This window comes from Halostagnicola kamekurae, from assembly GCF_900116205.1.
Lineage (GTDB): Archaea > Halobacteriota > Halobacteria > Halobacteriales > Natrialbaceae > Halostagnicola > Halostagnicola kamekurae.
Map to the genome: position 1 here is coordinate 115,129 of NZ_FOZS01000004.1, position 57,671 is coordinate 172,799.

The 57,671-nt window shown below is 62.0% G+C and carries 48 protein-coding genes and 1 pseudogene (1 of these 49 running past the window's edge); 26 read left to right on the forward strand and 23 right to left on the reverse strand.

Translation table 11 applies throughout. The features are described from left to right. On the forward strand, window positions 1-307 hold the end of the coding sequence (locus BM348_RS16800; protein ID WP_092906664.1) for a Tm-1-like ATP-binding domain-containing protein. It extends 920 nt beyond the left edge of the window; only the last 307 of its 1,227 coding nucleotides appear in the window; the start codon falls outside the window, past its left edge; it ends in the stop codon at window positions 305-307. Window positions 308-526: 219 nt separating this feature from the next. Here BM348_RS16800 and BM348_RS16805 read toward each other — a convergent pair whose 3' ends face one another. Continuing rightward, window positions 527-1,912 (reverse strand): metallophosphoesterase, encoded by a 1,386-nt coding sequence (locus tag BM348_RS16805; RefSeq protein WP_092906666.1) that lies wholly within the window; start codon window positions 1,910-1,912, stop codon window positions 527-529. A 328-nt stretch (window positions 1,913-2,240) separates the two neighbouring features. Between BM348_RS16805 and mbhE the strand changes: the two genes are divergently transcribed. From mbhE to mnhG, 8 genes are read left to right on the forward strand one after another with little or no spacing between them, the layout of a single operon-like run. Then, complete coding sequence (gene mbhE / locus BM348_RS16810; protein ID WP_092906668.1) at window positions 2,241-4,694, forward strand: hydrogen gas-evolving membrane-bound hydrogenase subunit E; 2,454 nt, start codon at window positions 2,241-2,243, stop codon at window positions 4,692-4,694. Then, the gene (locus BM348_RS16815) at window positions 4,691-5,152 is read left to right on the forward strand and encodes an MnhB domain-containing protein (protein ID WP_092906670.1); all 462 of its coding nucleotides are present in this window, start codon (window positions 4,691-4,693) and stop codon (window positions 5,150-5,152) included. The genes mbhE and BM348_RS16815 overlap by 4 nt, the downstream gene beginning before the upstream one ends. Continuing rightward, window positions 5,149-5,490 carry a sodium:proton antiporter gene (locus tag BM348_RS16820; protein WP_092906672.1) on the forward strand — a complete coding sequence of 114 codons (342 nt, stop codon included), beginning with the start codon at window positions 5,149-5,151 and terminating at the stop codon, window positions 5,488-5,490. The genes BM348_RS16815 and BM348_RS16820 overlap by 4 nt, the downstream gene beginning before the upstream one ends. A 28-nt stretch (window positions 5,491-5,518) precedes the next feature. Then, window positions 5,519-7,096 (forward strand): complex I subunit 5 family protein, encoded by a 1,578-nt coding sequence (locus tag BM348_RS16825; protein WP_092907212.1) that lies wholly within the window; start codon window positions 5,519-5,521, stop codon window positions 7,094-7,096. Continuing rightward, a complete protein-coding gene (locus BM348_RS16830; protein ID WP_092906674.1) occupies window positions 7,093-7,854 on the forward strand; it encodes a Na+/H+ antiporter subunit E in 762 nt (253 codons plus the stop codon). The genes BM348_RS16825 and BM348_RS16830 overlap by 4 nt, the downstream gene beginning before the upstream one ends. Continuing rightward, window positions 7,844-8,134, forward strand: coding sequence for a monovalent cation/H+ antiporter complex subunit F (locus BM348_RS16835; RefSeq protein WP_092906676.1), 291 nt, complete (start codon window positions 7,844-7,846; stop codon window positions 8,132-8,134). Before BM348_RS16830 ends, BM348_RS16835 begins: the two co-directional genes overlap by 11 nt. An 8-nt stretch (window positions 8,135-8,142) precedes the next feature. Continuing rightward, window positions 8,143-8,274 carry a hypothetical protein gene (locus BM348_RS22240; RefSeq protein ID WP_281244706.1) on the forward strand — a complete coding sequence of 44 codons (132 nt, stop codon included), beginning with the start codon at window positions 8,143-8,145 and terminating at the stop codon, window positions 8,272-8,274. Between the two features lie 2 nt (window positions 8,275-8,276). Continuing rightward, complete coding sequence (gene mnhG / locus BM348_RS16840) at window positions 8,277-8,663, forward strand: monovalent cation/H(+) antiporter subunit G (RefSeq protein WP_092906678.1); 387 nt, start codon at window positions 8,277-8,279, stop codon at window positions 8,661-8,663. Between the two features lie 150 nt (window positions 8,664-8,813). Here the strand turns inward: mnhG and BM348_RS16845 are convergent, their stop codons facing one another. Then, entirely contained in the window at window positions 8,814-9,419 is a 606-nt protein-coding gene (locus BM348_RS16845; protein WP_092906680.1) for a TetR/AcrR family transcriptional regulator, read from the reverse strand. 173 nt (window positions 9,420-9,592) lie between these two features. Here BM348_RS16845 and BM348_RS16850 point away from each other — a divergent pair, with 173 nt between their 5' ends. The 6 genes from BM348_RS16850 (at window position 9,593) to BM348_RS16870 (ending at window position 15,122) form a co-directional block, all read left to right on the forward strand. Next, a complete protein-coding gene (locus tag BM348_RS16850; protein WP_092906682.1) occupies window positions 9,593-10,192 on the forward strand; it encodes a TetR/AcrR family transcriptional regulator in 600 nt (199 codons plus the stop codon). Further along, window positions 10,192-11,676: an MATE family efflux transporter gene (locus tag BM348_RS16855; protein WP_092906684.1), complete on the forward strand. Its 1,485-nt coding sequence runs from the start codon at window positions 10,192-10,194 to the stop codon at window positions 11,674-11,676. Before BM348_RS16850 ends, BM348_RS16855 begins: the two co-directional genes overlap by 1 nt. A gap of 402 nt (window positions 11,677-12,078) precedes the next feature. Then, a complete protein-coding gene (locus BM348_RS16860) occupies window positions 12,079-13,302 on the forward strand; it encodes a sulfotransferase (protein WP_092906686.1) in 1,224 nt (407 codons plus the stop codon). Next, window positions 13,293-13,493 (forward strand): hypothetical protein, encoded by a 201-nt coding sequence (locus BM348_RS20765; protein ID WP_139231221.1) that lies wholly within the window; start codon window positions 13,293-13,295, stop codon window positions 13,491-13,493. The genes BM348_RS16860 and BM348_RS20765 overlap by 10 nt, the downstream gene beginning before the upstream one ends. Further along, window positions 13,493-14,344: an adenylyl-sulfate kinase gene (gene cysC, locus BM348_RS16865; RefSeq protein WP_092906688.1), complete on the forward strand. Its 852-nt coding sequence runs from the start codon at window positions 13,493-13,495 to the stop codon at window positions 14,342-14,344. The genes BM348_RS20765 and cysC overlap by 1 nt, the downstream gene beginning before the upstream one ends. A gap of 25 nt (window positions 14,345-14,369) precedes the next feature. Then, a complete protein-coding gene (locus BM348_RS16870; protein WP_092906690.1) occupies window positions 14,370-15,122 on the forward strand; it encodes a YqcI/YcgG family protein in 753 nt (250 codons plus the stop codon). A 45-nt stretch (window positions 15,123-15,167) separates the two neighbouring features. Here BM348_RS16870 and BM348_RS16875 read toward each other — a convergent pair whose 3' ends face one another. From BM348_RS16875 to glnA2, 11 genes are all read right to left on the reverse strand, one after another. Beyond that, complete coding sequence (locus BM348_RS16875) at window positions 15,168-15,467, reverse strand: transcriptional regulator (protein WP_092906692.1); 300 nt, start codon at window positions 15,465-15,467, stop codon at window positions 15,168-15,170. Between the two features lie 3 nt (window positions 15,468-15,470). Then, window positions 15,471-16,103: a hypothetical protein gene (locus tag BM348_RS16880; protein ID WP_092906694.1), complete on the reverse strand. Its 633-nt coding sequence runs from the start codon at window positions 16,101-16,103 to the stop codon at window positions 15,471-15,473. 363 nt (window positions 16,104-16,466) lie between these two features. Further along, a complete protein-coding gene (locus tag BM348_RS16885) occupies window positions 16,467-17,600 on the reverse strand; it encodes an acyltransferase (RefSeq protein ID WP_175507229.1) in 1,134 nt (377 codons plus the stop codon). Further along, complete coding sequence (locus BM348_RS22245) at window positions 17,600-17,722, reverse strand: hypothetical protein (protein ID WP_281244707.1); 123 nt, start codon at window positions 17,720-17,722, stop codon at window positions 17,600-17,602. Before BM348_RS22245 ends, BM348_RS16885 begins: the two co-directional genes overlap by 1 nt. Window positions 17,723-18,364: 642 nt before the next feature. After that, the gene (locus tag BM348_RS16890) at window positions 18,365-18,754 is read right to left on the reverse strand and encodes a nuclear transport factor 2 family protein (RefSeq protein WP_092906698.1); all 390 of its coding nucleotides are present in this window, start codon (window positions 18,752-18,754) and stop codon (window positions 18,365-18,367) included. After that, window positions 18,751-19,677 carry a VOC family protein gene (locus BM348_RS16895; protein WP_092906700.1) on the reverse strand — a complete coding sequence of 309 codons (927 nt, stop codon included), beginning with the start codon at window positions 19,675-19,677 and terminating at the stop codon, window positions 18,751-18,753. The genes BM348_RS16890 and BM348_RS16895 overlap by 4 nt, the downstream gene beginning before the upstream one ends. Window positions 19,678-19,774: 97 nt before the next feature. After that, a complete protein-coding gene (locus BM348_RS16900) occupies window positions 19,775-20,155 on the reverse strand; it encodes a MarR family winged helix-turn-helix transcriptional regulator (protein WP_175507230.1) in 381 nt (126 codons plus the stop codon). Between the two features lie 195 nt (window positions 20,156-20,350). After that, a complete protein-coding gene (locus BM348_RS16905) occupies window positions 20,351-22,153 on the reverse strand; it encodes an IucA/IucC family protein (RefSeq protein WP_092906704.1) in 1,803 nt (600 codons plus the stop codon). Then, entirely contained in the window at window positions 22,150-23,763 is a 1,614-nt protein-coding gene (locus tag BM348_RS16910) for a pyridoxal phosphate-dependent decarboxylase family protein (protein WP_245779515.1), read from the reverse strand. Before BM348_RS16910 ends, BM348_RS16905 begins: the two co-directional genes overlap by 4 nt. Continuing rightward, the gene (locus BM348_RS16915; protein ID WP_092906706.1) at window positions 23,760-25,160 is read right to left on the reverse strand and encodes a diaminobutyrate--2-oxoglutarate transaminase family protein; all 1,401 of its coding nucleotides are present in this window, start codon (window positions 25,158-25,160) and stop codon (window positions 23,760-23,762) included. The genes BM348_RS16910 and BM348_RS16915 overlap by 4 nt, the downstream gene beginning before the upstream one ends. A gap of 105 nt (window positions 25,161-25,265) precedes the next feature. Beyond that, entirely contained in the window at window positions 25,266-26,606 is a 1,341-nt protein-coding gene (gene glnA2, locus BM348_RS16920; protein ID WP_092906708.1) for a gamma-glutamylputrescine synthetase, read from the reverse strand. Window positions 26,607-26,843: 237 nt separating this feature from the next. Here glnA2 and BM348_RS16925 point away from each other — a divergent pair, with 237 nt between their 5' ends. The 4 genes from BM348_RS16925 (at window position 26,844) to BM348_RS16940 (ending at window position 34,193) form a co-directional block, all read left to right on the forward strand. Next, window positions 26,844-28,691 carry an IucA/IucC family protein gene (locus BM348_RS16925; RefSeq protein WP_092906710.1) on the forward strand — a complete coding sequence of 616 codons (1,848 nt, stop codon included), beginning with the start codon at window positions 26,844-26,846 and terminating at the stop codon, window positions 28,689-28,691. An 86-nt stretch (window positions 28,692-28,777) separates the two neighbouring features. Beyond that, complete coding sequence (locus BM348_RS16930; RefSeq protein WP_092906713.1) at window positions 28,778-29,956, forward strand: ABC transporter substrate-binding protein; 1,179 nt, start codon at window positions 28,778-28,780, stop codon at window positions 29,954-29,956. Window positions 29,957-30,125: 169 nt separating this feature from the next. After that, a complete protein-coding gene (locus tag BM348_RS16935; protein WP_092906715.1) occupies window positions 30,126-32,039 on the forward strand; it encodes an ABC transporter ATP-binding protein in 1,914 nt (637 codons plus the stop codon). Between the two features lie 87 nt (window positions 32,040-32,126). Further along, complete coding sequence (locus tag BM348_RS16940; RefSeq protein WP_092906716.1) at window positions 32,127-34,193, forward strand: IucA/IucC family protein; 2,067 nt, start codon at window positions 32,127-32,129, stop codon at window positions 34,191-34,193. Between the two features lie 145 nt (window positions 34,194-34,338). Here BM348_RS16940 and BM348_RS16945 read toward each other — a convergent pair whose 3' ends face one another. The 4 genes from BM348_RS16945 to BM348_RS16960 all read right to left on the reverse strand — a co-directional run bounded on the left by BM348_RS16945 (window position 34,339) and on the right by BM348_RS16960 (window position 38,263). Next, window positions 34,339-35,454 (reverse strand): FecCD family ABC transporter permease, encoded by a 1,116-nt coding sequence (locus BM348_RS16945; protein ID WP_092906718.1) that lies wholly within the window; start codon window positions 35,452-35,454, stop codon window positions 34,339-34,341. Between the two features lie 550 nt (window positions 35,455-36,004). Further along, entirely contained in the window at window positions 36,005-37,048 is a 1,044-nt protein-coding gene (locus BM348_RS16950; RefSeq protein ID WP_092906720.1) for an NAD(P)/FAD-dependent oxidoreductase, read from the reverse strand. Then, window positions 37,045-37,404 carry a thioredoxin gene (gene trxA, locus BM348_RS16955; protein ID WP_092906722.1) on the reverse strand — a complete coding sequence of 120 codons (360 nt, stop codon included), beginning with the start codon at window positions 37,402-37,404 and terminating at the stop codon, window positions 37,045-37,047. The genes BM348_RS16950 and trxA overlap by 4 nt, the downstream gene beginning before the upstream one ends. Window positions 37,405-37,603: 199 nt before the next feature. Further along, window positions 37,604-38,263: a class I SAM-dependent methyltransferase gene (locus tag BM348_RS16960; RefSeq protein WP_092906724.1), complete on the reverse strand. Its 660-nt coding sequence runs from the start codon at window positions 38,261-38,263 to the stop codon at window positions 37,604-37,606. Between the two features lie 357 nt (window positions 38,264-38,620). On the opposite strand from BM348_RS16960, the pseudogene BM348_RS22310 reads away from it, so the two are divergent. The 4 genes and pseudogenes from BM348_RS22310 to BM348_RS16980 all read left to right on the forward strand — a co-directional run bounded on the left by BM348_RS22310 (window position 38,621) and on the right by BM348_RS16980 (window position 44,423). After that, window positions 38,621-38,968: pseudogene (locus BM348_RS22310) on the forward strand (DsrE family protein). Window positions 38,969-39,316: 348 nt separating this feature from the next. Beyond that, entirely contained in the window at window positions 39,317-39,916 is a 600-nt protein-coding gene (locus BM348_RS16970) for an AsnC family transcriptional regulator (RefSeq protein WP_092906726.1), read from the forward strand. A 104-nt stretch (window positions 39,917-40,020) separates the two neighbouring features. After that, the gene (locus BM348_RS16975) at window positions 40,021-42,681 is read left to right on the forward strand and encodes a heavy metal translocating P-type ATPase (protein WP_092906728.1); all 2,661 of its coding nucleotides are present in this window, start codon (window positions 40,021-40,023) and stop codon (window positions 42,679-42,681) included. 314 nt (window positions 42,682-42,995) lie between these two features. Then, window positions 42,996-44,423 (forward strand): sodium-dependent transporter, encoded by a 1,428-nt coding sequence (locus tag BM348_RS16980; RefSeq protein WP_092906730.1) that lies wholly within the window; start codon window positions 42,996-42,998, stop codon window positions 44,421-44,423. Window positions 44,424-44,665: 242 nt separating this feature from the next. On the opposite strand, the gene BM348_RS16985 is transcribed toward BM348_RS16980, so the two are convergent. Then, entirely contained in the window at window positions 44,666-48,388 is a 3,723-nt protein-coding gene (locus BM348_RS16985; RefSeq protein WP_092906732.1) for a glycoside hydrolase family 97 catalytic domain-containing protein, read from the reverse strand. 394 nt (window positions 48,389-48,782) lie between these two features. Continuing rightward, the gene (locus tag BM348_RS16990; protein WP_245779518.1) at window positions 48,783-49,715 is read right to left on the reverse strand and encodes a succinylglutamate desuccinylase/aspartoacylase domain-containing protein; all 933 of its coding nucleotides are present in this window, start codon (window positions 49,713-49,715) and stop codon (window positions 48,783-48,785) included. A gap of 562 nt (window positions 49,716-50,277) precedes the next feature. Here BM348_RS16990 and BM348_RS16995 point away from each other — a divergent pair. Beyond that, window positions 50,278-51,060, forward strand: coding sequence for a PGF-CTERM sorting domain-containing protein (locus tag BM348_RS16995; protein ID WP_245779519.1), 783 nt, complete (start codon window positions 50,278-50,280; stop codon window positions 51,058-51,060). A gap of 45 nt (window positions 51,061-51,105) precedes the next feature. Continuing rightward, complete coding sequence (locus tag BM348_RS17000) at window positions 51,106-51,372, forward strand: ArsR family transcriptional regulator (protein ID WP_245779520.1); 267 nt, start codon at window positions 51,106-51,108, stop codon at window positions 51,370-51,372. Window positions 51,373-51,969: 597 nt separating this feature from the next. Here BM348_RS17000 and BM348_RS17005 read toward each other — a convergent pair. The 4 genes from BM348_RS17005 to BM348_RS17020 form a co-directional block, all read right to left on the reverse strand. Then, window positions 51,970-52,419 carry a hypothetical protein gene (locus BM348_RS17005; protein WP_092906736.1) on the reverse strand — a complete coding sequence of 150 codons (450 nt, stop codon included), beginning with the start codon at window positions 52,417-52,419 and terminating at the stop codon, window positions 51,970-51,972. Window positions 52,420-52,555: 136 nt separating this feature from the next. Beyond that, window positions 52,556-53,008: a hypothetical protein gene (locus tag BM348_RS17010; RefSeq protein WP_092906738.1), complete on the reverse strand. Its 453-nt coding sequence runs from the start codon at window positions 53,006-53,008 to the stop codon at window positions 52,556-52,558. Next, window positions 53,005-53,577 (reverse strand): DUF7342 family protein, encoded by a 573-nt coding sequence (locus BM348_RS17015; protein ID WP_092906740.1) that lies wholly within the window; start codon window positions 53,575-53,577, stop codon window positions 53,005-53,007. The genes BM348_RS17010 and BM348_RS17015 overlap by 4 nt, the downstream gene beginning before the upstream one ends. A gap of 300 nt (window positions 53,578-53,877) precedes the next feature. Next, window positions 53,878-55,620 (reverse strand): BCCT family transporter, encoded by a 1,743-nt coding sequence (locus BM348_RS17020; RefSeq protein ID WP_092906742.1) that lies wholly within the window; start codon window positions 55,618-55,620, stop codon window positions 53,878-53,880. Window positions 55,621-56,026: 406 nt separating this feature from the next. Here BM348_RS17020 and BM348_RS17025 point away from each other — a divergent pair, with 406 nt between their 5' ends. Beyond that, window positions 56,027-56,878, forward strand: a complete 852-nt coding sequence (locus tag BM348_RS17025) for an NAD+ synthase (RefSeq protein ID WP_092906744.1) — start codon at window positions 56,027-56,029, stop codon at window positions 56,876-56,878. Window positions 56,879-57,671: the final 793 nt, after the last annotated feature.

Genomic DNA, 57,671 nt, shown 5'->3' on the forward strand with positions numbered 1-57,671 from the left:
GACGCTCATGCGGACGACGCCCGAGGAAAACGCCGAACTCGGGGAAATCATCGCCCAGAAACTCAACGACGCGACCGGACCGACCGCGCTCGTCCTCCCGCTCGAGGGCGTCTCGGCGATCGATATCGAGGGCGAAGATTTCCACGATCCTGAGGCCGATGAAGCGCTGTTCGATGCGCTGCGGACGACCCTCGGCGACGATGTCGAGCATATCGAAGTCGAAACCGACATCAACGACGATGTCTTCGCGGAGGAGCTCGCGGAAACCATAGACGAGTACATGCGAGACGTCGGTCACGTCCCGTGAGATCAGTTGAATTCCGAAAGTTTCAGCTGAATCACGTGAGCAGCCGTTCATCGACTGCTCACCGACTGTTTGCTGTGACCCATTCGCTTATCGAGACTCGTGAGCGGTGATACGCTCTGTGCGACGGGGAATACCGCCGAGTCGACTCGCGGCGGAATCGGTAGTTCGGACAGGTCATCCGGTCCAGCTACGGGCCCTGATCGAAGTCGGCACGATCGATCAGTCGTCGGTTTCGGATCGGGTGTCATCGACCTCGTTAGTGCGCGAGGGGCTGGATTCGCCTTCAGGTGTCACCGCCGACGCCGGTAGCTCGAGCTCGCCGTCGGGATCGAGCACGGTCCGTTCGGGAATCGTCGCCGGCGCGGGAGGTCGACGCGCGATCAGGCGCTGAAACCACGTGAGATCCCGCGGCTGGTCCGTTTCGATCTCTTCGTACTCGACGACGATCCGGTCGCCCTCGGGGAAGATCCGGAAGTAGTTCAGCCGGAACGAGGGGTAGTAAATACCCGGCAGCCGCGAGAACCGCGTTTTGACGTGCCGGAGCTTCTTCAACCAGGTTCCGGTGTTGACCACAACGCGGTCGCCCCACTTCGTGAGCGACGCCCGGTGGGTGTGACCGTACACGAAGACCGCGACCTCGGAATGCGACTCGAAGGTGTCCCTGGCCGCATTCAGGAACGGCTGGTCGCCCTGGCCGACGCGCACTCCCGACAACATGACGCCGAAACGCTCGAGCGTGTGTCTGAGGTCCCGCCTGAACAGCCAGAACGGAATCGCGAGCAGGAGCAACACGGCGATGATGACGATATTCGTGGCGATGATGAGCTCGAGGACGATATCGGCGACGCCGAGCGCCCGAACCAGCGGATTGTCGGTGAAAAAGTTCTGGGGAAGCAGGCCGATCGACTCGAGGACGGTGCCGAACAGGTAGAGCAGCGTGATGTTGAAAAAGAGCAACAGGGGGATGACGATCGCCCGCAGAAACGGGCTCATCTCGCGGTAGAAGTAGTTCGAGAGCAACCACCGCGGAACCTCCTCCATCGGCGCGACCGACTGGATGTCCCGGAGCCAGTTTCCCCTTGCGCGCTCGGAGTACTGCCCGGCGGCGGCGACGATCCGCTGGACGACGAAGTAGCCGACCGGGAGTGCCGCCGGGTTCCCCCAGTCGGGCATCCGGTTGTTCGCGTCGTGTTGCTGGCCGTGTTCGATCCAGATCGTGCCGCCGGCGACCTCGCGGGTGATACGGATCTCGGGCTCTAAGGTGACGTTGTACTCCGCGAGCCGATCCACGTAGGAGGGATAACACGCGAGGTCGTAGTCGTGGTTCCCCGGGATGAGCGTGATATCGATCTCCGCGCCGGTTTCCCGAAACTGTTCGAACACCTCCGGGTGGTCTTCGATTACTCGCTCGAGTTTGTCCGTCCCCGTCACCTCGGCGTACTCCCAGAGGCCGAAGGCGTCGCCGTTGATGATCAACTCGATGTCGCTGTCCCCGTCCTCGAGGCCCTCGAGAAACGAGAGCAGTTCGTCTTTGAAGTCGAGGGCCGTCAACTGCCGGTCGCCGCCGATGTGAAGGTCGCTGATGAAGACGTACTCGGTGGCCATTCGGATCGGAGTTCGACCTACTACCAGTGGTAACAGGATAGTGGTTTCCCCCGCTGTATCGAATTTCTCACACATCCACCTCGAGAGTGAAGCTCACGCGTCAGTTCGACTCTCTATGGTAAATGTTCTCATGCGAGTTGGTCGCGAAGCCGAGAGCGCGACGTTGGGATGCCTCGAGGATGCCGCTCGCCAAACGTACATTGCGGTCGGTAATGTCTGTCAGCCAGTGGCACAGTCGCTCATAGCTGGTTCCTCGTCAACAGTTACGTTCACATTCCGACGCCGTCCGGGTTTTTAAGTCGGCCGTGGCCGAACGAGAGGGTATCGGATGGAACCGCAACTCTGGGTCGTTCTCACCGCGATCGGGATCCCGTTTCTCGCCGCAGCCCTCGTCCCGCTGTTCTACCGGCTCCTCGGCGAGGCCGTCGCCTACGTCGGCGCCGCAGTCGCCGTCGTCTGCTTCGGCCTCGTCGCCTCGCAACTGGGGGCTCAGGGGACTGTCGCAGCCACGTGGATTCCGTCGCTGGGCGTCGCCGCCAGGTTCACCGTCGACGGCTGGGCGCTGCTGTTCGCGCTGCTGGCCAGCGGCATCGGCGCGCTGATCTTTCTGTACTCGGCCGGCTACATGCACGGCGAGGCGAACCTCCCGCGTTTTTACGCCGCGTTACTGGCGTTCATGGGATCGATCCTCGGCGTCGCGTTCGCCGCGGACATCGTGGTACTCTTCCTGTTTTGGGAACTGACGAGCGTCGCCTCGTTCGTCCTCATCGGCTACCACACCGACGAGAGCGGCTCCCGGTACGCCGCCCGAATGGCGATGCTCGTGACCGTCGGCGGCGGCCTCTGCCTGCTCGCTGGCCTGCTGATGCTCTCAGTCGCGAGCGAAGCGGCGCTCGGGTCGCGAACGTTCGACCTCGCGACGATCCTCGCGAACGACGAGGCGATCCGCGCCGCGCTCGAGGAGCGGGGGCTGTTCGTGCCCGCCCTCCTTCTGATCGCCGTCGCCGCTGGCGCGAAGTCGGCACAGGTCCCGCTGCACTTCTGGCTGCCGAACGCGATGGTCGCTCCGACGCCCGTCTCCGCGTTCCTCCACTCGGCGACGATGGTGAAAGTCGGCGTCTACGTGATCGGTCGCTTCCGCCAACTGTTCCTCGGCGAGGCGTGGATGCTCGTGTTCACGACCGTTGGACTGGTGACGATGCTGGTCGGTGCGATGCTCGCGGTGCGCGCGATGGACATCAAGGAACTTCTGGCGTACTCCACTGCGAGCCACCTCGGATTAATGGTCGCCGGCTTCGGATTCATCTCTCACTACGGCCCCGAGGCAGGCGTCTTTCACCTGTTGAACCACGCGCTGTTCAAGGCCGCGCTGTTCCTCGTCGCCGGCATCGTCGCCCATCAGGTCGGCACGCGCCGACTCGACGAACTGGGCGGCCTCCGGCGCGACCTGCCGCTGACCGCCCTGCTCACCGTCATCGCGGCGCTGAGCATGGCGGGAATCCCCCTGTTCAACGGATTCTACTCGAAGGAATTGCTGTTCGAGGCGGCGTGGACGACCGCGACCGACGGTGGCGGGCTCGCGTGGCTATATCCGGCCGTCGCCCTCATCGCGAGCATTTTCACCGTTCTCTACTCGCTTCGATTCCTCGCGATGTTCTTCGGCGAACGCCCGTCGACGATCACCGACGTCCGTCGGCCGTCCGTGACCCTGCTCGTCCCGCCGGCCGTGCTGGTCGGCGTCGCGGTGGTGGTCAGCGCTGTACCCCAGGTCGCGATCGACCTGATCGTTCAGGACGCCGCGGCGGTGACGGCCGTCGAACCGCTCGAGGTCCACGCGCCGATCCCCACCGAACTCACCGGCCCGGTTGCCATGTCGATCGGTACGGTCGTCGGCGGCGTCACCGCGTTCCCGTTCGGTGACCGCATTCGACGCGGCGTCGACGCGCTCGTCGCCGCGGGCAGCGCGCTCCAGCCAAGCGCGCTCTACGCGCGATCGCTGACGGGAATCGAGAGCGTGAGCGAGCGCTTCGGTCGGTTCGTCCACAACGGACTGATCCGGACCTACGTCCAGTGGGTGCTCGGCGCAACGTGTGCGCTCACGCTGGGCGGCTTCGTCGCCGCCTCGGCCCCGGTGCCGGCGCTGGGCGACCCAGGAGTGCCGGCCGCGATGGCGCTGGTACTCGGCGTCGCCGTCGTCGCGGCGTTCAGGATCACGACGGCCGACTCACACGTCACGGGGGTGTTGACCCTCGGAATCCTCGGATTCATGGTCGCCGTCTTCTACATCCTCGCGAGCGCGCCAGATCTCGCACTCACGCAACTCGTCGTCGAGACGCTGATCCTGCTCATCTTCCTCCTCGTCATCGAGGAGGTGCCCGCCTTCTACAGCGAGCTCGAGGTGAGCGTCGCTGTCAGGGACGCGGCCTTCTCCGTCTTCGTCGGTTCGACGACGTTCCTGTCCGTACTCGTCGCCGCGCCCGAATCCGGGACCCCACTCAGCGAGACGGCTCGCTACTACGTCGACCACGCGGTCGAGGGCGGCGGCGGAACCAACGTCGTCAACGTGATCCTGACGGACTTTCGCGCGTTCGACACGCTCGGCGAACTGGTCGTGATCGCGCTCGCTGCGCTCTCGGTCCTGGTCTTGATCCGAATGCGGAGCCACGGCGAGGAGCAGGGAACCGACGGCGGCGGCCACGGTGAAGACCGCGACGACCCCGATCAGCGTGACGACCGACGAGATCAGCGTGACGACCGGGGCGCCCGGGGTGATGGCCGATGACCACGATCGTCATGCGGACGACCGCCCGCGTGGTGGTCCCGATCATCCTCGTCGTCGCCATCGAACTGCTGCTCCAGGGCCACAACCTCCCCGGCGGCGGCTTCATCGCGGGGGTACTGACGGTTGTCGCCTTCGCGCTTGTGTACGTGGCTTACGGCCTCGACTACCTCGAGATCGGCGTCCTCGGGCGGGAGGTCGAATCCTATACCGGTATCTTCGAGCACCGAACCGTCGTCGCCTACCGCCGCCTGTTCACGTTCGGCCTCGTTCTCGCGCTCGTAAGCGGCACTGCGCCCCTGCTGTTCGGCGAGCCGTTCCTCTCTCAGACGTTCGTCCACGTCGAACTCCCGCTGTTCGGCGACGTGGAACTGGCCTCGGCGCTCGTCTTCGACGTCGGCGTCTACTGCGTCGTCGTCGGGGGCCTGCTGACGATCCTCTCGGTGGTGGGTGACCAATGAGTCTCGCGATCGCAGTCACCGTCGGTGCGCTGTTCGCGCTGGGCACGTTCTTGCTCCTCAGAGATGACGTGATCGAGGTCGTCTGGGGACTCGCGGTCATCTCGCAGGCGGCGAACGTCTACCTGATCTCGATGGGCGGCATCCAGGTCGGGACCCACGACCTGATTCCCGTACTGGTCACCCACGAGGCCCCGTTTCCGGAGACCGCGGACCCGCTGCTCCAGGCACTGGTGCTGACGGCGATCGTCATCAACTTCGGAATGACCGCGTTCGCGCTCGTGCTATCGTATCGCACCTACCAGGAGAACGAGACGATGGATATCACGGGGTGGAGCTAACGTGGTTGAGAACCTCGTCGTCGCACCGATGCTGGTCGCGCTCGTGAGTATCGCGGTCACTCTCGCCACGGGCCAGTGGCCCCGCTTGCAGCGAGTCGCGAGCGTCGGCGGCGTCCTCGCGTATGCGGTCGTTGTCGCCGCGCTCGACTGGCTGATCGTCCTGGGTCCGGACGCGCCGGGCGCCGCGGCCTACCAGGTTGGCGGCTGGAGCGCGCCGTTCGGGATCACGCTCGTCATCGACGGCCTCGCGGCGTTCATGCTCGCGATCGTCGCCGTCGTCGCCCTCTATGCCGTCGTTTTCTCGGTCTTCTACGTCGATCCGCTGAACCAGCGGGTCTACTACCACCCGCTCGCCCACGTCCTGTTGCTCGGCGTGACCGGCGCCTTCCTCACCGGTGACCTCTTCAACCTCTTCGTCTGGTTCGAGGTGATGTTGATGGCCAGTTACGCCTTCGTCGCGTTCTACGGAGGCGCCGAACACACCGCCACGGGGATGCGCTACGTGGTGATGAACCTCATCGGGAGCGTGCTCATGCTGCTCGGAATCGGTGGCCTGTACGCCACGCTGGGGACGCTCAATATGGCCGACATGGCCCAGACGGTGGCCGACCCGTCCGCCGATATCGGAACTGCTCCCATCGTCGGCCTGTCGATGTTTGTCTTCGCGCCGTTCGCGTTGAAGGCCGGACTGGTTCCGTTCCAGTTCTGGGTGCCGTCGGCGTACCGCGCCGCCCCGGCTCCGATCGCGGCGATGCTCGCCGGCGCGACCAAGAAGGTCGGCATATACGCGATCGTCCGGCTCTACTTCACCGTCTTCGCCGGGACGACGATGCCGATCGCCGTTCCGGGAGTGACAGACGCCTCGCTGCTGACTTATTTCGCGCCGATACTCCTGTTTCTCGCCTCGCTTAGCATCGTCGTGGGTGGACTCGGCGCGATCGGCCGGGAGACGATGGACGGGGTGCTGGCGTACTCGAGCATTGGGCAGGTCGGGTTCATCGCAGTGCCGATCGGAATCGCCGGGGTGGCGACTTCGGCCTCCGTTCAGCACCTCGGGATCCTCGCCGGACTGATCTACGCGCTCCACCACGCGCTGACGAAGAGCATGCTCTTTCTCTCCGCGGGCGTGATTCGGGACGGGACGGGAACGACGCGGCTGGCGGAACTTGGCGGTCTCGCGGCACGCTCACCGGTGTTCGCCGGGGCCGTCTTCGTCGGTAGCCTCTCTCTGGTTGGAATACCGCCGCTTGCCGGCTTCTTCGGCAAGTTCTTCGCCTTCGACGCCGCCGTCTCGTGGCTCGCGGCCGAGCCGACGGCGGGCGCGGCGGTCGTCTTGCTCGTCCTGCTTGCGGGTGCGGTCCTGACTATCGTCTACGCCACGCGGATCTGGGTCGGGAGTTTCTGGGGCGCCCGGACGGCAGCGGTCGAGGGCGCGATACTCGACACCCCACAGGTGCTGCTGGTTGTGAGCCTCGCGGTGCTCGTGGTCCTCGTCGGCGTCGGCTTCGAACCCGTCTACCGGTTCGCCGACGCGGCCGCGACCGCCGCGCTCGACACCGAGGCCTACGTCGACGCCGTCGGCCCCGAGGGAGGTGAGAGCGGATGAAGGTCCGACGCTGGCTCGTCGCCGGCCTCCTGTTCGGCGCGCTGTGGGTACTCGTTCGAGGTGCGTCGCTGACCCCGCGATCGGTGCTTGCGAACTTCGTCGTTGGCGTCGCAGTCGGCCTTCCAGTCGCCTACCTCTTCCGACGCCTCTATGATGAGGAAGTCGAGATCACGCAGCCAATCGCCGCGATCCCCTACGTGATCCGGTACGTCCTCGCGTTCTTCAAGGAGATCCTCGTCGCCAACGTCGACGTGGCCTATCGCGTGTTCGCTCCGGGGACGCCGATCGATCCGCAGGTCATCTTCGTCCCGTTGCGCGTTCAGACCTCGTTCGGGATCACGACCATCTCGAACAGTATCACGGTCACGCCTGGAACGGTCACGCTCGATCACGATGCCGACGAGAACGCCCTCTATGTCCACGTCATCGACGGGCGTGACCCCGAGGCGGTCGTCGAGCCGATCCGAACGTGGGAGGACTACGCGCTCCGCATCTTCGACGAGGAGCGGTCGCCCGAGGACCCGGCCCCGGAGATCACGGTCCATCCACCCGATTACCCGCCGGAACCGAAGCGGGCCACCGACCACCTCGATGCGATCCAGTCGCCCGGAGAGTCGACCGACGGACGGTCCGATACAGAAGCAGGGGCCGACGCAGAAGCGGAGAGAGAATCCGGAACTGACGTGGACTCGAGGGGCGAATCCGGAACTGACGTGGGCTCCGACGACCAAACCGGTGGTGAGAACGATGATCGATGAGGCGGCCCTGGCATCGACGACGATCGACGCAGCGCTGATCGTCGTCGCCGCGCTCTGTCTGCTCTGTACCTACCGGGTCGTCCGGGGGCCGACGATTCCGGATCGCGTCGTCGCGCTCGACGCCATCGCGACGAACGTCGTCGCGATCGCGGTGCTGTTCGCGCTCAAAACCGACCGGGGCCTGTTCGTGACCGTCAGCCTCGTGCTGGCGATCATCGGCTTCCTCTCGACGGTCACGGTCGCGAAGTACGTCACCGAAGGCGACATCATCACGCGCTGATCGCATCCATGAACGACGAGTCACACAACACCGCCGTTGGCGACGAACGAAAACACACTGCCAGTGGTGACGAACGCCGGGACGGCACCACGCTGAGTCGTGCGACTCGAGCCAGGGTTCGAGCCGGAGGTGACGAGTGACGATGGTCTCGCTCGAGGCGATCCAGCACCTGACGATCGTCGCGCTCGTCGTCGTCGGTACGTTCTTTCTCCTGACCGGGACGATAGGGCTTCTCCGCTTCCCGAACGTCTACAACCGGATGCACGCCACGAGCAAGCCGACGACGCTCGGGACGGCGGCGACCTTCCTCGCCGGCTTCGTCCACTTCGGACCCGGCGGCGCGGGCCTGACCTCGCTCGTGGGAATTCTCTTTCTGTTCCTGACGGTGCCGACCGGGGCCCACATGATCTCCCGGGCGGCTCAGAAGACCGGTGTGCCCTTCCTCGGCGGCGTGACGTGGCCGAGCGAGCACGACGACGAGGATGGCGGCGATAAGAATGACGACGGCGAGGATGGCGACGGCGAGTGACGGAGTCGATCGAGTTGTCAACCAGTATCTATTCAACGGAGCGGCCGGCGTGAATCGCCGTACGGAAGTTCATTTCCTCGTTTCATACTCCAATAGACGATACAGTGGATTTTGGATGTAGAGAATTCCGAGTCTTTCTCACGATCCCTCCTACGGGTCCGTCTCAGCTCTGAGAACGGCGTTTACGTACTCCTCTGCCGTCTGTCTGGCTGTCGCGAGCGTGTCCGCCTCGTCCAGAACGACGGCTCGAGTGCGTCCCCCATCGACGATAGTCATGAGCGCTCGAGTCGCGTGTTCGGCGTCGACGTCGGTGAACACGCCTTCGGAGATGCCGTGATCGATCACCGTTCGAAGCATGTATCGGACGTACTCGTCGTTCTGTTGGAACCGGTCGGCAAACGGCTCGTTGTACGGTGTCTGTCCCCGCATCTCGAGCACTGCGATCAACAGGTCGTGATGGTCCTCCGGTGCGACGAGGAGTTGGTCGAGCAGAAGGTCCAATCGCCGTTCGGGGTCCGTCGTCTCCACCTGGTGTATCGTCTCGACGAACCGATCGAGGATATAGTCCAGAAACGCGACGAGCAAGTCGTCTTTCGTGTCGTAGTGGTAGTGAATGGCGGCGGTCGATTTCCCGTATTCCTCGGCAATGCGCTTGATCGTCAGATCGGCGTATCCGCTTTCTCGAAGCGCGCGATAGGTCGCACGCATGATCTCTACGTCGGGATCCGAGGAAGTTCGTTCCGGAAAGTCGCCCATTGGTGCTGTGTGCGTCCTCGACCAGATAACCGTTTTGACTGAATCGTCAGGATTCGGACTGCTCTATTACGCGCTTTGCCGCCATTTTAAGTCGATATAACGCGGAACTCTCACGCGAACCGAACTCCCGAAGACTTTTGACTGACTGGTTAGTAAGTTCTGTATCTCCCGTTATGGCGGACGAACCAGCCACCGAGATCCTGAAGGCAACGTATCAGGTTCTCTGCGAGCGCGGATATACAGATCTCACGCTCCAGGATATCGCTGCGGAAGCAGACACGAGCAAGTCGTCTATTCATTACCACTACGACTCCAAAGACCAGTTGTTCGTCGCCTTTCTCGATGAACTGTACGACCGGTTCACGAGCCGGGTACGTTCGCTCGACAGCGACACGCCACGGGAACGGCTCGACGCGTTGTTGCAGTCACTCCTCGTGACTGATGCTGATCCATCACTGCGGGAGTTTCGGACTGCGATGCTCGAGATCAAGGCACAGGCCCCGTACAAGCCAGCTCTTCAGGAACGCCTGACGGAATTCGACGAGTACCTGTTCGAACGACTCCGAGCGATACTCGAGGCTGGCCGAAGCACTGGCGACTTTGACGACACGGTCGAGCCGGCTCGGGACGCAGAGTTCCTTACAACGACGATAACCGGCGCACACACGCGCCACGTGGCCATCGACCACGCTTCTGACCGAATTTACACGACGATGAGAACATACATCCAGAGACACCTGCTCACCGATGAGCACACGGAGGCTGCACAGTAATGGGACTCATAAACCGGATTAGTTCACTCTTCAAGGGTCCCGAGGACGTCGATCTGACGTCGGGCGGTATCGGGAAGCCGTTGTTCTTCCTCGCAATGCCGATCGTCGTCACGAACCTCTTTCAGACAGCGTACAATCTCGCGGATACGTTCTGGCTCGGCCAGTACAACACCGACGCGCTGGCCGCGATCAGCTTCGCGTTCCCGCTCGTGTTCCTTCTCATCTCGCTCGGGATGGGAATCGCCGTCGCCGGTAGCATCCTCGTCGCCCAGTACACCGGTGCAGATCAGAAACGTGAGGCAGAGTACGCCGCCTCGCAGTCCGTAACTTTCGCCGCGATCGCCTCGATCGTCCTCGGCGTGATCGGGTACTTCGGCGTCGATACGTTTCTCAGCTTGATGGGCGCATCGACCGACGTCCTGCCGTTGGCGACAGACTACATGGAAGTCATCTCGCTCGGCTTGCTGTTCATGTTCGGCTTCGCCATCTTCATCTCCCTCATGCGAGGGTCCGGGGACACGATCACTCCGATGCTCGTCATGTTCGGCTCGGTCGTGCTCAACATCGTCCTCGATCCGTTCCTGATATTTGGCTGGACGATCGTCGAGAACGCTCCGCTCGTCGGCACGATTTCGTTCCCCGAACTCGGTATTCAGGGCGCGGCCATCGCGACCGTGTTCTCGCGGGCACTCGCCTTGTTAGTCGGTCTGATGATCATGTTCCGAGGCAATCATGGTATCCAGATTAACCTCCGAGATATGCTGCCGGATCTCGCGTATCTCCGTCGACTCTTCCGCATCGGCCTGCCGGCATCCATCGAAGGCACCGGCAGAGCGCTGTCGATGAACCTCCTGTTGGTCATCGTCGCGATGTTTCCGGACACGGTCGTTGCCGCCTACGGCATCGGGACCCGTGTCTTCTCGGTCGTCTTCCTACCCGCGATCGCTGTCGCCCGCGGCGTCGAAACGATGACGGGTCAGAACATGGGGGCCGGAAAACCAGATCGCGCCGCACAGGCGACGGGGCTGGCGGCGAAATTCCTCTTCGGCGTCCTCACGGTCGCTGGAATCGTCGTCTTCCTGTTCCCAGAACCCATCGTCTCGGTGTTCGTCGGTGCCGATCAGGAAAACGCCGCACGAGTCATCTCCATCGGAGCGGAGTTCCTCCGGTACGTCGCGCTGTCGTTCGGCTTCATCGGTATTATGCGGGCGTATACGGGAAGCTTTCGCGGAGCCGGGAAGACCCTCACCGCCGCCGCCATCTCCGTCCTGATGCTCGGCGTCGTTCGCTTCCCGATCGCCTGGTTCGCGACGGGATCGCTGGGCGAGACCGGTATCTGGCTCGCGTTCGCACTGTCGAACGTCATCGGAGCGGGTGTCGCCTACGCGTGGTACCAACGTGGCACGTGGCGAGAAGGAGATCTGACCGAGTCCAAAGTCGACCTCGAGGAACCGCAGACCACCGTGACAGGCGACGACGACTGAGCCAGCACTCGTGCTCCTCACGGCTCGAGCGAGCGTCGCGTTCGGGACGGCGTTGGCGCGCTCGAGCGTGACATCCTCCCGCGATACAGCGCGAGGTTTTCTCCTCGCTCCCCGTAATTCCGCTCGTTCCCTGCGGAGGGGCTTTGCGCCCACGTTTCCAGCTACAAATGCCCCGTTTCCCCGCACACGAAGGCACCGTTAATTTATCGATTCGTGGTAAGCTTACACCCGCTCGTCGATCTCACACGGTAACGACCGATCCCAGGAGCGGAAAACCGCAGTCGTTGCCGCGGTGACGGTCGACGAACGACCGATCATGACAGTTCGACTCAGATTCCCGAAACGGAACCGCCAGTTGCAGCCGTGGGTGTCTTCGGGAGACACGCTGGAGGCTGGTGACTGGTGAGTCTCGAAGAACAGCCGAGTGAACGCCGAAAGCAGGCCAAAGAGGGCTACGAATACGTAAAAAACGAGGTCATCTCGAGGGAGAAACGATCGATTCTCTCGGACTACCGAGCTGACGACTTCGATAGCCTGCTGCTCATCGCGTCGGCTCCGAGAGGCGGGAGTAGTCTCCTTTTCGATATTCTTCGACACCACGAAAGAACGTGTAGCCTCGACGGCGAACACGACCGGTGGTACGCGCTGAACGGCTGTAGCTACCCGAGGTTCGAATCCGATGCCGTTCCGGCTGACTTCGAGTCGTTCGATAGGGACACACTCCTGACCGATCTTCTCGCCGAAGTCGGCGCGACCGAACGATCCGGCGACCGAACGCATCGCGTGGACAACACGCTCGTCCGGCTTCCCCTGCAATTCCCCGATCGAGAGCTGCCCTACGAGCAGATACGCGAAAAACTGCTCGAGGGGGCGGCGCTTCGTCCGATACTCGAGGAGCTGGGAATCTCGCCGCTGCAGTACGACGACTACGCAGAGCGAGATGCGAAGCGTCCGTTCGAAACGGAGACGATCGAGGACCGACCGTTCGTCTCCTCCCACGGACACAAGCGCGGTCTCGCGGCCGACGACTTCGAGCGGACGCTCGTCCTGAAAGCGAGCGCCGACGCGTACCGGCTTCCGTGGATCCGGGAGCAGCTGTTTCCGGAGACGGACATCAAACTCGTTCACCTCACGCGGAACCCGGCGGCGTCGATCAACGGCCTCTACGACGGGTGGCGGTTGAACAGGGGGTTCCAGACGCACGACGTGGGCGATATCGATCTCGAGGGATACGATGGCTCGCTGTGGTGCTATGATCTCCCACCGGATTGGGTTCGCGAGGGGGACCTCATCGACACCTGCCTGCTGCAGTGGACCCGGGCGCACCGCCACGTGCTCGCCGCTCGCGACGCGTTCGAGGACGTTCTTCGGGTCCGGTTCGAGGACGTTCTCACCGATACCGCATCCGTCATCACGGAAATCACAGAATTCGCGAATCTCGGCGAGTCGGCGCTTCTTTCCGAGAACGTCGAAAGTCCCAACAAGGTGATGACGACCAAGGAGCCGAGACGCGCTCGCTGGCGAGACAGGGAGGATCTCATCGAGGGCACGCTCGAGCGAGCCGACGAGACGTATACCGAGGTGGTCGAGGAACTGGGATACACGGAGGAGTCCGAATGGATCTGAGACGGATCTCGAGTAACGAGACCGATGACGGTAGAGTCCGTGCCATGATACGCGAAATAACTGCCACGCACAGCGATGCACTGATCGTGAGACCGAAACTGATCGAGACGTTCACCGACGAAATCACCGCTACGGGTGAGACCTGGAACGAAGCAGACGCGGTCGCTCGCCTAACGGGGGGAATCGAATAATGCCCGGCGAGACCGTATGGCTTTTCGGACTGCCGTGTTCCGGAAAGACGACGCTCGCCGAGGGATTGATCGGTCCGAATACGGTCCACCTGGACGGCGATTATCTCCGGAACACCCTCAACTCCGATCTCGGGTTTTCGAAGGAAGACCGAACCGAGAACCTCAGACGCGCTGCCGGTATCGCACAAGCCCTGAACGAACAGGGGTTCGACGTCGTCGCATCGTTCATCACTCCGTATCGCTCTCAGCGGGAACTGATCGACGAGAAACTCGAGGACGTCTCGTTCGTCTACGTCAACGCGCCCGTCGAAGTGTGCGAAGACCGCGACGTAAAGGGAATGTACGAGCGGGCCCGGAACGGAGAGATCGACGGTTTCACCGGCGTCGATGCGCCGTTCGAGGAACCGGAGGAAGTCGAACTCGAGGTCCGGACGGCAACGCGCTCGAAGGAGGCGGGTATCGAGACGATTAACAGGGAACTGGCGCTCAAGTTCGACCCGAGTCACATTTTCATCGGTCGGTGGCAGCCGCTCCACGACGGCCACCGGACGATCATCGACTCGGCCGCCGATAACGGAAAGGACGTCATCATCGCCATCCGGGATACCGAACTCAGCGAAGAAAACCCGTTCACCGCGAAGGAACGGCGAGAGCTGATCGAGGACGTCTACGCGGACCATCCGAACGTCGAGACGATGATCATTCCGGACGTCGACACCGTCGCTATCGGGCGGAACGTCGGATACTCGGTCGTCTCGGTCCCCGAGGAGGTCGCACAGATCAGCGGGACCGATACGCGCAACCGATACGGGAAGCGTGAACTCCTGGCCGGACGGCACCTGGAGGACTGAGCGATTCTCCAATGACATCTCGACCATGACGGAGACGGGGCTACTGTTCGATCGGGCCGAATTGCAGGACGCGATCGAAACTGGAGAACTGCTCGCGTGGAAAGAAGAGCGATACGTCGAGTTCAGAGACACGATGCGGAGCACTCGCTACCCGTGTCACTTCGCGGTGAACGCCGAGCGCGAGGATACCGCCCGGTACCTCTTCGTGGGAGCCGTTCGCGATCGCGATGCGCTCCTCAAAGCGAGAGAGGGGTTGCGGCAGTATCTCGAGCAGTATCGGTCGATAGCCGAACGAACGACCCTGGTGATGTTTTTCGAACCGCCGGCGGAGGACCAGGGCGAACGGACCTACCGCGATCAGTTCTGGCGGGTTCTCGAATTCCTGAACGAGCGAGATCCCGAACCGTGGCCCGGCGACGTTCCCGCTGATCCGGACGACCCGGAATGGGAATTCTGCTTTGCCGGAGAATCCATGTTCATCGTCGGTCGGGCTCCGTTCTATACGGAACGACGGAGTCGGTATACGAGATCCGGACTGGAAATAACGATTCAGCCCCGAAGAATACTCGAGGACGTCAGTGGAGAGACGGCAGAGGGCCAACGTGCACGCTCTGTAATCAGGGCTCGGCTCGAGGACTACGACGACAATGCGCCTCATCCCGACATCGGAGATTACGGTGACTCAAGTACTCGAGAGTGGAAACAGTATCTCCTTCCCACATCGAACGAGGAGAGTTTGGACGAATTCCCCTTCGAAATAGAGACGACAAAGCTGTAGCGTTTTTCACTCCGTGCGAGAATTCTCGAACGACAATCGAGTCTGTCATTCCGACTCCACTTCGTCCAAGAACTGGCGCAGTTCCTGCAGATAGGTCTGAAACGTTGAGACACCGCTTTGAGTGATTCGGTAGCGGGTTTCGAAGCCGCTCTGGGTCCACGCTTGACGGGTTTCGATATACCCCGCATCTTCGAGGCTCTCCGCGTGAGAGGCGAGGTTGCCATCAGTCAAATCCAACAAATCACGGATTCGCGTGTACGAAACATCACGATTCCTATATAGGAGCCCCATAATCTGAAGCCGGGTCGGTTGATGGATGAGTGTGAGATCTGGCGGAAGATCCATGTTTCACCCTCGAGTCGAAATCGCCCATCCGGTAATAAAGTACGCTGTTCCCTGGAGGAATCCGGTCGTAAAACCCGCGCCGACGGGTGTGAGACCGACGGTAGAAAGAGCGATGTTCCCGAGAACGATCACAGTACCGGCTACGACCAACGGGATCAGTATCCATTTTGCTCGGTACATGTAGGAGAAAATCGCCCCGAGAAAGACTGTGAAAACCCCGCCCGAAATTCCCATCGCGATGAAGACGTTTCCGTTGGAGCCGAGAACAATCGAGACAACGACTGCAATCAGGAAGAACATAAGCGTAAATCCGACACCCAGTAACCAGTTATAGCCGGTTCGAGTGGTTTCTCCGAGGGAGATTGAATGCGTGGTCCAGATCGCTGACGTGACAGCGACAGCCGCTCCGATCCAGGGCAGCCACAGAACCGAAAGCACGAATGAGCCATACTCGTATCCAGTGAGCCACGGATCGGCCGCCGCATAGGAAATCGGGATCGCTGTGATAGCGAACGCAAACACCATGAGGGTAAGACCGAACGTCCGGGCAGTCAGGCGTTCGTCGTACCCTTCAATTTCTGTGAGAGCCTGTACGGCTTCAATTGGTGGCAAGTCGTCAGTCGTATCTTCCGTCATTAGTTCCTCTTTGACGGTATGTAGATATATCAGGTTCGGCTCTTTGTCCCACAAAGGACCGTAAACGCCCTCAACCCCTCCAAATCTGATCAGCAGAGATGATTTTCTATCGTATATTCGATAGAACAGCAGCAAGTGAACAGTGAGGTCCGCGAGGGACCCCCTGAAAAGCCGTTTGACATCCCCCAGTACTGAAGGTCGGACTTTCCCTGCAATTTCCCGTAATTGTAGCCGAGACGATCACTTCCCAATCTGAGTCCGATCTAGTCGGGTGCGCAGTATCTGGCGGGAGATCGCTGCATACACCACTTTCCTGACGTAGCGGCACAGAGCGCAATCTCTCAACTGGGTACCAATCGAGATTTAGACGCGGTCGGATCCGACCACGGGAATCCTGTTTCGCACCCGATGAACGATCGAGATCGGAATCCGACGGGGTGAGGTGTCGCCGACCACAGAAATCACGAGACAGATGAGAAACGCGCCGAAGAACGTCGCGGGAGTAAAGACGAGGTGCCACAGAACCGTCTCTCCGAGCGGCGTTCCGCCAAGCGAGAGTTCGTCGCGCAGTTGCACGAGGACGAACAGGACTGCCGGGTGAACGACGTAAATCCCGACGGCGTACTTCCGACCCCAGGCCGGTAACACGGTCCCACTCCCGAGACGGGGGGTCGCGAGGAGCAAACAAAACAGCGAAACCGTCACTAAAATCGTTCCGATCGTGTAACTCGGCGCGTAAACCCCCTCAGCGAACGTCTCTCCTTGCAGGACGTATCCCAGTAGATACCGCTCTACGACGTGGAAAACGCCGAAGAAGACCGTTGCACCGAGATAAACCACCCGTCGATCGGGCGACGGTCGCCAGTCGCTCGCGGCGATGACGTACCCCAACGCGGTGTAGAAAAAGCCGAAGAACAACGGATCTCTCGTCTCGAGCGCTATCCCACCGAACCCGGCGTACCCCTGACCCAGTAGTCCGACGACGTGGATCCCGAGTGCGACCGGTATCAGGTAGGTCGTCTTCTCGAGTTTGACGAAGAGGTAAATGAAGACGTACGAGTACGCCAGTGCCGGCAGGAACCACAGGATTTCGGAGACGGCGGTTCCGTAGTACAGGAGTTCGACGGGTGCGACGTACTCCATCCCTTTGTCGACGACGGCGGCGAGGACGTCCCGATTTGCCATCGCGGCTTCGCGGCCCATATTCAAGAGGAATACCAAGGCCGCGAAGGAGAGTCCGAACACGTAGATCGAACCGATCGAAATCAATCGTTCGCGGAGATACTCGGTCGGATCACTCGCGGCGGTTTTCCTGGCGAAGAAGTACCCGGCGGCGACGAAAAAGAACGGCACGGCAAAGCGCGCGGTCGACTCGAGTACGAAATTGACCCCGTTTGCGGTCGCGCCCAGGCCCTCGAACGGATCCGTGTGGATGATGATCACGAACACCATCGCGAGGATTCGAACCGTATCGATGCTGTCGATTCGCCCCGCCATTAGATCCCTCGCGTCACAGTTGGTCGCGAAACGGCCGCCTCGAGCGGTCCGGAGGCAGTTCCGAGCAGTCCGGTCACCGTTCCGACCGGTCCGATCATCGTTCCACGGAGTCCATCCGTCACGATCGATGACCGTCGGGAAGCGGCGATCCTCGAGCGGCGACGACCGGTCGCGACTCCGAGACACGGACTCGAACGGCCGCCCGGAAGAGCAGAGGTAGATAGGTAGCGCTTCCAGCATATCGCGATCGGTAGAGATCGACACGGACTGATAGCGAGCATACTGCTTCGAACGGTTGGCCAGCGGCCGAATAAGCGCCGTTCACCGTTCAGACGCTATCGGTCGGTTTAGCCGAATTAACCGTAATTAACGACTATTGGATCGGATGAACGTTCGTCTAACGTGATATTCTGCGGCGTCACGTTTTCGCGGCGTCACCGTTTCGTAGCGTTACTGGGGCCCGTCTCGAGGGTCTTCTCACCAGCACGACCGCTCGTCACATTCTCGTAACTGCTCAGGAAGTCGGAACCGTACTTTCGGGGAGTGACGGTCGAACTCGTACTGCATCCATCCGGTCGCATACCGCCCAGCAGTATGCTTCCGAACGTACCAGGGCTGGTCGACCGTTCGCGACGTTATCCGGCGGATGCAACTCGCTCTACGCGGACTGTCTTTCAGTCCGTCTCACCCTCCAGCCGTAACTAAACGCGACCCCGTCACAGCCCGAAAAAATAGATTCGATGCCAGTTTCCGAACGCCGAGCGCTACGCGTCGCCGACTTCGATCACGTACGACGTCATCGTGCGAATCGCGGCGTTCGATCCGGTGCTCGTGAACTCGTAGACGTCACAGAACGCGTACGCCGACCCGTCTTCCATCGTCACCGTTCCGTCGACCGCACCGGTCGCGCCGTGGGTGATGACGCGATCGACGGTCAACTCCGCGACGTCGTTATCTTTCATCTCCTCGAGCGCGCTGGCGACGTCGCCCCTCCCGTGGCGTTTCCGCTCGCCGACGCTGGTCCACTCGACGTCCTCGCTCACGGTCTCGAGGATGAACTCCTCGTCACCCTCCGCGAAGGCGACGTTGAAGTCTCTGAGCAGGGCCTTCTTCGGCGAGTTCCCGCAGTCTTCGGGCACCGTAATCGTCGTCATACGTCGGCCTCCTCGCCGGTGGTGCCGGCGTGGACGTTCCGCAGTTCCTCGAGGTCGAGCTTTCGCATCCGGAGCATCGCCTCCGTGACTCGAGTGGCTCGGGCGGTGTCCTCGTCTCGAAGCAGCTCGGTGAGGCCGGCCGGAACGACCTGCCAGGAGACGCCGTACTTGTCTGTGAGCCAGCCGCACTGGCCTTCGGCTCCGCCGTCCGCCGTGAGGGCGTCCCAGTAGTAGTCGACCTCCTCCTGATCCGTGCAGTCGACGGCGAAGGAGATCGCCTCGTTGAACGCGGAGTCGTGGGCCCGCGTGCTATCCATCGCCGCGAAGCGCTGGCCGGCGAGGGTAAACTCCGCGAACGTGACGGTTCCTTCCTCGTCCGGCTCCTGGTCCGCACCGTAGCGGGCGATTTCGTTAATCTCAGCGTCGTCGAACGCCGAGGTGTAGAACGCCATCGCCGCTTCCGCCTGCCCGCATCGCTCGCCGGCGAACAGCAGCGACGGGACGAGTTTGCGTTCGGGGACATCCGGGGCATGTATCAGTTGCCACGAGACGCCGAACTCGTCGGTTACCCAGCCGTACCGATCGCTGAACGGGTACGAACCGAGGCTCATTAGCGTCTCTCCGTCCGCCGCAAGTTCCGTCCACAGTTCGTCCACCGCCTCGGCCGTCGGACAGTTGACGATGAACGATATCGACGGGTTGAACTCGAACTCCGGACCGCCGTTGAGCGCGACGAACGATCTCCCCTCGAGTTCGAACTCGATCGTCATCACGCTGCCTTCGGGTCGTCCGCTGGCCGCCGCCGAGGCTTCGTCGTACCGACCGACGCTTCCGGTCGAGGCGTCCTCGAAGATGGTCGTGTATCTGTCCACCGCGTCCGCCGCGTCGTCGTCGAACCACAGGGTCGGCGTGATTTTCTGCATTGGCTACCTCTCACCGGTCTTCGTCGAGGCGTTCGGTCGCGTTCCCGGTCGGGGTAGCCGCGTAATCGGTGTCATTGTCGTCTCTCCGTTCGTGGCGTCACTCCGCCTCCAGCTGCGTTTCCTCGTCGATCTCGTCCTGTACCGCCTTCCAGGCGGGGTAAGCGCGCTCGATTTTCTCGCGACCGGCCCGGGTCAGCGTCAGGCGACGGACCCTGGCGTCGGCCGACTCGGCGTCTGCGATCCACCCCTCGGCTTCCATCCGATTCGCGCTCCGGGTGAGCGTCGTCCGCTCCAGGCCGAGCCGGTCGGCGAGTTCCCCAAGCGGGGTCGGTCCCGTAAGCGCCAGCGCAGCGAGGACGGAGAACTGTGTCGACTGGAGTCCGTGGGGGCGAAGCCTCTCGTCGTAGCGGCGTGTTATCGCTCGAGCCCGGCGGCGAGCGGCGAGACAGTTGCAGTTTCTGGTGGCGGAGAGATCCACGAGAGCCCTACGATATACGTGTACATACACGTACTGCTGGCGGTTTCAGTTGTGGTCGATCCCGGCACAGACCGACGAAAATACCGCCGATTTGATCTTCTCGTGGCGTCGCCGCCCACCGCTGGCTCGCGTTCGAAGGGTTCCGGGCTACCTGCATCCGCTCGAGCGAGACGGAACGTGAGTCGCGCGAATCAGTCACAGCCGCGTGACCAGTGGATTCTCGATGTCGATGTAGACGGATTCCGCCTCAAGCGGTGCCGCTAGTTCATCGCGGTCCTCGAAGCGGGTCCGGAGGTTCCCCTTGCAGGGAACGCGGCGGTCGTCGAGCAGCTTGCTGATCAGCGCCGATTCGGACGGTTCGTACGCTTCGAGGCCGACCAGTGATTCGCGGAGCACATCTAGAAGGGCCGTTTCGTCGGCGAGACCGGCAATGCCGAGGGCGTTGATCACTCCAAATGCGTTGTTGAGAACGACGTAGTATCGGACACAGTCGTCGGCGGTCGTGTCCGGACAGACGGTCTCAATTTGGTCGGTGACGCCGGGACACACCGCGTCGACGGTTTCACGGCGCGATTCCGGGACGTAAAACCCTTCGTTGTCGCGGTAGAACCCCTCGACCGGCCAGCCGTCCTCGTCGAGTCGGACGAGCGTGTTCTGCTGGTGGGCTTCGAATCCGAGCCCGAGTTCGAAGTAGGTCCACAGTACGGGCTCGACGGTGACGGCCAGATACTCGCGGAACCACTCGCGGGCGACGGCACTCGTGGGCCGTCCCGACCGGTCCGCGAGGGCACGGATGAGGCGAGCGATACGCGATGGGCCGTCGATACCGTCCTGACAGAGCGCGACGACCGGGGAAACGTCGTTCGCGTCGTCTCCGCGAAACGGATTTTCTCTGAGCACAGTCTCGAATCCAGACTCCGGACCGGCGCCGATGTCGACTGTCAGTGCAGCCGGATCACGGACGACCGCGAATCGCGGGAACGACTCGTCGATTCGATCGGCGAGACCGGCCTCGAGGAGTCGCGTCACGGCGACGCCGAGCTCGAGTTCCGACACCTTACTGGTCCGCTCCGCGTTCGTTATCTCGACAGCGAGTGATGTCTTCACCATGAACGGCAACTCGGACGTCCAGAGCGTCCGAACTGACGATGTGGGGTACACCGTCGGCCCGAACGTTCCGAGGTCGGTGATCGACCCGCGTTCGAGCGCCCGCTGGACGTGTGGCTGTGCGGAGAGCCACTCCGCTTGCCACGGATGGACCGGAATGACCGCCCGGTCCGATGCGAGCGCTCTCTCAGCCTCGGACGGGAGGGTCGCTTCGGCTGCTTTGAGCGCGTCAGCGATCCACTCCGTCGGTCCCGCGTTACGGGCGGACCAGCCGGTGATAAGATGCGGGTCGCTCGCGAAGTATCGGAGTTGAAACGCACCGCGGAGTTCCGGCGCGTACGTCGAGAGGTCGTGGTCGACTATCCCCTCGAGGCTCTTGGGAGCCGGGTGGAAGTGGTGGCCGTAGACGAGAGACTGCTCGGCGTCGCGGAACGTCGTTTCCGGACCGTACAGACGATCGAAGTCGTTACGTTCGTCGACGAGACGTTCGATCTTTCGCCGCGAGGCGAGCACGCGCCGGAGTAGATCCGTTCCGGCTGTCGAGTCGGCGGCCTCGGTCGACAGAACCAGTTCCCGCCTCGCAAGCGCTGCGAGCGAGGCGGCGTCGATCGGCTGCAACTCCCGGTCGTCGGAGCGCGCATAGACCGGCTTGTCGAACAGGTGCCGTCCCGTCGCCGACTCGTAGCGCAGCGGTGCGACGACCTCGACACCGTGGTGCTTCAAGGGAGCGTGTGCGACCGTGCCCTCGACGCCGACTCCTGGCAGTGAAGTCTCCGCTTCGACGACCGATGCGGTGTCCGTCTCCCGGAGGTAGCAGTTAAGGAACGCGTGCAGTGTCGCGGACTCGGCGTGTTCGGATGGTGTCTCGCAGCCGGCGCCAACACCCGTCATCGGTGCACCTCTTCGAATTGCCCGCGGACGGCGTCGGTGTCGCGCCCGCCGCTGATGTCGCGTGCGTTCGACTGCGCCGCAGCCCGGGCAGCGTGGCCTTTCAGGGCGAGCAGGACCTCCCGGATGTCGTCGACGGTCGTCTGGGGGTTCATCAACGTGACCTTGAGATACGCACGGCCATCGACTTCGGTGCGAGCGACGACGCCGTCGCCGGACGTGAAGAGTCGATCGCGGGCGCGACGATTGACGCGGTCGACCCACTTGGGGGACGAGGAATCATTCTGCTGTGGCACGTACCGGAACGTGACGACGTTGATCGTCGGAGCACACGCGAGTTCCATCGCCGGATCAGATCGGACCATCGCCGCGGTCCGATCCGCGAGGTGGATCGTTCGGTCGATGAGCGAAGCCATTCCTTCCCGGCCGAGCGTCCGAAACGCGACGTACGGTTTGAGCGCGTCGAACCGGCGCGTCGTCTGGACCGACTTCGAGACGAGGTTCGGGACGCTATCCGTCTCCGGATTGAGATAGGCGGCGTTGCGACTCAGGAGATCGTACTCACTCTTGTCGGCCAACAGGAAGGCTCCGCAGGCAATCGGCTGGAAGAGTAGCTTGTGGAAGTCGACGGCCAGCGAGTCGGCGCGTTCGATCCCATCGAGCGTCCCGACGTGGCGCTCGCTCACCGCGAGCGCACCGCCGAGCGCGGCGTCGACGTGGTACCAGAGGCCGTAGTCCTCGGCGAGATCCGCGAGCGTGTCGAGCGGATCGACGCTCCCGAAGTCGGTCGTCCCGGCCGTGCCCACGAGGGCAAACGGTCGTTCGCCGGCCCGTTTCAGCCGATCCAGCGTTTCTGCTAACTCGTCAGGGTCGATCCGGTGTCGGTCATCCGTCGGCACCGCAACGACGGCGTCCTCTCCGAGACCGATCTGGGCGGCCGCCTGCGCGACGGTGAAGTGTGCGTCCGCGGAGGTCAGTACCCGCATCGATTCGGCTTCGGGTGGGAGTCCCCGGCCCGCTGCCGAACGGTCGAACTCGTCGCGTACGTACCGCTCGCGGGCGACAAGCAGTCCCTGAAAGTTCGACTGGGTACCACCGGTGGTGACGACGCCATCGGCATCGGCTCCGAGATCGAACAGTGACGCGAGGTCGCCGATCAGCCGTTCTTCTATGACAGTCCCAGCAGGCGACTGGTCGAACGAATCGAGCGATTGGTTGAGTGCAGAGAGCAACGCCTCAGCAGCCAATCCCGGGATCATCGGTGGACAGTGGAGGTGGGCGATACAGGAGTCGTCGCTCGGGAACACCGACTTCGCGAGCACGTCCGTCGTGATGTCATCGAGCACCTCCTCGAGATCATTCCCGGTTTCGGGCAAGGTATCACGGTCGAGCGTCTCGCGGAGGGCGGCGTACGTCGTGCCAGCGTACGGTTCGTCAGTGTCACCGACCGTCGAGAGTACCGCCTCGCGACAGCCATCCATCGCGGCGGCGTAGGCGTCGTTGCCCGTCGGTGTCCCGAGGAATGACCGCTCAGCTAGCGCCAGCACATCGGAGCGGGCGGCTGCGTCCGTGGAGGTGTCGTCCTCAGGCCCACCTAGTTCGTACGAACTCACGTTGCCCCTCCCGAGCGGTCAGTGACCGCGGCTTCGACGGCTTCGCGGAAGCGGGTTCCGACCTCGTCGACCTGGTCGTGGCTGATGGTCAGCGGTGGAAGGAACCGGGCGACTGCGGAGTCGCGGCCGCCGGTCTCGATGACGAGTCGACGCTCGAAACACGCCGCTTGGACGGCCGATGCGAGGTTGCCGTCGGGCTGTGGCCTTTCGTCGTCGGGTGCGTTCGGCTCGACAAACTCGACGCCGAGCATCAAACCGCGCCCGCGAACGTCTCCGACGACGTCGAACTCCGATGTGAGCTCGTGCAGATGCGATCGCAGTCGCGTACCAACCTCGGCGGCGTGCTTGTCGAGGTCGTTCTCGAGTACGTGTTCGATAGTCACGCGGCCCGCAGCCATCGCCAGCTGATGGCCCCTGAATGTGCCGGCGTGTGCACCCGGTTCCCACTCGTCTAATGATTCGTCATACACCACGACAGCGAGCGGCAGGCCACCGCCGATCGCCTTCGAACAGGTGAGGACGTCCGGGATGATGTCCGCGTGCTCGAACGCCCAGGTCTCGCCGGTTCGGCCCATCCCAGTTTGGATTTCGTCGACGATCAGCGGGACATCGTGCTCGGACGTGATTCGACGTAACTCCCGAACCCACTCGTCGGGCGCCGGATTCACGCCGCCCTCGCCTTGCACCAGTTCGACGATGGTCCCAGCGGGGTCGGTGACGCCGCTCGCCGGGTCTGTGACGACGCGTTCGACGAACTGGCTCACTGGCTCGTGGTCCCCATCGTCGAGGCCGAACGGGTGGCGGTACAGGTCCGGATACGGGAGGTGATGGACGTTGGAGGGCAGTCCGTGAACTGGTTCTTTCGCCCCAGTGTCGCCCATCAAACTGAGAGCGCCGGCGGTCATGCCGTGATAGCCGCCCTGAAATCCGAGGACGCTTCGGTTACCCGTGGCGGTCTTGACGAGCTTGAGCGCCGCCTCGACCGCGTCGGTGCCCGCGGGTGAACAGAACTGGACCTTGGCGGTGTCGGTGAACTCGTCCGGGAGGCTGTCGAACAGCGCGTCCACGAAGGCCTCCTTCTCCGGTGTCGTAATGTCGAGTGTGTGCAGTGGGCGATCTTCGGCGAGCAACCGCTCTACCTCTCGGATTACTTTCGGATGGTTGTGTCCGAGGACGAGCGTCCCTGCTCCGGCGAGACAATCGATGTATCGCTCGCCGTCTGCGTCAATGAGTTCGATACCCCGTGCCCGTTCGACGGCGAACGGCAGTGAGCGCGGATACGTCCGAGCGCACGATTCGCGTTCTGTCTGGCTCCGCCTGAGTCGCTCGTTCGAGTGGTCGTACCTCGATGGTATATTCGATGAATCACGTCGATGGTTGGATTTATCAGTTTGCATCGCTCCAATTTTAGGCTAGCCTAAAAATTTAAAAATCTACTGGTTCGGGCAAACCCGTTTCGTCAGAATGAGGTCTCGTCTGCCCCCTTGACGTCTCGGATCCGATCAGTAGACTCGCCGGAGTCGGTCCCGTTGCCACGAATTAGCACTTCTGGTGAACGACTCCCAGTGACTCCGTTTGACGCCCAGATACGTCTCGAACAGCTCCGATCCGAGCACGTCGCGCATGGTTTCGTTCGCTGCCAGCGCGTCGAGCGCTTGGCCGAGCGTTCGTGGGAGTCGGTCGATGTCTCGCCTTGTGCGCTCGGACGCGGAGAGGCTCCCCGGGTCGACACCGAGCTGTTCGGGCGGCTCGAGTTCGCGCTGGATGCCGTCGAGCCCCGCTGCGAGAAGCCCCGTGAGGGCGAGGTATGGATTCGCGGTGTTGTCCGCGGCGCGAAATTCCAGTCGTGTCGATCCCTCGGAATCGTCGGGGTCTGGCGCGGGGATCCGAACGAGCGCCTCACGGTTCTCTTGGCCCCAGCAGACGAACGCCGCCGCGCCGATCTGTGGCCGCAGTCGGGCGTAGGAGTTGGCAGTCGGTGCCGCGAGTGCACAGAGGGCCGGCGCGTTGTCCAGGACGCCGGCGACGAACTGACGTCCGATCCGACTCAAACCCTCCCGGGCCGGGTTATAGAGGACGTTGCCGTCATCCCACAACGAGATATGAATATGACAGCCGTTCGTCGAGTTGTCGAACGGTTTCGGGACGAACGTCGAGTGGTAGTCGTGCAATCGGGCGACGCTTTCGACAGTTTCCCTGAGGAGGACGTGTTCGTCGGCAGCACGAATGCTCGGCCGGTGACCCGTGACCACCTCGTGTTTCCCGGCAGCGTACTCCGGATAGTACTTTTTCACCGGGATGTCCTGTGTCGCGAGTGCGTCGACGATGCCCAGGATCGTTTCGTGCGTTTCGCGTGTGCTCGCCGTTGCGTACGCGCCCCGTTCGTCGACTCGTCGAGTCTCTCCGTCCTCGAGCCGTTCGAACAGGTGAAACTCGCTCTCGAAGGCGATCACCGGGGAGAGTCCTTTGTGCTCGAGATCGCGTTTGACCGACCGAAGCGACGACCTGGGGTCGACCGTCCAGGGGTCGCCATCGAGCGTCTCGATGTCACACAGCATCGCTCCGGTTCGGTCAGCGTATGGCAGCGCACGGAACGTGGACGGGTCCGGCCGAAGCCTGACCTCGCCTGCGGCGTCGAAGCGGCCGTCCTTGTCCCGACGCCCCAATGCGTTGTAAGTTTGTACCAGTTCGGAAACTGGCACGCCGGACGAGACGGCGGCGTCGACCGTAGATGCCTCGACGGCGTGCGTTCGAACCGCGCCGCTTTGGGTGACAAATAGGAGCCGGACGAGGTCGACGCTGGCATCCATCCACTCATCACCGGTAGAGTTCGTGTCTGTCATTCGTGATCTCGTACCAGCAGGTATTTTAGGTCAGCCTAAAAAACTTCCCATGAGTGTCGTCTCCTCGCTGCACTTTTCGCAACTGAGGACGCGTTCGACCTCTATCTCGGTTATCACGTACCAAAAATTTATAATTCTTTAGGCTAGCCTAAAAATCATGCAACTGCGTTTTACGCACACAAACTGCGTTGAATCGTCCGGCTTCCACCCAGTGACCGAGTTCCGGAGGGCTGCGTGATGGATAACATAGAACGCATCGAGGCAGTGTTCAGGGAGGACGTGTGGGAACGCGTCAACCGAAACCTGTTACAGAAGGTCATCGCGGAGTTCATGTACGAGGACGTGCTTACCCCGAAGCCCGTGGCGACCGTCTCGGCCGACGATGCCGAACCGGGCGAGTTCTGGAAACGGTACCACCTCACTCTGACAGATGGCGTCGAGTATCGATTTGAGATTCAGGAACGACCGCTAGACAGCTATCGGGTTCGTCCGGGGACCATCCGGCGACGCGACGGCGATAACGCGTGGCAACCCGCTACCGACCCAATCCAATTCTTGCTTGATGCGCGCACGTATATCGGCATCGAGCCGACGACGACGGCCCACCTCGTCCGCGAGTTCGACAACACGCTCGTCGCTGACGCGCATATCGAGGCTGGGAAAACCGACCGGACGGATGTTTCGATCCTCGACTTGCCGTATGCCGAGGTAGAGGGAGAGATGGAGGGACATCCCTGGTATACGTACAATAAGGGTCGGATCGGGTTCGATTACGACGACTACCTGAAATACGCGCCCGAGTCGACGACACCACAGCGCCTGTCGTGGATCGCGGTCAGTCGCGAACGCGGAACGTTCACCGCCGTCGACGGACTCGATCACGCGGCTCTCCTAGCAGACGAGTTGGGCGACCGCTACGACGCGTTTCGAAGGAAGCTAGACGAGACGGGACTCGACCCGGCGGACTACCTATATCTCCCCGTCCACGACTGGCAGTGGAACGACAGCATCGTCCAACTATTCGCCGAGGACATCGCCACCGACGCAATCGTCCCGCTCGGGGAAGGGCCCGACGAGTATCTCCCACAGCAGTCGATACGAACGTTCTCGAACGTCACCAATCCCGAGAAGCGACACGTGAAACTGCCGATCAAAGTGCTCAATACGAACGTCTATCGTGGAATTCTAGGAGAGCAAGCTGAGGCGGCGCCGGCGGTGACCGAGTTCATCAAGTCGACGCGTGACGGCGACAGGTTCCTCCGCGAAGAGTGCGAATTACTCCTGCCCGGCGAGGTTGCCAGCGTCAACTACGACCATCCAAAATTTTCGCAATTTGACGAAGCACCGTACCAGTACCACGAGCTACTCGGGTGTGTCTGGCGCGAGAGCGTCAATTCGATGCTGACCGAAGACGAGCGGCCGCTCACGCTCGCCGCACTCCTCCACGAAGACTTCGACGGGACGCCGGTCGCCGCGAAACTCGCCGACCGCGCCGGTCTCGAACTGGAGCGCTGGATCGACGAGTTTCTCGAAACGCTGCTCCACCCGTTGCTCCACTACCTCTACAAGTACGGACTCGTGTTCATGCCACACGGGACGAACGTCGTGTTAGTCCACGAGAGCGGCGTCCCGACCCGAATCGCGGTCAAGGACTTCGTGGACGAGGTCGCCATCACCGACCGCGACTTCCCGGAACTAGAGGAGGTGCTTCCCCATCACTTGCGGGACGATGACCGATACAAACACCACATCCTTCACCGGGTTCGACCTGATTCGTTGTGTCACCGCATCGTCGGTACGCTATTCGTCGGCGTGTTCCGCTACGTCGCCGACCTGCTTGCATGCCACCGCGGTTACCCGGAGACGAAGTTATGGCAGCAAGTCGACGACGCTATCGACGCCTACCACACCCGATTCCCCGAACTCGAGTCCCGGTTCGACCTGATCGACCTGCAGCGACCACGGTTCAAAAAGTACTGTCTCAACCGCAATCGGATGGTGAGACATGGCTACGAGGATGCGACCACCCGCCCCGACGTAGCGACCCACGGCACCCTCTCGAACCCCCTCTCCGATCTGCCCTGAAAGAGTTGAAACCTATGTTTGGCACTGCACTTTTTGGCCAGCCTAAAATAAAAAGAACTAAATTGTATTAGGCCAGCCTAAAAATCATGCTCGACGACAGTCGACTGACACGGAGACAGGTGTTCACAGGAACGACGACCGCGTTTTGTGCTTCACTCGCGGGGTGTGCGTCGGGTTTTGGACTCGACGGAACGTCAGACTCGACGGATGGGTCGACTAACAGCCACGAGGCCTGCATCGAACCCGCCGGTTGCGTTACCTTCGAAGAAATCCCGGAGACGTACATCGTCAATAACGGAGAGTGGGCGGACATGGCGTTCGCGCTCGGCCAGCGGGACGGCTTCGTGACCTCGGCGTACATGATTCCCGGATTTCTCTTCGAGCCCTTCGGCCTCGACGTACCGCCGCTTTCGGAGACTGAGTCGCTGTCGCAAACGGACTGGGACAAAGAGATGTTCTTCGAACTCGATCCGGACGTCATCCTGATGGATCCAAACTACATGCACAAGACGGGCTGGGATGACGCATGGGACGAATCCGATACCGAGGATATCAAGGAGCTTGTTGCCCCCTTCTTCGGAAACAACATACTTCGTCGTCGCGAATGGCACGACTACAAGCTGTACTCGCTGTATGGAGCGCTCGAGCGGCTCGCGGACCTGTTCGATGAGCGCGAGCGCTACGAAGCTCTCGCCGACGTTCACGACTCCATGCAAGACGAGATTCAATCCCGGCTCCCGCCAACTGAGGAGCGTCCGGAAATTGGGCTGATCAACAGCGCGTCCAGCCCGAGGGAGGGGACGTTCTATCCGATGCGGACGCAGGTCGAAGGCGTCGAGTTGAAGCCGTACCGCGATCTCGATGTCGGTAGCGCCTTCTCGGAAAAACACGTACAGGGCGGGACTATCGGCTACGAGCAACTCCTCGAGGTCGATCCCGAGATACTCGTCGCCCACTGGGGAATCGGCATGACAGGCGACCAGAACACGTTCTCTCCGGAGGCGTTCCGTGAGAAGTATGTGCGGCCGCTCGAGGAGGACCCCGTCGGAAGCCAACTCACCGCCGTTCGAGAAGGCAACGTGTACCCGGGTGCGTTCGGTTCGCAAGGACCGCTGGTGAATCTCCTCCAAACCGAACTGGTCGCACAGCAGATGTATCCCGACGAGTTCGGTGCGTTCGAACTCGAACGATTCCCCGAGATCCCCTCGGAAAAGCAGCTGTTTGACCGACAGCACGTAAGAGACATCGTCGCCGGCCGCATCTAACCACGATGGATACAGAGCCACACGGGAACCGGGCGGAGCTTGCGAGCGGGCCCGAAATTGCTAGCCAGACGGGAGAGCTATCGCGGCGCATCGACGAGAACAGCCAGGCGAGCGGCCGAAGTGGCAGGTCGAGCCTCAGTTCGCGACAGCAGACCGATGGATCGATAGTATGAGCACATCGGACGAGGACCGCAACGAGCGGGTATTCGAGACCTGCCAGAAGCGCGTCACCAGTCCTCTGCTTCGGCTGTTCCGCAAGTATGGGAGACCGGAGGCTGGCTGGTTGGTGGTGGGCTTGCTCGCTAGTTTGGGTGCCCACAGCGCGACGCTCGTGACACCGCTCGTCTTGGGAACGACGATCGACGCCGTCTTCACGGGGACGAGCGCTTATCGGCTACCCCTGGTACCAGTCGCGTGGCTGCCTTCGGAGCCGACGGGTCAATTTTGGCTGTCCGCCGGACTCGTCGCAGCATCGCTCCTGATGACGGCGGTGTTGACGTGGCTCCGGGGCGTCGCGATGAACGTCTTCGCCTACAAGATGCTATACGAGATACGGACAGACGCGTACGAGCGGCTCCAACGTCTCGATATGTCGTTTTTCGACAACACTCAGACCGGGGAGATAATGTCCGTCCTCGACAACGACGCGTCGAATCTCGAAACGTTCCTCGACAACGGCTTGAGTCAAAGTACCCGCATCTTTGCCGTCGTCATCGGTATCTCGGCCGTGCTCTTTCACACCAACGCGCAACTTGCGATGATCACGCTCCTCGCCGTGCCCTTACTGCTTGCGTTCACTTGGTGGTTCATGCGAGTCGTTGAGCCTCGTTACGCGACGCTCCGCTCGGTGATCGGAAACCTCAACACGCAGATCGAAAACGGCATCAGCGGGATCCAATTGGTCAAAACAGCGAATACCGAACTACACGAGAACGAAAAAATGCAAGCGGTGTCACGCGACGTGTTCGAGGCTCGAGTCGCCGTCTCGAAGCTGGCGTTTATCTACCGTCCAGGGATGAAACTACTGACTGGGACGGCATTGCTCACGACGTTCATCGTCGGTGGCATCTGGGTCTTCGCTGGCCCACCGTTCGTGTTTTCCGGAGAGCTGAGCGTCGGCGATTTCGTCGTCTTCGTCCTGTTGACACAACAGCTAACCGCACCGCTCTCGCAGCTCTCGAACATCGTCGACTGGTACGAGAACGCGCGCGCCTCGGGAAAGCGGATCTGTGGGCTGTTCGATGTTCCGATTCGGGTCCGTGATTCCCCGGATGCAACCGTCCTCGACGCCGTCGATGGGCGGATCGACTACGAGGATGTCCGGTTCGCTTACCCTGGTGGAGAGCAGGTCCTCGACGGGATCGACTTCACCGCTGAGACCGGTGAGACGGTCGCGCTGGTCGGACCGACCGGAGCCGGGAAGTCGACGGTCGCGAAGCTACTCGTGCGATTGCACGACGTCAACGGGGGGACCATCCGGATCGACGGACAAGACGTGGAAGGCGTCGATCTCGCTAGTCTCCGGTCGGCGGTCGGCTACGTTAGTCAGGGGACGGTGCTGTTCGATGGAACGATCGCCGAGAACATCCAATACGGCCGGTTCGACGCGACAGACAGGGAGATCCGCGACGCTGCGCGGGCCGCTCAGGCCCACGAGTTCGTCGAGCGACTCTCGGCTGGCTACGAAACGCAGGTGGGAGAGCGCGGCGTGAAACTCTCAGGCGGCCAGCGCCAGCGGATCGCACTCGCTCGAGTCATTCTTCAGGATCCGGCAATTGTCGTGCTCGATGAGGCGACTGCGAGAGTCGATACCGAGACCGAAGCTCTCATCCAAAAATCGTTGGATCGTCTCACGGCAAACCGTACGACGATCGCGATCGCCCACCGACTATCGACCATCAAGGACGCGGACAAAATTCTCGTCCTCGACGACGGTCAGATCGTCGAGCGAGGCACCCACCAGTCGCTTCTGACTGAGGACGGCCTCTACGCGAACCTCTGGGGGGTACAGGCGGGAGAGATCGAAGCGTTACCTGATGAGTTCTTCGAGCGGGCCGCCGAGTCGTGGATCACTCACGAGTGACGAACGAACGCCGCCCTGTGAGGAATCCGCTCTCTGGGCTCTGAATGGACCCGAACCTATTTTTAGGCTGGCCTAAAATAAAGGGCAATGACGAGACGCCTGGTACACGACGGGAGAGAGGAGTCGGCGCCGCTTACCCACGCAGCGTTGACGGTCTGCGAGCGGCGAGTGTTGCCCGCGGCGGCGTACTACGCCGACCGGCACAATCTATCGATGCCTGCTGACGAAGCGTATCGGCGTGAACTGGTACCGGCGCGGCGCTCGATATTGGATCGGTTGCTCGGCGGACTGGCTCGCGACGTACCCCGAGGAATTTCGGACCCGATGACGGTCGACGCCAGCGAAGGGTTGGCAGAGCAAGTCGACGCCCTCTCGGGTGTTCCGGAACTGTGTGCGATGCCCGAACAGCTTCCCAATCCCGGTGATGCCGACCAACTGCTCCTGATCCGGTTCCCGAGCGCGGCGGCGACGGTCGTCACACCTCTCTGTTCGATCCGAGGGTTCGACCGATTCGAGTTCGGCCGCTGGGCCGTGACGTGTCGCTCGGACGGAGTCGAACCTATCGGATCCCCTGAATCACTCGTCTCGCTTCTGTACGGATCGGACGCCATCCCGACGGCAGACGACGCGGATCGGTTCCGATCGGAAATTGGGGAGAGCGTTGCGAACCTCGCGTTAGCACGACTTGGTCGGCGGGTGCTGTGGGACGATTTCGACGTACCGCCGACGCCGACGGCGGAAGAGACGCGTTCGGCAGCCGACTCGATGGCGTTCTTCGATCGGTTGGTATCGGGCGGCCACCCGATCCATCCTGGTGCGAAACTCCGACAAGGTATGTCGGCGACTGAAGCGCTGTCGCTCACTCCCGAGTTCGTCGATTCGATCCAGCTCCGTTTTGTCGCCATCGACGAGGCGTGGACACTCTCGGTGGCCGACAGCGGACCCTCGCTGACCGAGCGGCTTTACGAGTTGTTTCCCGGACTCGCGGACGCAACTGCAGCCGCGGTGCCGCCCGATCGTGATCCCGATAGCTACGCCGTCGTTCCCGTCCACCCATGGCAGTTCAGGCACGTCGTCCCCGACCGCTACGCGGTCGCCCGGCGAGACGATCGCGTCGTTCCGGTCCCGTCGTACACGCGGTCGGTCTCGCCGTTACTCTCACTGCGGACGGTCGTCCCTGACCCGGCCGAGAGCGCGATCGCGACGCCTCCTCATCTCAAGCTCGCGATCGGCATCCAGACGACGAACGCAGTCCGAACCCTCTCGCCGAGCGTCGTCGCCGACGGGCCACAATTGAGTCAGTTTCTCCAGCGAACCTGTGAGGGGGCTTCGTTTGAACGCTTCGGTATCCGTCCGGAGTCCGCGACAACGTGTTACTACCCGCCGGACGGCTCCCGCTATCAGGGAACGAGATACGACGACGTTCGACACCTCGGAGCGCTCCTCAGACAGAGTCCAAACCGTCACCCGGTCGTCGATGATGGCGAGCGAGTGATGACCGCCGCGAGCCTTCTCTCGTGTCCGCCACCGGGCGATCGATCGGTGCTCTCGGCACTCCTGGATGCGTACGGTGACAGTGAGGGGACCGCGAGCAGGGCCGAGACCGTCGACGGCTTTCTCTCGGCTTACCTCGACGCGGTCGTTCCAGGACCGCTGACGCTTTTCGTGAAACACGGTATCGCCTTGGAGGCCCACCTTCAGAACACGGGTATCGTGTTCGACGACGGCCGGCCAGTGGGCGCGCTCGTCGGTGATTTCGGCGACATTAGATTGCTCGAGCAACGCCTCGAGGACGCCTCGATCGACCTCTATCCAGGGTCGGATGTCTGTACCCAGGACCCAGACGAAGCGCGCGAGAAACTCTGGTACGCACTGTTCCAGAATCATCTCGGGGAGCTGGTTGGCCGACTAGCCGCGACCGAGCCCGTATCCGGACCCGACTGCTGGTCTCTCGTCAGAGGACGATGCGAGCGCGTGTTCGATCGACTCGCAACCGATGGGGCGATACCCGACGACTGGATCGCGGCTGACCGCGACTCGCTTTTCGCGTCGCGTCTCGCTCACAAGCCGCTGACCGCCATGCGGCTTCGGGACGTAGACGAGTGGCCCCGAACGACGGTGGCGAATCCACTAGCTGACTCGGACGAGCGGTGATTTCAGCAAGTAACCTTTCCGGGTTGTCGTCACGGTGACCGGTTATCCGGCGGATTTACCGACCAACAGTTGTCGATAATCGAATCATTTGTCTCATCTGGACCGCTGCCGTTCGTCCGTGCGTCGGTCCTCACGTCCTGCGATGTTAGATCTCACCCATCTGATCTTGCTTGCGCATTAGGTAGAGAAAGTACGGTCCGCCGAGGAGTCCCGTCACGACGCCGACTGGGACCTGGATGGGGCTCAACGCGAGCCGTGCCCCAACATCGGCGGCAACCATCAGTGCTGGCCCGGCGAACAAACAGCCGATTATAAGCTTCTTGTAGTCGCTTCCCACGATATTTCGGACCATGTGTGGAACGATGAGGCCGACGAAGCCGACGATGCCCGCGACGGCGATGCTCGCGGCGGCCGCAAGTACTGCGACGCCGGAGAGGGCGAATCGAACCTTCTCGACGCTCATACCAAGGGAGCTTGCAGTCTGCTCACCGAGTAGCAAGACGTTCAGTTGGCGGGCGCTGATGAACGCGAGTAGCATCGCCATGGCGCTCCACGGCAGCGCCATCCGGACCTGCTCCCAGTCGGTACCCGTCAGCGAGCCGGTGGTCCACGCGATCGCAGACTGCACGACGCCGATGTCGTCAGCGAAGAAGAACAGCGCCGTCTGAAACGATCCGAAGATATTGGCGACGATAACGCCCGCAAGGACGAGTCGAACTGGCGAGGTACCGTTCTTCCATGCGATGGCGTAGACGATCAGGAACGCGATCGCGCCGCCCATGGAGGCGATGATCGGTAGGAATGCGGCCAGTCCCGAGAAGACGACGAGCGTCAGCAGGATCATCAGCCCCGCACCGGAGGAGACGCCGAGGATGAACGGACTGGCGAGTTCATTCCGGGTGACGGCCTGAAAAATCGCTCCCGAGACGGCGAGGTTCATTCCGACGATAATGCCGACCAATACCCGTGGAAGTCGGAGCGTCCAGACGATGAGACTCTCAGGACTCATCTCTGGAACCTCGGCTCCGAGTAGGAACGCCTCCCAGGCTTGGACGTTAAAGATGACTTCGGGGTCGAATACAGCCTGCCAAGCCTCGATGGTGGTCATCGAGAACGAACCGAACGTAACTTGAACGAGCCCACCGAGGACGACTACGACGAGACTCCCGAGACAGAGACTGATGAGCGAGCCGTCGAAGGCACTCAGCCATTCGTCGCGCCAGCCGCTCGAATCGGAGTTGGACGCGGTTTCGGTTACCATCTACTCGGTCACCACTCCAACGAACTGTTTGCGGATCCGTTCGGGGTCACTGGGTACGAGGAAACGCCGCCGTATCCGCTCTCTTTCATCCCTGATATGGGAACTTTGGGTATTCCTGTAATGGCACTTGGACTTGCTCGTACTCGATGTTGCTCCGAGGTCAGATTGTCTGAATAGGTATCGCGGAGTCCATCGCGGACGCCCGGTCTCTTTTCCTTTCCGTAGTTACACCGTGTCAGTGTTTTGTATTTAGGAGGATCGCCTACCATGTGGTTTTGGCTGGCCTAAACCAACAAATCAGTTTCGAAGTTTAGGCGTGCCAAAACTCCAGTGAAAGAACCTCAGTGCGAACGTATCGACAGACACAGTCAGTAAGCGTGCGGTCTCGCAGTGGAACACCCCTGAAGCTTGCCGATTTCATGGTCGATACCGTTGTGCGCTTGTCAGACCGATAACCACGAGAATGCTAGTGAGAGGAGAGCTAACGTGGGGAGAGATGAATTCCACGCCACCTACTGTTCGTAGTACTGCTTCGGTGCGAAAACCACCGTTAGGGCGTCGGCTCGAGGGCAGTCTGTCCTGAAACCTCGAGCGTCTCAAGGGACGCTTCCGCGTCGAGGGCGGCCATACTCCCGGTGCCGGCCGCGGTGATCGCCTGCTGGTACTCCGGATCGGCGACGTCGCCCGCGGCGAAGACGCCCTCGACCGCCGTCTCGGTCGTTCCGCGACCGGCGTCGTCTGTCCGCGTGGCGAGGTAGCCGCTCTCGTCGCGTTCGACGGCGGTCCGCTCGAGAAACTCGGTGTTCGGTGTGTGGCCGACCGCGTAGAACACGCCGCCGATATCGACGGTCTTTCGATTGACGTCACCGCCGGACTCGAGCTTCTCGCTGGGATAGCCGTCGGGATGGGAGACGAGCGTCGCCCCGGTCACCCCCTCCTCGCGCGAGCCGTGGAGTGCCTCGAGTTCGGTGTTCCAGTGGAACTCGATGGCATCGTGTTCGCGCGCCCGGTCGGCCATGATCTCGGAGGCGCGTAGCTCCTCGCGGCGGTGAACGATCGTCACGCTGTCGGCGAACTTCGCGAGGAAGAGCGCCTCCTCCATCGCCGAATCGCCGCCGCCGATTACGAGGACGTCGTCGCCGCGGTGGAACGCGCCGTCGCAGGTCGCACACGTCGAGAGCCCGTAGCCCATCAGCTCGTCCTCGTTCTCGGCGCCGACCCAGCGAGCGCTCGCGCCGCTCGCGACGATCAGCGCGCGCGTTCGCAGCCGATCGCCGTTCGAGAGTGCGAGTTCGAACGGCCGTTCCTCGAGCGTCGCGTTCTCGACGGTTCCGTGGGCGAACTCGGCGCCGAACCGTTCGGCCTGTTCCGTGCCGTTCTGGATCAGCTCCATTCCGCCGACTCCCTCGGGGAAGCCGAGGTAGTTTTCGACGTCGGTCGTCAGCGTGAGCTGGCCGCCCGGTTCGGGCCCCTCGAGCACCAGCGGCTCGAGGTCGGCTCGAGCGGCGTAGACGGCCGCGGAGAGGCCGGCGACGCCGGAGCCGACGATCACGATGTCCCGAACGTCTGCGAGTGGGTCCGGTCCGTCGTTCATTCGGTGTATCCCTCGATCAGGGTTCGGAGTTGGTCTTCCGCCAGCGCGCCGGACTGCTGTTCGACCTGCTCGCCGCCGTCGAAGAGGGCGAGCGTCGGCACGCCGCGAACGCCGAACGAGGCCGCGAGCTGCTGGTGTTCGTCGACGTCGACCTTGGCGATTACGGCGTCGGTCGTCTCCGCCAGCCGCTCGAGGACGGGATTCAACATCTGACAGGGGCCACACCAGTCGGCGTAGAAGTCCACGAGGACGACCTCGTTCGCCGTCGTGACCTCCTCGAGGTGGCTCTTCCCGTCGATGTAGACCGGCTCGTCGGGCGATCGAGCTGAAACGTCGTCGCGTACGTCGGTTGTCATCACCCCCTTCTACGGTTCGACACTGTTTAAAGCTTTGTGTGAATTGTGCAATACACCCATTGGGTTATCTATGGTGTACCACTCAATCGACACTCCGTGTCGGACGACCACCTGGCCGTCTGTGCACGAACGACGCGCTCGAGTACAAGCAACCAGATAAAACCGCAATCCAGCACGCCGTTCTGAGCGTCGCTTCCGGCTACTCGGCGGCAGTCGACCGCTCCGAGATGGGCAGTTCGAAGCGCGCGAAGTATCCCGCTCGCGTCCCGACGCGCGTTTCGAAGGTCAGCCCTCGCCGTTCGAGGCGTCGACGAAGCCGCTCGAATCCGACGAAGTGCGGGTCGGGGAGCGATTCGCCGACGACGAGGCGACCGCCGGGTTTCACCACTCGCTCGAGTTCGTCGAGCGCACGCTCCTGATCCGGGATCTCGCCGAGGACGAGCACCAGGTACGCGGCGTCGAACTCGTCGGTCTCGTACGGAAGCGACCGTCCGTCGGCGCGTATTGGCTCGACGTTCGACTGCCCTTCCCGTCGCATCCGCGTTCTGAGGTGCGCTACCATCTCGGATTGTACGTCCGCGGCGTGTACCGTTCCCGACGGTTCGATCGCCCGCGCGACTGTGCCCGTGTAGTACCCCGTTCCCGGACCGACTTCGAGCACGCGCTCATCGGGTCGGGGATCGAGCACGTCGCGCAGCCTCGAGCGCGTGATGACCGGTCGCGGGAGGTCGATCGCGTGGCGCTGAGCGTACGGACACGGTGACGGATTCGATCGCCACCGGAGGGCGTATGCGAGTCCGGCGAGCGCAGCGAGTCCGAGCAACGCGATGCTGACCCTTGATTTGCGACGAAAGCGCATTGGAACCCTGTCGTGGCGCATGGACTACAGTCTTTCTCGAATCCGCGCAGGGCATCGGACCGCCGGTTAGAGTATACGCGCGTGCAGAACAGACGCGTTTTCCCTGTTTCGGGCCCGGTACCGGGGTCACAGTCCGAATACGTGCAATCACGCCAAAACAATAGGGAAAATAGCTACAATAGGTAACAGAGGTACCTATCCATTTCCCTGTGCTTGTTCCTATTGATTCGAGATCGTGGCGTCTCTCTGGTACCGCTGTCGGCTTCGTCGCGCGCTCGAGGGGACGACGACGAACGCTGTCGAACGGCACGTCGAAAGGCGACAGCATTATGTGGTATTGGGGTAGTAGTACAATATATGCCCGAGTCAGCAGACGATGTCGAAACGATCGGAATCGTACTCGAAACCAGCGATCCCGAACGCGCGTGGAACGCCTTTCGCTTCGGAATAACCGCGGTAGAGAGCGGAAAAGACGTCTCCGTTTTCCTCCTCGGTGACGGCGTCGAAGCCGAGTAGATAACCGACGATCAGTTCGACGTCCGCGATCGGATGGAGGCGTTCGCCGACGCCGGCGGCGAGTTACTGGCCTGCGGAACCTGTCTCGAAATCCGGGGGAGCGACGAAAGCGAAGTCTGTCCGATCTCGACGATGCACGATCTCCTCGAGGTCGTCACGACCGCCGATCGAGTGCTCACGATCGGGTAACTCGGTCGGCGTTCGGGCGGGGCTTTAGGAACGGTGTCGACTGCGTTTCGATCTTCTGGCCGAAAGACTCGTTGCCAAAACCGGTCGACGGCGGATTGGAATCCATTGTAGTCGATACCTGCAACCTGATCGCTGGCGAGTCTGAGAACTGAGATAGCGAGGTGAAATCTGTCCGCTCCACTTCTCGAAGTCCGTCTCCCTCTTCGGAGTGTCAGTCATCCTTCGGGCATACGCTCCCCGCTTTCTCACCCGAACAGCCTTTGATATATTTGGGGTAGCCGCGTTACAACCTTACAATCGAAATGTAATTGCCGTAGAGATTTAGTGATACGAAGCCGTTGTTCTCCCATGACCGATCTGGACGAAACCGACCTCGAGATTCTCCAATTACTGCTGTCGAACGCTCGCCGGCCGTACAGCGACATCGCGGCGGCCGTCGGGCTCTCGGCTCCGGCCGTGTCGGATCGGATCGACCGATTGCAGGAGACGGGCGTCATCGATCGGTTCACGCTCGACATCGATCGCTCGCAACTCCGCGGCGGGATTTCGGTCCTGATTACGCTCGAGCTCGCACAGGCTGGCCCGAACGTCGCGTCGACCAGAGCGATCCTCTTGGAGGAGGGAGAGGTGGAACACGTGTTCACGACGGCCGAAGCCGACCTGATCGTCTCGGCGAGAGTCCCGGACAACGACATCGCGAGCTGGCTTTTCGACACCCTCGACGAGGGAACGATCGACGACTTCGAAGTGACGCTTCTCTCCGGGGTCGACTGGTCACCCGATCTGGGCGGCACGGAGTTCGCTCTCTCCTGTGCGCAGTGCGGGAATACGGTCGACGACGAGGGAACGGCGACCCGGATCGACGGCGAGTTGTACCAGTTTTGTTGTCCGTCCTGTGAGGCCCGTTTCGCGGAAAAGTACGATCAGATTCAACAGGGGGCCGACTGAGCGGGTGCAGTTCCGACTCGCTTTGGATTCGAAACTAAAGCGCCGCGAATACTGAACTTCTGAAAGGGAAAGCCGGTTGAATACGGGACCCGTATGTACAGATAATGAGCCAGCGAAAAAGCCGGATCAACATTCAGGGGATGAGTTGCGCGAACTGTTCGCAAACCATCTCCGAAGCCGTCGGCTCGCTCGACGGCGTCTCGGAGGCGAACATCAACTTCGCCACCGACGAGGGGTCGGTCACGTACGACCCCGAGACGGTCTCGATCGGCGAGATATTCGACGCGATCGAGGACGCCGGCTACACGCCGGTGACCGACTCGGTCACGATCGGAATCACGGACATGTCGTGTGCGAACTGCTCGGAGACGGTCCAGGGCGCACTCAAGCAGACGCCGGGGGTCGTCGACGCCGACGTCAACTTCGCGACCGACGAGGCCCAGGTCACGTACAATCCGGCCGAGGCCAGCCCGAGCGACTTCTACGACGCGATCGAAGACGCTGGCTACTCGCCCGTCCGGGAGGACGGGGATGCCGAGGACGGTGACTCAGGTGGCGACGCTCGAGAAACCGCCCGGCAAGAAGAGATCCGTCGGCAACTCCGATTGACGCTTTTCGGCGCGGTACTATCCCTGCCCCTGCTGGTGTTCATGGCCGATCACCTGTTCGACCTCGGACTCGTCGGAGACGAACTCTTCGGCCTTCCGTCCGGCTGGGTCATGTTCGCGCTGGCGACGCCGGTGCAGGTGGTACTCGGGAAGCCGTTCTACGAGAACTCCTACAAGGCGCTCGTCAAGAACGGCCGCGCCAACATGGACGTGCTAATCGCGCTCGGTTCGACCACTGCGTACGTCTACTCCGTGGCGGTCCTGCTCGGCGCGATCGCCGGCGAACTGTACTTCGACACGGCGGCGTTCATCCTCGTGTTCATCACGCTCGGCAACTACCTCGAGGCCCGCTCGAAGGGTCAGGCCGGCGAGGCGCTCCGGAAACTCCTCGAGATGGAGGCGGACACCGCCACGGTCGTCGACGAAGACGGGAACGAGCGAGAGATTCCGATCGAAGACATCGAAGTCGGCGATCGGATGAAAGTGCGCCCCGGCGAACAGATCCCGACCGACGGCGTCGTCGTCGACGGGCAGTCGGCGGTCGACGAGTCGATGGTAACCGGCGAGTCCGTCCCCGTCGAGAAGGGCGAGGGCGACGAGGTGGTCGGGTCGACCATCAATGAGAACGGCGTTCTCCTCGTCGAGGCCACGAAGGTCGGCTCGGACACGGCGCTCCAGCAGATCGTCCAAACGGTCAAGGAGGCCCAGTCCCGCCAGCCCGACATTCAGAACCTCGCCGACCGCATCTCGGCGTACTTCGTCCCCGCGGTCATCGCGAACGCCCTGCTGTGGGGCGTCGTCTGGTTCCTGTTTCCCGAGACTCTCGCGGGCTTCGTCGACGCGCTCCCGCTGTGGGGGCTCGTCGCGGGCGGCCCCGCCGTCGCCGGCGGCGGCGTCTCGGTGTTCGAGTTCGCTGTTGTCGTCTTCGCGTCGGCCGTGCTGATCGCCTGCCCCTGCGCGCTCGGACTCGCGACCCCGGCCGCGACGATGGTCGGAACGACTCTCGGCGCGCAAAACGGCGTCCTGTTCAAGGGCGGCGACGTCCTCGAGCGGGCGAAGGACGTCGACACGGTCGTCTTCGACAAGACCGGGACGCTCACGAAAGGCGAGATGGAGCTAACCGACGTCGAGGTCTTCGACGGTGGGGCTGACGCGCACCAAACGGACGGGGCCGGCGATCGCGGAGAGCCGGCTCCCGACGGCGGACAACTAAGCGAACGCGAGCGACTCGACGAGGACGACGTGCTCCGGCTCGCGGCCAGCGCCGAGAGCGGGAGCGAACACCCGCTCGCCCGCGCCATCGTCGACGGAGCGGAAGATCGCGGCGTCGACGTGACCGATCCCGACGAGTTCGAGAACGTCCCCGGCCACGGCGTCAAAGCGACCGTGAACGGCGACGCGGTGCTGGTCGGCAACCGGAAGCTCCTCCGGGACAACGGGATCGACCCCGCGCCCGCCGAGGAGACGATGGAACGCCTCGAGAGCGAGGGGAAGACGGCGATGCTGGTGGCCCGCGTGCCGGCTGGCGCGGACGAGGGTGAACTCGTGGGCGTGGTCGCCGACGCCGACACCGTCAAGGAGAGCGCGAAAGACGCCGTGAGCCAGCTTCGCAAGCGCGGCGTCGACGTGATGATGATCACCGGCGACAACGAGCGGACGGCCCACGCGGTCGCCGAGCAGGTCGGCATTGACCCCGAGAACGTCCGCGCCCAGGTCCTGCCCGAGGACAAGTCCGACGCCGTGGAAGCCATTCAGGACAGCGGCGAGGGGCCCGACGGCGGTCGGAAAGCGATGATGGTGGGAGACGGCGTCAACGACGCACCCGCACTCGCGGTGGCCTCCGTCGGGACGGCCATCGGGTCGGGCACCGACGTCGCCATCGAGGCCGCGGACGTCACTCTGATGCGTGACGACCCGGTCGACGTCGTGAAGGCGATCCGCATCTCCGAGGCGACGCTCGCGAAGATCAAGCAGAACCTCGTGTGGGCGCTGGGGTACAACACGGCGATGATCCCGCTGGCGAGTCTCGGCCTGCTCCAGCCGGTCCTCGCCGCCGGCGCGATGGCGCTCTCGAGCGTGTCGGTGCTCTCGAACAGCCTGCTCTTCCGGCGGTACACCCCCGATCACGACTACGAGTTGTTCGGTCGCCTCCGCTGAGCTATCTGCGAGTCGTTCTGTCGCCTTCGCTGAGCTTTATTCCATCTGCCAGAGCCGCTCGTCGATCGCCGTCACGGCTCCCACTGCGACGCGAATTACTTACGGGTCGTCCGGAAACGTTCCTACGAGTTGTTCGTCGTTGATCGGGCTGTGATGCTCGAACGCTGTCTTCTATTTCGGTTCACCGCTCTCGTGGGCGGAAATCCCATCGTGAGAAACCGTCGCTTCGGAACTCGGCGGTTCCAGTTCGCACGAACGAGCCGGGCCACCGATAAACAATTCTTATGCACGCCGAGTCGGTTTCCTGAGACAGGATGGTACGTGAGACCTGGGCGAGTCGCGCCGGATTCATCTTGGCCGCGGTCGGAAGCGCGGTGGGACTGGGGAACATCTGGCGGTTCCCCTGGATGACCGCGGAGAACGGCGGGAGCGCCTTTCTGCTGTTGTACCTACTCATCGTCCTCGTCGTCGGCGTCCCGGGATTGCTGGCCGCGTTCGTGATCGGACGCCAGTCGAACCTGAACCCCGTCGGGGCGTTCAAATCGCTCGGCGGCTCCCGCTTCTGGACGGCGTTGGGCGCGCTCTGTGTCGTCACCTCGATCATGCTGATGTCGTTCTACAGCGTCGTCGGTGGGTGGATCCTTCGGTACTTCCTCGAGAGCGCGACGGGCGCGTATTTCGCGGCTCCCGAAGCCCATTTCGCGGCGATCAGCTACGGCGCCGAAGCGTTCGGCTACCAACTCGCCGTCCTCGCGGCAACGTCGCTGATCGTCGCCGCGGGGATCAGACGCGGCATCGAGGCGACGACGAAGGTAATGATACCCGGCGTCGTCGTGTTGCTCGTCGGACTCGCGATCTGGGCGGCCCGACAACCCGGCGCCGTACAGGGATACGAGTTCTACCTCGGATTCGACGGCGCCTACCTCGCGGAGAACTTCCTCTCGGTGCTGGGAGCGGCCGCCGGTCAGGCGCTTTTCACCCTCTCGATCGGCAGCGGGACGATGATAACTTACGCCTCCTACGTCGACGACGACCGATCGCTGCCCCTCGACGCCTCGGTCATCGCGGTGTTTAACCTCGGTATCGGCATCCTGGCCGGATTCGTGGTGTTCCCGCTGCTGTTTTCGTTCGCGCCGGGACCGACCGGGGGCGGCCCGGGCGCCCTGTTCGTCGGGATCGCCGGCGCGTTCGCGAGCCTGCCCGGCGGGCGACTCCTCGGTGCGGTCTTCTTCTTCGTCGTTCTCCTCGCTGCCCTGACGAGCCTGATCAGTATGCTCGAGATTCCGGTTTCGCTGCTGGTCGACGAGTTCGATATCGAGCGGTCGCGGGCGACCCGAGGACTCTTCGCGCTGGTCGCCGTTACCGGCGGCGTGAACGCGTTCAGCCCCGCGGTGTTTACGCTGTTCGCGAACCACCTCGTCGATCTCCTCCTGGTACTCGGCCTGACCGGGTTCATGGTGTACACGGCCTGGGTCCTCGGTCCGGCCGCGATCGAGGAGTACCTCGAAGGGGCGGGGCGGCTCTCGCGCCCGCTTGCGATCCCGTGGCGATACGCGATCGGGACTCTCTTCCCGGCGTTTCTCCTCTTTACGTTCTACGCCGACGTCGCGTCTCTGGTCGGGTTCTCTGCGGGAACGGAACTGTTGTTGGTCGCGGCGCTGCTGACGGTGGTGGCGCTCGTCTTCGTGGCTCGCCGTTCCGTCTCCAAAAACCCACCGCAGCCGCGAGAGAGTGCGGACTGACCGGGGAACACAGTTCGAATCAACCCCTTCCGCTGTCGTTCGGAAGCCGTTTTGCGTCTCCCGTGACTGAGCGACGCTCCGATTCACGATTTTTGGAACGCTTCGTGTTCGCTCGAGGAGAAGGCTCGAGACACCGTTCGAATCGTACAGCCGCTCGTGTTCGTCTATTGGGTCTGTCCCGGAGCGGTGGTCGTTCTAGGAGTTCCGCTCTCCCTCCTCAACTCGGGAAAAACTGGCTCAGGCTATCCCTGATCGAGGGACGTGAACGGCACCGTCGCCAGTTCCTCAGCCGTGTACTCGAGCGCCGTCTCCTGGGAGACGTCGGTGGGTGTCGTGACGTCGATTAGCAGCGGTGCGTTTTCGACGGCACCGGCTTTCGCACCGCCGAACCGGTGACCGCTGGCGGTCTCCTCCACCGGGCGGAAGGCGCTGTACTCCGCCGAACCGACGCCGGCGACGATCTCCAGGTCTGCGGGGTCGGTTCCGCCGAAGGCGTCGCGGTCGATAGTCAGCGTGACCGTGTCGGCCTCGAAGTCGACGGTGGTCTCGGGCGCGATGGTGCTTCCGTCGTCGTCTGTCAGCGTCGACCCGCCGGCATCGACGGCAGCCATGGACCACCCGCCGGCGTGGAGGCGGTAGTGCCAGGGTCGCTCGAAGGAGACGTTCGCGCCGAGATCGTCGAGGCTTTCGGTCGCGCCGCCGCTCGCGCTTGGATCGCGAACCCACAGGGAGAACAAGTGCGGCGAGAAGCGACCGCCCCACACGTCGTAGAGGTTCTCCACCTCGAGCTCGAACTGGACAAGACTCGGCGTTTGTGCTGCGGAGACCGATCGGAGGTCGAACGCGCCCGGCCGATACGCGTCGGCGGTGGGATACGTGTACGTTCCGGGACCGTGATCGTCGCCCTCGGGGTCCTCGAGCGTGGCGATGGTCTCCGGCGGCGTGACCGTTACCGTCTTCGCGGCCATCGTCTCGCCGTCGCTCGTCTCCACTTCGACGTCGTAGGTTCCGGACCGATCGATGCTGTAGGAGAACTCGTACGTCTCGTCGCTCGAGTTCGGCGGGAAGCGGGCGTTCACCGTGCGGACCGTCTCTCCGTCGACGACCAGTTCGACGGTTCGCCCGCCGATGTAGTCGCTCCGGTTCGACCCCGTCGCTTCGACGAACGGCTCTCGCACGAACGCCTCGTCCGCGATGTCGACGCTGAGTTCCTGTGTGGGTCGCTCGTAGACCGGTAACTCAGAGACTTCCTCCCACGAGGCCGGGTACAGTCGGACGGCGGTCCCGCCCGACTCTACCATCGATGCCAGAAGCGTCGTGTCGGCGTCGACTATCGCCCTGTCGATGCGAACCGGCTTGAGGGTGTCGTCGAAGCTCGCCTCGATGCCGTCCGAGTAGATCTCTGCGACGTACTTCCCTTTGGTGTGTCCCCGTCCGCGGCCGTTTCCGTTGTGCTCGTGACGGCCGTTGCCCTTGCTCGGTCCCTTCCCGTTGCCCTTTTTATGGCCCTTGCGCTCGCCCGGCGCTTCGTCGAGGAAGTCGAGCAACACGTCGATAGCGCGGCCGTTCTCGTCGGTCATCGCGCCGACGTACCATTCGTCGTCTTTCTTCCGGGCCGTGACCATGTACTCGCCGATGGCCGACTCGAGGACGCGCGTGTCGTCCCAGCCGGCGGCCGGAACGTCTTCGATGAACTGGAACTCGTCGACGGTGGGTCCCCGAATCGGCGCGGTTTCCGGTTCGGGCATCGGGTCGCCGGCGTCCGTGAGCGCGACGGAATCGAGGTTGAACCCGCCGGTGTCGCCCTCGGTCAGCGCCACGCCGACAGTTTCGGCGTCCTCGTCTACGGTGACGGCCGTCGAGACCGCGTCCCAGACGTCCCAGTAGTCGGTGGGTGGGAACGTGACCGTCGCCGCGGGCGCTCCATCGACCGTGACGGTGGCCGTCCGAGGTTCGTCGGCCGGAACTGCGTTGTCTTCGCCGTCGCTGGCGTACCGCAGGTGGAGGTCGTACTCGCCGGCGTTGACGCCCTCGAGTGTCCACGAGACCGTCGAACCGGCGTCGACGCTGTTGGGGTCGAACTCGACGTACTGCTCGCCCTGTGCGTTGGCCCAGCTGGCGGCCGTCGCGACCCCCTCGAGCGCGGCCCACTCCGCCTGTGCGACGTCGCCGACGCCGAGCGTCGCCGGCTGGTCGGCGAGGTAAGAGCTCGGCAGGTCGGCGGCCATCTGTAGCCCGCTGAAGTACGTCGGGTACATCGCGAGCTGTTTGGCCCGCGTCGTCTCGATGCCGCCCGAGCCCGAGTCCATGTCGAAGATCCCCGGCGTGTACTCGACGGGACCGCCGAGCATCCGGGTGAACGGGAACGTGACGTGATGTGCGGGCGGGACGTGGCCGAAGGAGTCGTACTCCTGACCGTACACGCCCTCGCTGGTCATCAGGTTCGGGTAGGTTCGGCGGCGACCGGTCGGGTGGACCGGCTCGTGGACGTCGAGCATCTGCCGGTTCGCCGCCGCCGTCCGCGCGACGAGGTGGTGGTGGTTGACCAGCACCTGGTTGTGGTGGTTGTGACCCTCCCCGCCCAGGTTCCCGTCATCGTTGACGTAGCCGTTCTTGATCGAGCGGATACCCAGGTCGTCGTACAGGTCGAACGCGTCGTCGATCTGGGACTCGTAGTTCTGGAACCCTCCCGCCGTCTCGTTGTGCATCGTCATCTGGGTCGGCGGATCGAGGCTCGGCCCGTAGTCGGTCACTTCCCGGAGGTCGAAGTCCGGATAGGGTTCGGTGTAGTCGAAGGCGTCACCGCCGCCGTCGGGGTAACTCGACCAGCCCTGGTTCCACCCTTCGACGAGCACGCTCGGGATGTCGTGCTCGCTGGCGAAGTCCATGTACTGTTTGACGCGTCCGGTTTGAGCGCCGTGATTGCCCGACTGCATCCCCGTAAACTCCCAGTCCGCGCGGCCGGTGATCATCAGCCACCAGACGCCGATGAACTTCTGGGGCTCGATCCAGTCGACGCCCTGCGGGAACTCGTCGGGGTCGTAGTCCTCGTTGAGGTTGACGATGAGATTCGACTCGATGAGATCGCCCGGTCGCTCGCCCAGTTGGATCGTCCGCCAGGGTGTTCGGTGCGGCGCCGACGCCGACACCTTCGACCCATCGGGCAGGGGCGCTAGCGAAGACTCGAAGGTCGCCGCTCCGTCTCGAGCGGGTTCGACGGCCATCGCCCCGTAGTCGACGAGATCCGCCTCGTGAACGCTCAGGTAGAGACCGTCGTCGGTTCGCATCGTGATCGGGGTGTGCGCGCCGCCGAAGTCGCTCTGACCGCCGATCTCGCTCAGAGGCGTCTCGTTGTACGTGTACTCGTAGCTGTTGAAGTCGTTTGGGATCCACCAGGACGTATAGTCGTCTCCAAAGGCGAACTCGGTCCGCTCGGATGCGACGACGAAATCCCCGAAGCCTCCCGCTTCCGGAAAGACGTAGCGGAACCCGACGCCGTCATCGAACACGCGCAACTCCAGGGTCAGTGCGCGACCGTCGGCCTCCTCGGCCAGGCCGAGGCGCAGTTCTTCGTAGTGCTCTCGGATCTCGTCGTACTGGTCCCAGACCGGCGACCACGTCTCGTCGACCGTCGATCGCTCGCTGCCGGTGACGGTGATGTCGTCGTCGAAATCGGCCTGTCCCTGGAACTCGAAGCCCAGTCCGGAATCGTCGATGACCGTAGTCCCGTCGTAAGCGACGCTGTAGGTCGGTGCTCCGTCCGCGACGTCGACCGTCGCCTCGACGGTGCCATCGGGCGAGGTAACCGTCTGTCTGGACGCGTCGTCACCGTCCGTTACCTGTGCGGCGACTCTTTCCGGAACGGATACCGAGAAGGCTGCCGCCGCCATCATCGATGTGATTCCGCCGACGAACCCTCGTCGATCCACGGCTATCGGTAAATCGTGTTTGTCTTTCTCAGACATCGTCTCTCCGGATGCTACACGCAATCATAAATTTAACTATTATTGTAGTATATCTAATGCGTGACTGTCGGCTGAACAGATAATTCGTCGCCGTCTCGTCCGTCCCGCCTCGAGCAATACCACGATTTCGGGATCTCCAACGGTCGTAGCAACGCACAACCGTCCGAGCTAGTCCGAGCGCTCGATCGATCGGCCACCTCCGAGTAATCGAAACGGGCGGTGCGATTTTTCGGGTGTGAAACAATTCTCAAGCCGCTCTCTCGGTCCAGTTGACGAGGCGGCTCGGTCCTGCTCGAGACAGTTGTCCGAGATCCGAGCCGAAGACGAGAAACGAATCGATATCGTCACGTGGCACCTATTGCGTGCCGTCAGGGACGACGGATCTGTGGCGGTCTCAGGCGTCGCCTGCCGGACACTGTTCGATGACTTCGTCGTCGGAGTCGTTCGCCGTCTCGTCGGACGAGCCGTCGGAGCCAGCACCCGTCGTCTCATCGGACGAGTCATCGGCGTCGCCCGCTGTCTCGTCAGACGAACCGTCCGCTGTTTCATCAGACGAATCCTCGGGCGTCGTCTCGGCTTCGAACAGTCCCTCTTCAACAAGATCCGTGACTAACCGCGTGTGCCACTGAACGCGCGTCTCGAGGGCAGGACCGCGCGAGAGGGTTTCGATGAGGAACGACTGGGCGTCCAGGTCTCGTGCGGCCTTGTGGACGAGCAATCCGCTCGGTTCGGTTTCCGGCCCGGCGAAGGTATCAGTCGTGAACTCGAGCGCCGGTTCATCGACGAGGTTTTGGCTCACGGTGTCGGCAGCCTGGTCGGCATCGGTCGCGGTCTCGGCACCGTCCGAGTGGAAAATCGCCTGTCCGACGCCGTCGACGGGGCCGCCGGCGTAGATGCCGATCGACTCGTGGAGGTCGATAACGATGTCGGGATCGTGGTTTTCGAGGACGTTCCATATCGCTCGAGCGACGTCGGTCGTCGGCTCTTGGCCTTGGGGGAACTGACGGTTCAGATCGATACCGTCGTCGCCGCTTCGCGTCCCGAGCTCGACGGCCTCGGCGTTCGCTCGGGGGATCGTGACGAGCGTGCCAGCGTCGATATCCCACTCAGCGATAGCGCTCGCTGCTTCGTACCCTCCGACCTCGTTGCCGTGCATTCCGCCGACGACCACTACGGTCGGCCCGTCGGCACTTGCAGTCGTCCGATACACCGTCGTTTCGTGATCGGTGCCTTCGAGAATTTGATACGATTCCCTCGAGCTGTCGCTTTCGGATCCGTCGTTTGCACCAGCGACGCCAATGAGTGCGAAACTGGCTGTGGCTGTCAACAATGATCGTCGAGATGTCTGCAATGATCCCATGTGAGCGATACCTCGGAGACAGAGACTTTTTATTATAGTTCTGCTAGCCCGCTGTATCCATCTGACCGGCGAATGCGATCGCTATCTCCCGGTAATCAGGCATAGACGCTCTAGAACGAGACCGTTGCAGTTTCGGATCACAGTTCCGTTATTTGAAAGTGTCATTACACTATATTTTTGGAGTGAAAGAGCGCAGAAACCACAGCTAACTCGATTATAAATATAACCGGGAGAGGACAAGAAAAGCGGTAGACAGCGGATCCAGAACGCACGGATAATCACCCTCGCAGATTCGGACCGACCGCAGTAGCGATATGAAGACGGCGTTGACTCGAGACGAAGTGGCTCGAAACGGCACCCGTCGTATACCCCATTCCAAGACGGCCGCCGCCGACTGAAATCACTCGCTGGGCTCGCTGTGTCAACGCGTGCCGCGAACCGCCGTACTGTGCTCGGGGGGTGACGGCGTGGTACTGCAGCCGATACCGACGATTCGATGGACATCCGCTCAGACAGCAATTCAACACCCATGAAATTCGAAACGACGACTCGAGAAACGCGATGGACCGTACTCACCGCAGTAATGATCGTATCGATGCTCGCTCTGTCGACAGTCGCCGCGGGTGCAGCAACCGCGGCCGTTCAGGACGGCGACGAAAACGCCACTGCCGACCTCGAGTTGACGGTCGATGCACCGGACTCGGTCGAGACGAGCGAATCGGCGACGATCGACGTCACCGTGGCCGCAGCAGGCGACGAGCAGGTCACGACCGATGTCGTCTTCGAGATCGATGGTGAGGAGATACGAGAGGAAGTGACCGCCAGTGCCGACGAGGATGGGTCTGTCACGATCACCGTCGAAGGGGTTGCCCTCTCTGAGGGTGACAATCAGTGGACGGTCACCGCCGGTGACGAGGAACAGTCGGGAACGCTCGCCGTAACCGATAGCGCGGACGATAGCGAGACCGACGACGAGTCAACTGACGAGAGCGGCGCTTCAGGGAACGAGACCACTGGTGACGATACCGCTGATAACGGCACCGAGACCGGTGACGAGGGTACTACCGACAACGAAAGCAACGCATCGGAGAACGAATCCGCTGCGAACGAGACCGCCGACAACGAGAGTCCCAGCGGCGACACTGCCGACAACGAAACTGCCGGTGACGACACCGAAGGCGAAAACAACGCCTCGGGCACCGACGGCGACACCGACTCCCAGAACGACGACTCCGCTCCCGGATTCGGCGTCGTTGGGACGCTCGCTGCCGTGCTCGTCGGAGGGTTGCTGTTCGCCCGTCGACGTAGCTGAGCACTCGGCGGCCGATTCCGACCGTAGACAGCCGTTGTCTTCGGAGTGCAGTTAGCTGGATCTCTGCGCACGACCGCCGATGACCGAATCCTCGAGATCTTCCGCGAACGCGGTAATCTGACCCCCGCGCCGGTCGAGGAGTTCGGTGGCCCCTCCAGTAGCCACGCGAGCCGTAGCTGCAAGAAATTCGCTCGCCACGGGCTACTCGAGCAGATTGTTACCGGCCTCTACACGATTACTGATGAAGGGAAGGCGTATCTCGACGATGAGTTCGATGCGAGTGAACTCGACCCGCTCGAGGATTCCAAATAAGCTCTTTGTTTGAGGAACGTACTCAGGAGGCAATTACCCTGTTAGTGAACACAGACTCTATATCTCGTACTGTTTTTTGATGATTTGATTGGCACTCCATTTGAAAAATCAAATGTACCGACACTACTCGCCCTCTACAAGTTACGTAAGGGTCTGAATGAGAGATTCGGCCCATTCTTCAGGACCACCCACGAAAAAGAGTAGTAGTACTAAGAGGATTATAAGCACGAATGCGATTATTCCAATGATCCTGAAAGCCATGTGAGATCGTACATACTAATCCGGTATAAAGCCTGCACCCGGCAACCACCATTTCATGTGCTTCAACTCGAGATATGCGTGCGGAAGCAGGGTGAGGGCGTTGTAATTTTTTGGCGCTGTCCCCTTGGGGACACATTACAGTCCTAGGCTCAATTTTTGCAGCACTGTTGAGAATCGCGAGAGATCACGGAAGGACGTGACTTCGTTCACCAAGTGTATCACTCTGGTAGTCACTATCTCGAGTCGTAACCCACACTTCAAGATACCACCTCGCAGAAATCAGGACTCAATGAGTTGCACACCGTGGTTCGAGAGCCGAGGCGTTTGACGACGACATTACCCGAGAATATCGCAATCGGAGTCAGATTCGTCCGTACTCTTCGCGTTAGTATGCCAGGGTTCGTATTCCCCATCGGTTGTGATGGTCGGGCCAAACGCGAAACACCCCCAATTCTCGTCGGTGTACCGATCCGTGTGTGTCTCTCCGTTATCGACGGTCACCTCGGCCTCGAGAGCGCCGCTGGCGTCGCCCCAGGTGCCATCGACGTTTTCCTCCGTCCAGGTGCGCCCTTCCGCTCGGGGGAGTTCGTGACTCGAGTTGTGGACCTGCGTTTCGTTGCGGATCAGCGTCGCCTCCAGGTGGTGTGGTTCGTCGTGGAAATTACGAACAACGATTCCGGAAAACGGAGCGCGTGGTTCGGGTTCCTTTCTCCCGAGACAGCCGGCCGGAACCCCTGCCACGGCACAGATCGTCCCGATGGCCTGACGCCGAGATAGTTCAATCATATTGGATTCTTGTCAATTGTCTAATTAGTACTTACGAAAATGTCGGTAGTGGTCCCTACCTCAGATCGAATGCTGAGCGTCGCCGCTGCAGTTACCGACCGACGAAGTATTTGGGAATCGGGCGGTTTATCGGAGACTACTCATCCGCCGTCTTCCAGAAGCAACGCTGTCGCTCTTCGATCTCCGACAGGACCCTCGAGAGAACGTCCCGCCAGTCTGCTGGGTGCGAGGTGTCGTCACCGGGTGTCGGTGCGTCGGGCCCCGGATGGACGTGGTCACGAGTATTGTGATCGGACGGGTGTCTGTCCCATCGGTGATCGAACTCGCCCGCTTCGTGTTCCTCGTGATAGTGTAGCGAGAAATCTCTGTTCTCGAACCAGACGACGTCGAGACGAGCAGTACGAACTCGCTCAGGGTAGAATCGCTGGTCGTACACGCAAACTAACCGCTCTGGAGCGAACGTCGGCCGATCCTCGATTCGTTCGAAACGGTCCGCAGCGGCGAGTCGCTCTCGAATAACGCCGAGCCGGTCGAAGTCGACTGGAGCGCCGCCAAATGAGTCGGACGCGTTCTCGTCGACGCCGGTCATACCGCCGAGTGTAGATCAGCGACGTTACCGGACTCGGTCGTGAGCGCTCGCTCGAGAAGCGCCACGCGACGACGAGCCGTTTGCCACGCGGTGAGACGCTCCCAGACGGCCTCGATAGATTGGTCGGTTCCCTCGGCGTAGCGTGCAATCGAGATGTCGGCTGGTACTGCAGTATCGAACTCCTCCGCCAATGTCTCCGCACGCTCCGATTCCGTCCGTAGCAGGTCCAGAAGTTCCTCGGTGGCGTACTCGTTCCGAAGCGTCTGGACGCGCCGCCAGTTCAGGTACTCCTGGTTCCGTTCGTAGGTAGCCGGCGATTCCGTGACTTGTCTCACGATCCCCATCCGTTCGAACCAGTTTAAGTACTCGCGCGCGGCGTCGACACCGTGACCCGCGAGATCGGCCACGTCGTTCGCAGTCGCCGGACTGTCGAGTGCGAGGACCGCATCGAAAAAGTCGTCCCGCGCTCGATCGCCGCGGACGAGGTCTTCTGGAGCGGGTACCGAGTCGAAGTCGGGCGCTTCGAAGTGCTCGTCGTCGGCCTGTAACTCGTCGCGCGGTTCTTTCATACGAACCCCATCGGGGTGAGACGGAATAAATCTTTTTGGCACGGAATAACCCGCTCGAGTCGGTGACGTTCGAAGACAAAGAGGGGTTCTATGGGAGACAGCCCAGTTCGGGACTTCGCCAGCGCCTTCGGTTCTCGAGCGATTGATTCGGCCGGTCGCGAGTACGCTGGTGTCGATTCGACTCCACTGCCCCACTACCCTTTTTCGATCAGCTTTCGTGTGTGAGTCCTCGCCGGTGATTACTGCGATCCGCGATCGGATCGGGGCGGTAAACGCCTCGAGAACCGTCTGAGATAGCGGTCAGTCGTCCGCGCTCTCAGGACTCTCCCGGATGTCGGTCACGACCTCGGATCGGGATCTGTCGATGGCAACGTCCTCGTCCGTGATCTCCTGGACGCGCTCGGCGAACTCCTCGGACTGAAGCACTTCGTACTCCTGTTGGAGCCCCCGATACACCGTATAACACATCACGACGAGGACGAGCGCGAACGGGAACCCGGTCGCGATCGCCGCCGTCTGGAGGGCGTTGAGACCGCCGCCGTAGAGCAACAGGGCGGCGACGACGCCTTCGGTGATCGCCCAGAAGATGCGCTGGATCTTCGGCGCGTCGCGTTTCCCGCCGGAGGTCAAGTGGTCGATGACCAGCGAGCCGGAGTCCGAGGACGTGACGAAGAACGTGGCCACGAGCAGGATGGCCACCAATCCAGAGACCGCGCCGAACGGAAACTGCTCGAGCAGGGCGAACATTGCCGTCGTCTGGCCGGCTTGCTCGTAGGCTGTGAGCACCGCGCCGCCGCCCTCGAGCGAGTTGAACAGCGCGCTCCCGCCGAAGGCGGCGAGCCAGACCGTCGAGAACAGCGACGGGAGGACGAGGACGCCGACGACGAACTCCCGGATGGTCCGTCCCTTCGAGATGCGCGCGATGAACGTGCCGACGAACGGCGACCAAGCGATCCACCACGCCCAGTAGAACACCGTCCAGCCGTCGACCGTTGACGATCCGTCGCTGAGCGCGCCGGTGAAAAATGCCAGCGACGGGAGGTTACTGAAGTACGATCCGAGTCCCTGCACCCACGCCCCGAAGATAAAGACGGTCGGCCCGACGAGGACGACGAATCCGAACAGCGCGAACATCAGGTAGACGTTCAGCGTGCTCAGGCGCTTGACGCCGCCTTCCAGACCGGCCGCGACGGAGGTCGTCGCGATGGCGGTGATGACGGCGATGAGCAGTATCTGTGGAACGGTTCCAGTCGGGACGCTTGCGACGCCTAAGATATCACCCAGGACGTACGAGAGGCCGGTGTTGATCTGTTTGACGCCGAGGCCGAGCGACGTCGCGAGGCCGAACAGCGTCGCGAACACGGTTACAAGGTCGATGAGGTGGCCCGGCCAGCCGTAGATCCGGTCGCCGAGCAGCGGCCAGAATATCGACCGGAACGTCAGGGGGAGCCCGCGGTTGAACGAGAAGAACGCCAGACCGAGCCCGACCAGACCGTAGATCCCCCACGGGTGAATCCCCCAGTGGAAGAACGTCTGTGTCAGGGCGGCAACGCCCGCCATCCCGGTCCCCGCTTCGGCGTCGAAGAACCCGGGGACGTCGGAGTAGTAGACTAGCGGCTCGGAGACGCTGTAGAACATCAGCCCGATACCCATCCCCGCGCTGAACAGCATCGCCATCCACGCGAAGTCGCCGAACTCCTTCTCGGCTTCCACGCCGCCGATCCGGATCTTCCCGTACTTGCTGAACGCGAAAAACAGGAGGACGGCGATGAAGAAGTTCACCGAGAGCAGGTAGAACCAGCCGAAGTTCCCCTCGAAGAAGCTCCGAACGCCCGCGTACACTGTGGCAGCCTGTTCGCCGAGGAGGACGGTGGCGGCGACGAATGTGGCGACCAGGAAGAGCGAAATCGGAAAGACGACTGGGTGGACGTCGAATCCCCACTTCTGGACGTTGCCGTCGCCGGGATCGTGTTCGGAATCCGGATGGAACAGATCCATCTGGAGCCCCTCCGTGAGCCCGCCGGAGTCGTCACTGTCGCCCATTCGTCACCACCTCTGGTGCCGGCTCGGGCCGTCGTTCAGTCTGACTCGAGTCGGTTCGCTCCGCTCGTAAGGCATGATCGATCTGATACTGAGTGACATTCGTGCTTGGATCTGTGTTCGATCAGTCGAGTACGCGATACGCCTGCCACGTCGCTGCTATCGTATTGTCCGTCACAGTACCGTCTGTTCAAGTTCGTTCGTTCGACGCTTGATTCTGTCACCCGCCCGCGCTCGGGCGGGATAAGCGATACAGGCGTGTTCTCGGGAGCGAGTTCGCGTCTACTCTTGTCACCTTCTCCTGCCTCGCACACTTGAATGTGTTGCATGATGACTGTCAGTATTGTTCGATGAGTACACCGTGTCTTCGAACCGCTTTTCCGTCTCTAGGTGTGACGGTTGGAGCATCGTGACGAACCTCTACGAGCAAACCCAATCCGAGATCGAACCGCTCGACCTCCGATTCTCCGAGCGCGAACTCGAGGCGCGCGTCGACCACCTCACCGATTTCGTCGTCGACGAAGTCAACGCAGCCGATGTCGACGGCGCACTCATCGCGCTTTCGGGCGGCATCGACAGCACGACGACCGCCAACCTCGCGGTCGAAGCCCTCGGTGCCGACGCGGTCCACGGGCTCCTCCTCCCGAAGGAGGTCAACGAGGACGCGAACATGAGCGACGCCGAACGGGTCGCCCGCGAACTCGACATCAGCTACGACGTCCTCGAAGTCGATGGCATCGTCGACGAGATCCTCGACACGTACGACGCCGATCCCGAAGACGACTCCGAGGGCAGCTGGGAAGGACGATACATCGGGAACACGAGCGCTCGAGTCCGAATGCTGTTGAACTACCTCGTTGCGGGCTACGAGAACAAACTCGTTCTCGGAACGGGCAACCGCGCCGAACTCGCCACCGGATACGTGACGAAGTACGGCGACGGCGGCGTCGATTGTAACCCGCTCGGGAACCTCTACAAACAGCAGGTTCGACAGCTCGCCGCCCACCTCGGCGTCGACGAATCGCTCGTCCAGAAGACGCCGACCGGCGGCATGGTCGACTACGATACCGACGAGGAGGAATTCGGCGTCGACTACGACACGTTAGACGCCGTTCTCGCGCTCCACGTCGACGGCGGCGTCCCCGCCGCGGCGACGGCTCGCCTCACGGACACCTCTATCGACGAAGTCGAGCACATCGTCGAGATGCACGAGCAGAGCGACCATAAGCGGACGCCACCATCGACGCCGGAACCGCTGTAACTAGATCTGGGATTCTGACCCCAATCGGTCATACCCTGCTTGTCTCGAGACGGCCACACCCGCTCTCGGACCCGCAACTCGAGTGTAACCGAACACGGTTCGAATCGAGAGTTGAATGTGGAAAGTTAACATGTAGTATGCCATATCATGGCTCTCAGTGTGTCGGTGACAGAGCTTCGAAGCCGCGTGACTACCGCTCTGAACTGGCGGATAGAAATATACTATAACTGATCACTATCCGATCACCTAGATATGATAGTGCATAATTCAGTTCGATAATGTCTCGTCCGTCTCGAGCTGTGAGACCACGACAGCGGACTCCGGCACATCTCGGGTAGGGAGTCGATCAAAAACAGCGCTTTCCATGATACGTTTGTCCACGGGGTGGGCGAGACACAGTCAGAGAAAGCCGTTTTGGCGTTGATACAGACGATTATAGGAATTTTTATCGCTCTCCCGATATCGTGTACTGCTAGAACGGCGGCCGATACGCGCGGGAGAACCGGTTTTTTCGAGTGCAACACCAGCTGGTTCAGCGGCCGCACCCGAGACGGGACAAACTTCGAGCCCGCACTCGTCGACTGCTTCTTGTCTGTTCGACCTCTTAATTCTCGGAATATATAACTATATTTGGAATAGAGAAGTAGTACAGATAACATGGGTTCTTTGTACTTCAACGAACGATCGAGGCCCGGTTACCAACCGTGGTCCAGTCGATGACACTAGCCTGTAATCGCTCGGACCGCACTCCCCATCTACGTTTTAGCTATCCACGCTGTGATCGATGTGTGCG

Bases quoted from the DNA above. Each gene is read 5' to 3' on its own strand.
- BM348_RS16805 (WP_092906666.1), bottom strand. From the start codon at position 1,912: ATGGCCACCGAGTACGTCTTCATCAGCGACCTTCACATCGGCGGCGAC.
- mbhE (WP_092906668.1), top strand. From the start codon at position 2,241: ATGGAACCGCAACTCTGGGTCGTTCTCACCGCGATCGGGATCCCGTTT.
- BM348_RS16815 (WP_092906670.1), top strand. From the start codon at position 4,691: ATGACCACGATCGTCATGCGGACGACCGCCCGCGTGGTGGTCCCGATC.
- BM348_RS16820 (WP_092906672.1), top strand. From the start codon at position 5,149: ATGAGTCTCGCGATCGCAGTCACCGTCGGTGCGCTGTTCGCGCTGGGC.
- BM348_RS16825 (WP_092907212.1), top strand. From the start codon at position 5,519: ATGCTGGTCGCGCTCGTGAGTATCGCGGTCACTCTCGCCACGGGCCAG.
- BM348_RS16830 (WP_092906674.1), top strand. From the start codon at position 7,093: ATGAAGGTCCGACGCTGGCTCGTCGCCGGCCTCCTGTTCGGCGCGCTG.
- BM348_RS16835 (WP_092906676.1), top strand. From the start codon at position 7,844: ATGATCGATGAGGCGGCCCTGGCATCGACGACGATCGACGCAGCGCTG.
- BM348_RS22240 (WP_281244706.1), top strand. From the start codon at position 8,143: ATGAACGACGAGTCACACAACACCGCCGTTGGCGACGAACGAAAACAC.
- mnhG (WP_092906678.1), top strand. From the start codon at position 8,277: ATGGTCTCGCTCGAGGCGATCCAGCACCTGACGATCGTCGCGCTCGTC.
- BM348_RS16845 (WP_092906680.1), bottom strand. From the start codon at position 9,419: ATGGGCGACTTTCCGGAACGAACTTCCTCGGATCCCGACGTAGAGATC.
- BM348_RS16850 (WP_092906682.1), top strand. From the start codon at position 9,593: ATGGCGGACGAACCAGCCACCGAGATCCTGAAGGCAACGTATCAGGTT.
- BM348_RS16855 (WP_092906684.1), top strand. From the start codon at position 10,192: ATGGGACTCATAAACCGGATTAGTTCACTCTTCAAGGGTCCCGAGGAC.
- BM348_RS20765 (WP_139231221.1), top strand. From the start codon at position 13,293: ATGGATCTGAGACGGATCTCGAGTAACGAGACCGATGACGGTAGAGTC.
- cysC (WP_092906688.1), top strand. From the start codon at position 13,493: ATGCCCGGCGAGACCGTATGGCTTTTCGGACTGCCGTGTTCCGGAAAG.
- BM348_RS16870 (WP_092906690.1), top strand. From the start codon at position 14,370: ATGACGGAGACGGGGCTACTGTTCGATCGGGCCGAATTGCAGGACGCG.
- BM348_RS16875 (WP_092906692.1), bottom strand. From the start codon at position 15,467: ATGGATCTTCCGCCAGATCTCACACTCATCCATCAACCGACCCGGCTT.
- BM348_RS16880 (WP_092906694.1), bottom strand. From the start codon at position 16,103: ATGACGGAAGATACGACTGACGACTTGCCACCAATTGAAGCCGTACAG.
- BM348_RS16885 (WP_175507229.1), bottom strand. From the start codon at position 17,600: ATGGCGGGGCGAATCGACAGCATCGATACGGTTCGAATCCTCGCGATG.
- BM348_RS16890 (WP_092906698.1), bottom strand. From the start codon at position 18,754: ATGACGACGATTACGGTGCCCGAAGACTGCGGGAACTCGCCGAAGAAG.
- BM348_RS16895 (WP_092906700.1), bottom strand. From the start codon at position 19,677: ATGCAGAAAATCACGCCGACCCTGTGGTTCGACGACGACGCGGCGGAC.
- BM348_RS16905 (WP_092906704.1), bottom strand. From the start codon at position 22,153: ATGACGGGTGTTGGCGCCGGCTGCGAGACACCATCCGAACACGCCGAG.
- BM348_RS16915 (WP_092906706.1), bottom strand. From the start codon at position 25,160: ATGCAAACTGATAAATCCAACCATCGACGTGATTCATCGAATATACCA.
- glnA2 (WP_092906708.1), bottom strand. From the start codon at position 26,606: ATGACAGACACGAACTCTACCGGTGATGAGTGGATGGATGCCAGCGTC.
- BM348_RS16925 (WP_092906710.1), top strand. From the start codon at position 26,844: ATGGATAACATAGAACGCATCGAGGCAGTGTTCAGGGAGGACGTGTGG.
- BM348_RS16930 (WP_092906713.1), top strand. From the start codon at position 28,778: ATGCTCGACGACAGTCGACTGACACGGAGACAGGTGTTCACAGGAACG.
- BM348_RS16935 (WP_092906715.1), top strand. From the start codon at position 30,126: ATGAGCACATCGGACGAGGACCGCAACGAGCGGGTATTCGAGACCTGC.
- BM348_RS16940 (WP_092906716.1), top strand. From the start codon at position 32,127: ATGACGAGACGCCTGGTACACGACGGGAGAGAGGAGTCGGCGCCGCTT.
- BM348_RS16945 (WP_092906718.1), bottom strand. From the start codon at position 35,454: ATGGTAACCGAAACCGCGTCCAACTCCGATTCGAGCGGCTGGCGCGAC.
- BM348_RS16950 (WP_092906720.1), bottom strand. From the start codon at position 37,048: ATGAACGACGGACCGGACCCACTCGCAGACGTTCGGGACATCGTGATC.
- trxA (WP_092906722.1), bottom strand. From the start codon at position 37,404: ATGACAACCGACGTACGCGACGACGTTTCAGCTCGATCGCCCGACGAG.
- BM348_RS16960 (WP_092906724.1), bottom strand. From the start codon at position 38,263: ATGCGCTTTCGTCGCAAATCAAGGGTCAGCATCGCGTTGCTCGGACTC.
- BM348_RS16970 (WP_092906726.1), top strand. From the start codon at position 39,317: ATGACCGATCTGGACGAAACCGACCTCGAGATTCTCCAATTACTGCTG.
- BM348_RS16975 (WP_092906728.1), top strand. From the start codon at position 40,021: ATGAGCCAGCGAAAAAGCCGGATCAACATTCAGGGGATGAGTTGCGCG.
- BM348_RS16980 (WP_092906730.1), top strand. From the start codon at position 42,996: ATGGTACGTGAGACCTGGGCGAGTCGCGCCGGATTCATCTTGGCCGCG.
- BM348_RS16985 (WP_092906732.1), bottom strand. From the start codon at position 48,388: ATGTCTGAGAAAGACAAACACGATTTACCGATAGCCGTGGATCGACGA.
- BM348_RS16995 (WP_245779519.1), top strand. From the start codon at position 50,278: ATGAAATTCGAAACGACGACTCGAGAAACGCGATGGACCGTACTCACC.
- BM348_RS17005 (WP_092906736.1), bottom strand. From the start codon at position 52,419: ATGATTGAACTATCTCGGCGTCAGGCCATCGGGACGATCTGTGCCGTG.
- BM348_RS17010 (WP_092906738.1), bottom strand. From the start codon at position 53,008: ATGACCGGCGTCGACGAGAACGCGTCCGACTCATTTGGCGGCGCTCCA.
- BM348_RS17015 (WP_092906740.1), bottom strand. From the start codon at position 53,577: ATGAAAGAACCGCGCGACGAGTTACAGGCCGACGACGAGCACTTCGAA.
- BM348_RS17020 (WP_092906742.1), bottom strand. From the start codon at position 55,620: ATGGGCGACAGTGACGACTCCGGCGGGCTCACGGAGGGGCTCCAGATG.